Origin of the sequence: Leifsonia sp. ALI-44-B, from assembly GCF_001984125.1 — a bacterium.
Classification (GTDB): Bacteria; Actinomycetota; Actinomycetes; order Actinomycetales; family Microbacteriaceae; genus Okibacterium.
Map to the genome: position 1 here is coordinate 55,504 of NZ_MTQL01000007.1, position 56,440 is coordinate 111,943.

Sequence of the window (56,440 nt, forward strand, 5' to 3'; positions counted from 1 at the left end):
TCGTGCCCGGGCTGGGCGACGCGGGCGACCGCCTCTACGGCCTGGTCTAGCCCCAACTTCGCGGCTTCGTGCCGCGCCCTGCTGTGCCCGAGAGGCGTCATCCCATGTGCGGATGACGCCTCTCGCGTTTGGACACACCCGCCAGATCTGCCCGGCGCCCGCCCGGCGCAACGATCTTTCGCGGCGCGCAACTAATCGCCATAAACCGTCACGACTTGACACAAAGCGACACCTTCGGGTTGAATCGACCCATGACTGAAATCGCACGCCCCCTGACCTCCATTGAGGCTCTTGGGACTGCCGGCATGATGATGGCCGGCAGCAGCGCAGTCATGTGTTGTCGAATGTGTCGCTAATCTGACGACCCCTCGCCGAGACACAGCGTAGAACGCACTGCATTTCGCACCGGTGCCACCCGCACCCGCCGTTCTGAGCCGATCGGGCTTCTCGCCCCGCTCACGCGCAACGTCTCACGGATGCCGCATCCTGCATCCGATTCTCGCCTCCAACGGCACCACACTCTGACCCTCATCCGGTGAGGCCGCGCTCATTCCGACCGTGCCTCCCTCAGGGTTCTCTTCGCGTCATCATCGAAGGATTTTCCCCATGTCTCTCGCCACCGTTCCCGCAACGCTCCCCCGCCAGGCCGCTTCCGCTCCCGTTCAGGCGGCACCGACCGCCGCGCCGGCCGCCTCGCCGCAGCCCGCCGCCGCCCCCACCGCCGGTCGCCTGCGCGCCGTTCCGAACGGCACCGAAGCTCGCGGTTTTGCCCTCTACGTCGGACTCGACGAAGCGAAGGCGCTCGCAGCCGGCACCAGCCTCGGCCAGATCGTCGAGGCCGTGAAGAACCTCCTCGGCGAACTCGCCCCCGGCGCCGAGAGCTACGCCTCCGTCGCACTCGCCCCCGAAGGAGCGGGCGGCCGCGACGTCGATGTCGTCCGCCTGGCGCTGCAGGAGCCGTCGGCTCTGGCCAAGCGCCGCGACGTCCCCATCGAAGAGGACCTCGACCGCGCCGCATCCGGTGTCGTCATCGATATCTCGCGCAAGCGCCTGATCCTCGACAACGAGTCGGTCGGGCTCACCTACAAGGAGTTCGAACTGCTGCAGTACCTCGTGCTGCGCGAAGGCCGCACGATCGAACGCGCCGAGCTGATCACCGCCCTCTGGCAGGCCGGCGACGACGAGGATGCCCCGAACGAGCGCACCATCGACGTTCACATCCGCCGCCTGCGCGCCAAGCTCGACCGTTACGAGGACATCGTTCGAACCGTGCGCGGGGTGGGCTACCGCTTCGACCGCCACGCCGATGTGTCGATCCGCCACGCCTCCACGCCGTCGCCCGACCTGTTCTAAGCAGAACCCAAGGCTGGCGCGGCAAACTCTCAGCGAAAATAACGGTTTGATAACTAGCGGTCGTTACCTGTCCGTTATATATTCGTAGAGCGTTAGTTGTTTTGCTGTGGCAACTACGCAAATGTGATTGCAGGACACTCTTGGTGCAAGGGAGAAGGCCGGTCGTAAGCCTCTACGACCGGCCTTCAGCACGTCTGGGCGGCGTTAGCCTGAAAGCATGAGCATCGACACCGGCGAGGGACAACCCCGGCCCGCGACACGCGCATCGCGCCCACGCGTTGCGTCAGGCATCCTCACGTTCGGAGGGGGCATGCTGCTCGCCGCCGTCGGCATCGTCGGCGTGCTCATCGGGGCCGTCTCGGGCCCGGGCTGGCTCATCGCGGCAGGAATCGGCGCGCTCGTCATCGGGCTCGGTGTCGCCTTCCTGGGCATGGTATTGCTCTACCGGGCGCTCGTCACCCCCGCAAGCGGGCCACGGCCGACCCCCGGAAAGAAGTAGGCTCGAATCCCCGTCGACCGGCGACACGTGCTCCGCCGGATCGATCACTTTCCACCGCCACGCAGGCCATTGCACGATCGAAAGGACGAGCGCATGTCTCAGCGACTAGCCGTCACCGCCTGGGAATCGCTATTCCGAGCCCAGGTGGGCGTTATGCGCGCGCTCTCCGCCGATTTCCCCTCGCACGATCTCTCGCTCAACGAGTACGACGTGCTCTTCAACCTGTCGCAGCAGCCCGACCGCAGCGCCCGGTTGCGCGACATTAACCAGCTCGTGCTGCTCAGCCAGCCGAGCGTTTCGCGTCTCGTCGACCGACTCGTCGCGCGCGGCCTGGTCGAGAAGCTGCCCGACACGCACGACCGCCGCGGCACCATCGTGCGCATCACCGACGAGGGTTTCGAGCACTACCGCGCCGTGGCCGTCACGCACATGCGCACCATCGACAGCATCATGTCCGAGGCACTCACGCCCGACGAGCTACGTCAGTTGGCGGCCCTCACCGACAAATTGCGATGCCCCGACAGCGACCCCGACGAGGGCTTCTGCCCGGGCCCAGAACTCGAGCAGGCTGACGCACAGGCCCGCGCGCAGGCGCAGCCGCAAGCGTAGACGCGACGGCTCGACCGCGCCTCGCAGCGCATGCGGAACATACGGCACATGCGGCACATGCGGCACATGCGGTGAGGATGACAGCGGCAGCAAAAACCGCCGCGACGCGCAAGGCCTCTCGCGCACTCATCCGCGTGCATAGGGTGAGGGGATGACTGCACCCACCATCGTCTGGTTCCGCGACGACCTGCGGATGGCCGACAATCCGGCCCTGCGTCACGCCGTCGACAGCGGCACACCCGTGCTGTGCGTGTATGTGCTCGACGAGGAGAGCGACGAGGTGCGTGCCCTCGGCGGCGCCGCCAAATGGTGGCTGCACGGCAGTCTGACCTCTCTCGGTGCCGATCTCGCGGAGACAGGAGCGTCGCTGCAGCTGCGGCGGGGCCGTGCCGAAGACGTCATCCCGGCGCTGGTCGCCGAGGCCGGGGCACAGGCCATCGTGTGGAACCGCCGCTACGGAGCCGCGCGGGACATGGACGCACGGCTCAAGAAGCGTCTGCGCGATGACGGAATCGAGGTGAGCAGCTTCGACGCCTCACTGCTCGTCGAACCGTGGACCATGAAGACGGGGTCAGGCGGGCCGTACGCGGTCTTCACCCCGTTCTGGCGCGCGGTGCAAAAGCGTCTGCAGGAGGATCCGCCGCGGCATCCGCTGGCCCGTCCCCAGACGATCGAGGGTTTCGACGGGGTAGGCAGCGCCGCGGGCGACGCGCTCGACGACTGGGACCTGTTGCCCACACATCCGGATTGGGCCGGTGGATTGCGCGAGAACTGCGTACCCGGCGAGAAGGACGCCCACGACAAGCTGCACGGCTTCCTCGCCGACGATGTCGTCGACTATGTCGACGGTCGGGACCGGCCGGGCGAGAGCGTGACGTCGGGTTTGTCGCCACACTTGCGCTGGGGTGAGATCAGCCCGCATCAGATCTGGGCGATCGCGAACCAGGCACGAGACCGCCGCAACGCCGATGCCGTCGGCAGCTTCCTGCGCGAGGTCGGGTGGCGGGAGTTCACGCATCACGTGCTTTACCATTTCCCGCGACTGGCGACCGACAACTGGCGCCCGGAGTTCGACGCGTTCCCGTGGCCCGAACTCGACGAGGGTGCGCTTCAGGCGTGGCAGCAGGGGCGCACGGGCATTCCGCTCGTCGACGCGGGCATGCGCGAGCTGTGGCACACGGGCACGATGCACAACCGGGTGAGGATGGTGACCGCATCCTTCTTGATCAAGAACCTGCTGATCGACTGGCGCCTCGGCGAACAGTGGTTCTGGGACACGCTCGTCGACGCCGACCCGGCGAACAACCCGTTCAACTGGCAATGGGTGGCCGGCTCGGGCGCCGATGCGACGCCGTACTTCCGGGTCTTCAACCCCGAGCTGCAGGCGAAGAAATTCGACGCGCACGGCGACTACATCCGCCGCTGGGTGCCCGAGTACGGCACCGACGAATACCCTGAGCCCCTCGTGGACCTGGCGGCCACCCGGCAGGCGGCACTCGCGGCCTACGACGTGGTGAAGCACGCCCGCGCGGAGGCGCAAGGCGACTAAGCCTCAGCTGCGTGAGTCGATGCGCAGTTAGGCGCTGACGCTGGCGAGGGCGCGCAGCAATTGGTCAAGCGACGGCGCCCCTGCGGCGCGAAAAGTGCCGGCGTCGCCTTCGATGACGAGCGTGGGCGTCGAGCGGATGTCGGCAGCCTCGGCTTCGTCGGTGTGCGCCGCCACATCGAGCTCCGTGACCTCGAGCCCCGGAACCAGTTCTTGCGCCTGGGCCACCGTCGCACGAGCGGCGTGGCACGGCGCACAGAAGGCGCTCGTGAACAGGGTGAGCTTCATGACGGATGGAACGACGAATGCCGCACGGGTATTCCGTGCGGCATTCGCTGTGCTGTTGTCTGTGTCGGGTCTAGCGGCGACGGAACCGCTGAGCTGCCGGGCAGTCGAACGGGTCGCGGGCCGAGAGGCCGACTCGGTTCAGGTAGTCGATGACGATGGCATAGGAGCGCGTCAGCGATGTCTCGGTGTAGAGGATGTCCTGATCGCGGCAGTGCTCCTTGACGATGGCGCGGGCGGCAGCGAGGTGCGGGCGCGGCATGTTGGGGAACAGGTGGTGCTCGATCTGGAAGTTGAGGCCACCCATGAAGATGTTCATGCCGGCGCCACCCTTGATGTTGCGCGAGGTGAGGACCTGCTTGCGCAGGAAGTCGAGCTTGACGCCCTCGGCGATCTGCGGCATGCCCTTGTGGTTCGGGGCGAACGAGGCGCCCATGTAGACACCGAAGACGGCCATCTGCACGCCGATGAAGGCGAATGCCATGCCGAGCGGCAGCGCCCAGAAGATCACGGCGATGTAGGCCAGCATGCGGAACGCGATCAGGCCGAGTTCGATGAAGCGGCCCTCGACCTTGCCCTTGGCGAAGAGCGTCTGCAGCGATCGGCCGTGAAGGTTCAGGCCTTCGAGCGTGAGGAGCGGGAAGAAGAGGTAACCCTGCTTGCGGGTGACGAGGGCGAGGAAGCCCGTGCGCCCTGCGGCGTCCTTCTCCTGGAAGGAGATGGTGTCTTTCTCGATGTCGGGGTCTTTGCCGACCTGGTTGGGGTTGCCGTGGTGACGCGTGTGCTTCGTCATCCACCAGGCGTAGCTGATGCCCACGACGCCGGCGGCGAGGAAGCGGCCGAGCTTGTCGTTGGCGGGGCCCGACTCGAGCACCTGGCGGTGCGAGGCCTCGTGGGCGAGGAACGCGAACTGCGTGAGGATGATTCCGAGTGCGCCCGCGATGAGCAGCTGGTACCAGGTGTCACCGAGAAGGATGAACCCGGTCACGCAGCCGGCGAGTGCGACGGTGAGCGCGGCCATGACGGCAATGTAGTAACCGCGGGTGCGGCGCAGGAGGCCTGCGTCACGCACTGTCTTGAGAAGAGAGGAGTAGGTGCTCGTCACGTTGGGGGCTGACGTGATGCGAGGGACGGTTGTGCGGACCGGTCCGAGGGTACTGCTGAGCGTCATAGGGGCTCCGGCGTCTTGATTTTCGACTTCCCAGCCGGATGCAATGAGCGTGCGCTCTTAGATATTTCGAACATAGGGGCGGCACCTGATGATTCGCCTCACATTTGTCAGTTAACGTCGGACTCGGTTCGGCAGGTCTGAGAAATATGACGGAAACCTTGTTGCGCCGGAGCTTCATGAGCTACTGTGGGGTGTCAGTTGTTGTGTTGCGCATATGTATATCAAGTGGACGACTCCACCGGAGTCAGAAGCTTTTCGTCAGGAGCGATTAACTAACACCGCGACGAACGGTCCCGAAAGTCGGGGCCGGTCCCCTCACGAAAAGAGAATGTTATGTCCACTGGTACCGTCAAATGGTTCAACGCTGAAAAGGGCTTCGGATTCATTGCCCCCGACGACGGCTCGGCCGACGTCTTCGCGCACTACTCCGCCATCGCTTCGAGCGGCTACCGCTCGCTCGAAGAGAACCAGAAGGTTGAATTCGACACCGCTCAGGGCCCCAAGGGTCTCCAGGCTGAGAACATCCGCCCCCTCTAAATCTCCCTCGGGCTCAGGTAAACGCTTCGGCGTGAACACTCCCGAATGAAGAGTCCCAGACTCTTCTTCCCATGAAGCCCCGGTCTTTCGGCCGGGGCTTCATGCTTTAACCGGGCGGTGTCCTGCGCGATCCACCCGCCTCGCTGATGGTCGCTGCCCGCAGGTCAAGGCCTTGACGCATCCGCGCGAATCCGTCGAAATGGATACACGATGAACGAACACGACGAACCCCTGCAGCTGCCCAACGACCGCAGCGACCGGCCCATCGAGGGATCGAGCCCCGCGGTCTTGGCATTGACGCTGTCCGAAACGCGAGGCCAGCTCGCTGAGACCATGCGGGAAATCCAGGACCGTCTCACGCCGGACGCGATCCGTGCTCGAGTGCGAGAGATCCTCTGGGAGCGCCGCGTCGGAATAATCGCCGGCGCCGCCCTCGTAACCGCTGCCATCGTGCTCGTCGTCACCGTGAAGAAAGGCCAGAACCGATGACCGACACAGCCAAAAAGACCAGCCCCGAGAATGTTCCCGAGGGCGACGACGCTCCTCGCGACACGGGCAAGGACTCCCCCGCCAAGCTCAAGGGCCGCCACTGGGGTTACATCCTGAAGCGTGCGTTCCGTCAGTTCACGCAGAACCAGGGCAGCGACATCAGTGCAGCCCTCACCTATTTCACCGTCTTGGCGATCTTCCCGGGCATCCTGGCCATGGTCTCGATCCTGGCGCTCATCGGGCGCGACGACGATGTGACGAGCCAGCTCATCGCGTTTATGAACTCGTCTCTGCCGCAGGACACCGCCGAGACCCTGCGTGGACCCATCGAGAACCTCACCTCATCGCCCGGTGCGGGCTGGGCGCTCGTCATCGGTCTTGCGGGCGCGATCTGGTCGGCATCCGGTTATGTCAGCGCGTTCTCGCGCGGCCTCAACCGCATTTACGGCGTGAAAGAGGGCCGGCCGGTCTGGAAGCTGCGCCCCAAGATGCTGCTCGTCACGGTCATCGTGCTCGTGACCCTCGTGATCATGTCGTTGCTCATCATCGTGTCCGGTCCCATTGCCGAGGCGATCGGAAGCTTCATCGGCCTGGGCGATGCCGCCCTGCTCACCTGGAACATCGTCAAGTGGCCGGTCACCGTGTTCCTCGCGGTCTTCCTGCTCGCCGTGCTCTACCACATGACCCCCAACGTGGCTCAGCCGCGGTTCCGCTGGGTCAGTCCGGGGGCGATCTTCGGCCTGCTCGTCTGGGCGCTCGCGACCGTCGGTTTCTTCTTCTATGCGGCGAACTTCAGCAACTACGACGCCACGTACGGCTCGCTCGGTGGCGTGATCATCTTCCTGCTGTGGCTGTTCATCTCGAACAACGCCCTCGTCCTCGGCGCCCACGTCGATGCCGAGATCGAGCGGATGCGCGAGCTGCGCGCCGGTATCGAAGCGGAATACGACCTGCAGCTCCCCGTCCACGACCGGGCCCAGATCGACAAGTCGATCGACGCCGCGGCGAAGGATGTCCTCAAAGCGCGCGAGTTCCGCCTGTCGGAAGGTAACCCCGCCCCGGGTTCGGATGGCGACACCAGCGAGGACACTGGGCGCAGTCGCGGCGACCGTGGCGACCGCGACACGCCGTCGAGTCGGAAATAAGTCGCCTCACGCCCGGGCTTTTTTGAGGAATCTGACGTAGGCTGAGAGATGTCCTGTTGCCACACAATGGCGACGGGCCCGGGCCGGGGCGCCTCTATACTCATCTCCCTGGTTCCGTGTGCCGTTCTGATTTGCGCTGCAGATGAGGCGACCAGTGGGTCGTCGAGGCGCCGGAGGATCCAACTTTGGCAACAAGCTCCACACCGGAATCGTCGAAGCCCGACCGCATGCTTGGCGACTCCTCTGCACCCGAGGCGCCCACAGCCTCGCTCAGTGACTCGGCACAACCGTTGCCCACTCGCCGCAGCCGACGCGCTGCGACCGCTGTGCCCGCGGCATCGGCCTCAGCCGGTAGCACGAAGCTTCCTGCGGCAGACGCTCCGAGTCTGCGCACGCCGACCACCATCGTGGTAGAAGAGAGTGCGCCCTCCCGACCGCTGACCCGTCGGGAATTGCGCGAACAGCGCCTGCGCGAGCAGGCCGAGATCGTCGCCGCGGCCGACGCCATCGATGTCAGTGACTCCGACGTCGATTCGTCCGACGAGGGCGACGCCGTCACGGTGAGTGTCGAGGTTGCCTCGGCCCCCGAGCAGTCGAGCGCCGCACCGGCGACCTCCTCGATCACCATCCCGGCTGTTCACAACGCATCCGAAGAGGGCGCGAGCGTCGTTGCCACTGCACCTGCTTCCGCTCGAGCAGCATCCGTCGCCGCGTTGACGATCGGCGCCCCGGTTGCCGATGACCGTGCCGCTGCCGCAGCGGGTCAGAGCCCGCGACCCGTGTTCACGCTTCCCGGGGGCGAAGATTCGCGCCCCGTGGCATCCGCTCGCTTCGATAACGCCGACCGCGCGCCCAAGCCCGTTGCCGCCGCCATCCTGCCCGCATCGACGGGTGGACACTCCGACCTTCCCGGCGCCTCGACCCGCAAGGGTTTGCGGGAGCGACTGCGCTCGACGCGGTCCACCTTCGCCGTGGCGCTCGTCATCCCCGGACTCGTGGGAACCTTCGCGCTTCCCGCCTACGCTCTCGCGCCCACCGCTACGGGCACCGTCGACGCCATCGGCCAGCCCATCACCCGCACCGCCGACGGTCAGTCGCTGACCGTGGCACAGACGGTGGCCCAGGCCGACCTCGCTCGTGACACCTACGACGCCACGTCGAAGGCCGACCTGTCCACGGCCCAGCGCGCAGCCGGCTTCGCCTTCGCCTCGGGCGGCGCGCTCAGCGACTACACCGCACCCTCCGAAACCGGATGGTGGCGCCCCGCGCCCGGCGCGATCACCTCGCCCTACGGCCCGCGCTCGCTCATCTGCAACGGTGTGGGCTGCTCGAACAGCTTCCACGAGGGCATCGACTTCGGCGGGGCCTGCGGCACGCCCCTCAAGGCCGCTTCCGACGGAGTCGTCACGTTCGTCGGCAACGCAGGGGCCTACGGCAACCGCGTCATCATCAAGCACAACGAGGTTGAGGAGACCATCTACGGTCACCTGCTGAGCGGCTCGTTCCAGGTCGCCGTCGGTGACGTGGTCACGGGCGGCCAGCACATCGCCGACATCGGCGCCACGGGCGTCGTCAGCGGTTGCCACCTCGACTTGAAGGTGCAGATCAACGGCGAGCACGTCGACCCGGCGATCTTCCTGCGCAGCAAGGGCGTCACCGTCTGAGTCGACTCCGCGGTTCGCCCCGCTACATTCACCCCGCGACATGCGGTCGCACAGAAGCCCGGCTCGCCTGAGCCGGGCTTCTTCGTGTCGAGCGGCTTCTCTGGTCGCGGTCCGCGTCGCTGATGCGCGTTAGCGGCGGCGGCGCGAGGCGTCGAGCCAGTAGTTGCTGAAGCCCGCATCCTCGGGGTTGACGTTGGTGCCGGGGGCGACGATGTCATCGATGCGGTCGAGGGTGGCGTCGTCGAGTTCGACGGATGCGGCATCCAGTTGCGATTCGAGCTGCTCGAGCGTGCGCGGGCCGATGATGGCGCTCGTGACACCCGGGTGGCGCAGCACGAACGCCAAGGCGAGGTGCACGAGCGGGATGCCGAGGTCGTCGGCCAAGGCACCGAACTTGTCGGCCGCCTCGAACTTGGCGGCGATCGCCGGGTTGCCGAGGTCGTAGCGGTTGGGGTCGCGGTCACTGCGGTGGGTGGTGGGCAGGTCGCGGCCCGCGCGGAACTTGCCGCTCAGCCATCCGCCGGCGAGGGGGCTCCAGACGAGCGTGCCCATGCCGTGGCGGTGCGTGGTCGGCAGGAGGTCGGCCTCGATGCCGCGGGTCAGCAGCGAGTAGGGGGGCTGCTCGGTGACGTACCGCGCCGTGTGATTCTGACGGGCGGCCCACTGCGCCTCGACCACCTGCGACGGCTGGAAGGTGGACGAGCCAATGTAGCGGATCTTGCCCTGTCGGACGAGGTCGTCGAGCGCCCCGAGCGTCTCCTCGATATCGGTGTGCTCGTCGGGCCGGTGCATTTGGTAGAGGTCGATGTAGTCGGTGCCGAGGCGCTGAAGCGAGTCTTCGACGGCGCGGATGACCCAGCGTCGCGACCCTCCGCGGTAGTTGGGTTGCTGCTTCATACCGTTGAAGAATTTGGTGGCGAGGACGATGTCGTCGCGCTTTCCGGACTGCGCGATCGCCTTGCCGACGATCTCTTCGGACTCGCCGTAGGCGTAGATGTCGGCGGTGTCGATGAAGTTGATGCCGGCGTCGATAGCGCGGTGGATGACCCGGATGGAGTCGTCGTGGTCTTTATTGCCCCAATCGCCGAACATCATGGTGCCGAGGCACAGGCGGCTGACCTCGACGCCCGTGCGGCCGAGGATGGTGGTGGGTTGGCTGGCGGATTCTCTGCTGGTCTGCTCTGACATGCGCCCCACCCTACGCTTCGCGGGTGACCGATCGGATGGGGTGGCGCGAAGCGTGCTCGGGGGCTACGCCGTGGGCCAGCGTTGTTTGCGACGCGGATTCCTCGAGGGCACAGCAGTCGTCGGGGCGCGGGCTCGTCGGGGGCACAGCAGTCGTCAGGGGCGCAGCGGTCGTCACGGACGCAGCGGCCGTCGGATTGCGGCCGGTGTTACGCCGCCGCGTAGCGCTCGTCGAGCACGTAGCCGCTGTCTCGGATCACGGGAAGCACGAGCGTGGGCGGCATCTCGGTGCGGGCGAGCTCACGCTCGGCGGCCGTGTAGTCGTCCCACGCGCTGGCGTCGTAGGTGGTGCCGATGAATGCCGTATCGGAAGCGGGATCGGCCCAGGCAGCGGAGGCAGAGCTGACGGCGGCAGGGCGGGCGGCTGCCGAGGCCGAGTCTGCGCCGCGCGTCAGGCGCTTGACGAGCGGCACGACAGCCTGCAGGCCGATGACGATCCACACGGCGTTGACGGCCGCCGAGGGCCACGCCTGGCTGACCGTCGCGCTGACGCACAGCAGTGCGGCGCCCGCGATGTTGAGGGACTGGAAGGTGGCCGACGTGGAGGTCAGTTTGCCGAACGTCAGGAGGGCGTAAGCCGTGACGGTGCCGAGTGCGCCGAGCCAGCCGGCGAGGGTGAGGAGGAGCGAGGAATCCACGTGCGGGTGCAACTTTCGGGAACGACGATCACCGCGTCAGCGGTGGGGTGTGAAGTGGTATGAGGCAATCATCCGTCACTCGACGCCTAAGCACAAATAACGAATGCTGATGCGATGCATTAGATTTGCTTACTGTGGACATGGACCCGAAGCGCCTCTCATTTTTGCTCGCCGTCGCCCGATACGGGAGCATTCTGGCGGCCGCCGATTCGTTGCATCTGACCGCATCCGCCGTGTCGCAGCAAGTGAGTCGGCTCGAGAAGGAGGAGGGCGTCGAGCTGCTGGAACGCGGACCCCGGGGCGTGGGCCTGACGCCGGCCGGCCGCATCCTGGTCGAAGCCGCCGAGAACATCGAGCGCGAATTGGCCGATGCGCGCAGCCGGCTCTCAGAGGCCCAGCACGGCGTGACCGGGCGCGTGGTCATCGGGGCGTTCCAAACGGTCGTCTCCGGCTTCCTGGTGCCCATTCTCGACCACCTGCACGAGGCGCTGCCCGGCCTCGAGCTCAGCATCGCGGACGCGACGAGCGCGAGGCTTCCTCGAATGTTGCGCACCGGCGAGGCCGATCTCATCATCGTGGACCGCGACCTCGCCGACACGGGACACACGCCCGCGCACACCGCAGACGTGCCACTGCTGGACGAACCGTGGCGGCTGGTCGTTCCCCGGGGCTCGACGTTCGACCTGAGCGGCGCGGGGCTCGAGAAGCTGCCGTGGCTCGGGGTGGCGCCCGGCGGGGCATCCGAGCTGCCCGTCGAACGCGCGAAGGCCGCGCTCGGCATCACTCCCCCGGTCGTGCACCGCTACGAGGACTTCCAGGCGGCGCTCGCGCTCGTTCCGGGCGGGCTCGGCGTGACACTGCTGCCCGCGCTGACCGTGCGGCTGGGCGTGCCCGAAGGCCTGGATGTCATCGACCTGCCCGGGCTCGGCAGTAGGCACCTCACCATCCGGCACCGGTCGACGAGACGCGAGCCGGGGGCGGGCACGCGGGCCGTCGTGACCGAACTCGTCCGGGCGGCCGGCGAACTGGACGTTCTCGGAGGCGGCGACTGAGAGAACGAGTGACTGAGGGTGCGGGCGGCGGCGGGTGCGGTCGACGGCGGGTTCGGGCGGCGGGGGCCCCGGTCACTCCGACGGCAGAAGCGCGGATAGAACCGTGACCGCAGAGGGAGGCGAAAGCGGAGGCACACTCAGCCAGAGATTCGGCCGGCCACGTTAAACGAAAGCGGCCCGCCGAAGCGAGCCGTTTCGATCTGTCTCAACCAGATCTGCGGATGTGAATCCTGTGCGCCCGGAGGGATTCGAACCCCCAACCTTCTGATCCGTAGTCAGATGCTCTATCCGTTGAGCTACGGGCGCATGGCTTGTTCTCGAGGAGTTTGTGCTCTTCAAGGCCGAAGATGAGCCTACACGAAGCTTGCGGGTGACGCCAATCGAGGCCGGGCGTGCGCGATTAGCCGTGGAAGGGAACAGCGAAATTCGTGCGCACGAACAGTATGCATTCGGCGGTATACGGCCGAATATCGCCGTAAACTCGCGGGGTGAACGACTCCGTTGTGCCACCCGAGGCACACTCCCCCAGCTCAGCCGACCTGCGCCGATGGCGACGATACCTCGCCGACGAGCGGGCCGAGGCTGCCACGTACCGCGACCTGGCCGAGCGCCGAGACGGGCAGGAGCGCGACATCCTGCTGGCCCTGGCCGATGCCGAAGGCCGCCACGAGGCGCACTGGCTCGAATTGCTCGGTGACCGCGAGGGCAAACCGGCGCGCACCGACCTGCGCACCCGCATCCTGGGCACGCTGGCGCGGCGCTTCGGCTCGATCTTCGTGCTCGCTCTCGTGCAGCGGGCCGAGGGTCGCTCACCCTACGCCGACGACACGGATGCGACCGTGGCGATGGCAGCGGATGAGCGCATCCACGGCGAGGTCGTGCGGGGCCTGGCGGCTCGGGGCCGCAGTCAGCTGTCGGGCACGTTCCGCGCCGCGGTCTTCGGCGCCAACGACGGGCTCGTCTCGAACATGGCGCTCGTGGTGGGCATCAGCGCGACGGGTGTGCCCACTCCCCTGGTGCTCGCGTCGGGCGTGGCCGGTCTGCTCGCCGGGGCCCTGTCGATGGGCGCGGGCGAGTATGTGTCGGTGTCGTCGCAACGCGAGTTGTTGTCGGCATCCACCCCCGACCCCGAGGCACGCACGGTTCTGCCGCACCTCGACGTCGACGCCAACGAACTCGCGCTCGTCTACCGGGCCCGCGGCATGGAACAGCGCGCGGCCGAGGAGCACGCTCGCGAGATGATCTCGGGCGCCGAATGCGCGCACGACGACGATCCGCACGTCTCGGCCTCGAACGCGCCCGATGAATCCCGCGACGAACACGAGGCCATCGGGTCGGCGTGGGGGGCCGCGATCTCGAGCTTCCTCTTCTTCGCCTCGGGCGCGATCATCCCGATCATCCCCTACCTCTTCGGCATGGGTGGCCTGCCCGCGCTCGTCGTCGCCGCCGTCCTCGTCGGGCTCGCCCTGCTGGTCACGGGTGCGACCGTCGGCGTGTTGTCGGGGGCGTCCCCTCTCAAACGGGCATTGCGACAGCTGGCCATCGGCTACGGCGCCGCGATTGCGACGTACCTGCTCGGCCTGCTGTTCGGAACGTCGGTCGCCTAGCTTGAGTCGGGCGCGAACATCCTGACACCCTTCAGGCCGCGCGCGTACGTCGTGGTCGCCGGCGCACGGGCACCCTGCATCTTGACGCCACGCGCGGCCGCGGCGCTTTAGCCCCAGAGCTGCTGAGAGGCCCGGCGCGCGCCTTCCGAAAGCGTCTCGAGCTTCGCCCACGCGATCTGCGGATGGATGCGCCCGCCCAGGCCGCAGTCGGTCGACGCGATGACCCGCTCGCGCCCGACCGCCTCGGCGAAACGCCCGATGCGCTGCGCCACCAGGTCGGGATGCTCGACCACGTTCGTCGCATGACTCACGACGCCCGGGATGAGCACCTTGCCGTCGGGCACCACGACGTCGCCCCACACGGTCCACTCGTGCTCGTGCCGCACGTTACCGGCCTCGAACGAGTAGCCGCCCGCGTTGATGTCGAGCATGAGGTCGACGATGTGCTTCAGCTCGATGTCGGTCGTGTGCGGGCCGTGCCAGCTGCCCCAACACAGGTGGAAGCGGATGCGGTCCTCGGGCAGCCCTCGGATGGCATGGTTCAGGGCCTCGACCCGGATGCGGGTGAAGGCGCGGTAGTCGTCTACGGATGGCTCGGGGCTGATCTGGTCCCAGTTCTCGGCGATCGAGGGGTCGTCGATCTGCAAGATGAGTCCGGCGTCGATGATGGCGCGGTACTCCTCGCGCAGCACCTCGGCCCACGCCCACACGTGCTCCTCGTCGGTGGCGTAGTGGTGGTTCGCGACGCGCGCACCGCTGCCGGGCGAGAGGGCCGTCAGGAAACCGTCGGCGATGCCCGCCGCGTCGAGCGCGCGACGGAGGTTCGAGGCATCCGAGGTGACCTGCTCGTGACCGACATAGCGGAGAGGGCCCGTGGTCGACGGGAACGCCGTGGCGCCCGAACCGGTCGAGATGCCGGATGTCGGGTCGGTGTAGGCGTCGTGAAAACGCACCCAGTCGCGGCGGTCGGGGAAGGACGTGAGGCGGACATCGCCCGGGGATGAGCGCACGGGCTGCTGGCTGAAGATGTTCTCGTCGGTGAGGGTGAGTCCGGCCACGCGCTGGAAGGAATACGACCACCAGGCGCCGTAGTCGACCGCGCTCGTCATGGCCTTGCCGAACTCGCCATCGTTGGGCTGGCTGATGCCCGCGGCGGCCTGGCGGGCCACCACATCGTCGACGGCGCCCGCGAGCTGCTGCTCGAACTCGGGCGTCGACACGAGCGTGAAACCGTCGTCGGCGAACTCCCGAGCCTCGTTCGCCGCGATGAGCTCGGGCGTGCGCGGCAACGAACCCGCGTGGCTGGTCTGGATGAAATCGTCGTTCAGCAAGGGCACGGTGGCCTCCTCGATCGTCGTTCGAATGCCGGGGCTGGTTGCCGCCGACCGCGCGCGAGGCTTCGCATGATGCGCATCACTGCCGCCCAGTTTTCCATGTCGAGACGCCGAAGCGGCAATGTTTCCTCGTGTTTCCAGCCGGACAGGGCATCATGGGTAAGCACAGGCCACCGCCTCTGCAGACGAACTGCACGCCCACCGCATCCCCCGCGGTCGTGCGGCACGGAGAAAGGGAGCCGACCCATGCCACTCGTGGACAACGGCGTATACATCGCCGGCAAGCGCACCGAGAACCCCGCCAGCCTGGACGAGACATTCGAGGCCATGCGATCGCGCAACGGCATGGCCTGGATCGGCTTGTACCGCCCCGACGCCGAAGAGGTGCAGGCCGTGGCGGCCGAATTCGGGTTGCACCACCTGTCTGTGGAGGACGCGCTGTCGGGCCATCAGCGGTCCAAACTCGAGCGTTATGACGACACCCTCTTCGTCGTGCTGCGGCCCGCCCGCTACCTCGACGCCGAGGAGGAGGTCGAGTTCGGCGAGCTGCACATCTTCGTGGGGCCGGACTTCGTGGTCACCATCCGTCACGCCGAATCGCCCAACCTCGCGCGCGTGCGCAACCGCATGGAGGCGAACCCCGCGCTGCTCGCGCTCGGGCCCGAAGCCGTGCTCTACGCCATCCTCGATGAGGTCGTGGACGAGTATGCGCCCGTCATCGCGGGCCTCGAGAACGACATCGACGAGATCGAGGATCAGCTGTTCGGCACCAACGAAGACGTCGCGCAGCGCATCTACGAGCTGTCGCGAGAGGTGATCAAGTTTCAGCGGGCCGTGCATCCGCTGACCGCGATCATCGAGGCGCTGCTGCGCGGGTCGGCCAAGTACCAGGTGGATGTCGAGCTGCAGCGTTCCCTGCGCGACGTGCTCGACCACACCATCCGCGTCGTCGAACGCACCGACGGTTTCCGAGCGCTGCTCGACAACGCGCTCACCACGCACTCGACCCTCGTAGCGCAACGCCAGAACGATGAGATGCGGCGGATGACCGAGACCAGCCTCGCCCAGAACGAAGAGGTCAAACGCATCTCGGCGTGGGCTGCGATCCTCTTCGCGCCCACCCTCATCGGCGCCATCTACGGCATGAACTTCGACAACATGCCCGAGCTGCACTGGGAGTTCGGCTACCCCATGGCAATCGGGCTCATGGTGCTGAGCGGCATCGGGTTGTACGTGGCGTTCAAGTTCAGGAAGTGGCTGTAGCGGCCTAGAAGTGGACGGGCCCGGGCGATTCGGGCACCGTCAGCGGGCCGTCGGACAGAATGCGCTGCACCATGCCGACGGCCCGTTCGGGAAGCAGATCTCCCGGGTAGAAATCTTCGTAAAGCGACTCAGCATCGGCAAGGGTGACGATGCCGCACAGCGCCAGTAGGTGGCGGATGTCGCGGGTATCCCGTCCCGGTCGATTCGCTCGCAGCTTCATGGCGAGCAGGGACTCCTTCGATGCCACTTGAATGACGACACCCCCGGAGTCGTAGATCGTTGCCCACTCAACGCTTCGGCCCAGGGTCGGCAGGGCGTCTGCTCCGGTCACCGCGAAGTTGAGCCACTCGGGATCCCAGTCGTGCCGACGCGCCACCTGTGCGGCCGCGTCCGCGACCGCCTGGTCACTTCCCGGGTGGACGTGGAGCGCATCCAGGTCCTGCGTGGTTCCGCGCTCGAAATAAAGGAGCGCGAGCGCTGCCCCTCCCACCAGCCGGATGCTAGCGACCTCTCGCGCAGCCTCGAGCTCGCTAGCGAGATCCCGGAGCCCATCGACGATGTCTGCGCGTTCGAGAGCTGTAGCCATCGCTACACGCTCGCGAACGTGTCACGCCAGGCCAAAACGCCTCGATCGAAGAACTCGTCGGGGATTTCCGCTCGCGGCGGTTCAGGATCGGCCGGGTCTACTGTGAGAACTTTCGGTTTGCGGAGGAACCGCTCGTCGGCGTCGACCCAGCTCGGCACCGGAAGGGATTCCTCGCGGAGGCGCCAAGCAACGACGGCCGCTATTGCAGCGTCCCAGAGAGGGTCGCGGGTGGATTCGGGCTCAGCGAGACCGAGAATGCCACGGACAAGTCCGTGTTCGGCCGCGAGGTTGTCATTGAGTTGGATGAGCGCGCGCAGCGCTCGATCTGGGTCTTCGGCCTGCACGCGGGTTCGAATCTCGGCCGCAATGGTCGCCGCGTCGTCGCGTCGTGTCGGCGCTGAATAGAGGCGGTACCCGGCCCCTGCGAGCAACCTATGGACCGTCGAGTACTCGGCGTCTCGGCCGCTCTCCGACCGGGAGACGTTTCCCTGATCGGTGCGGGCGATGTTGGCGAGTTCGACCTGAGTCAGCCGCTTGCTCTTGCGAGCCGCGCGAATGAGCGCTGCAACGTTGACCATCTCACCGTTCCCAAATATGTCTTATCGGACATATTTTATGTCCCTATGGACAGATTAGTCCGCGTTGCTGACGAGCGGAAGTACCCGTTCGAAGCTCCAGTCGTATGCTCGCTAGGTGAGCGATACGACGGGGACGAGTGGGCCGGAATCGGCGTCGGACGACGGCGCGGGCGAGGAGACGTCGGGCGGAAGCATCCGGACGGTTGTGATCGCGTTCGTGGCGAACCTGTTGGTCGCTGTTGCGAAGACGATTGCCGCGTTCGTGACCGGGTCGGCGTCGATGGTGGCCGAGTCGGCGCACTCGTGGGCGGATGCGGGCAACGAGATCTTCCTGCTCATAGCCGAACGTCGCTCGGTGAAGAAGATCGACGGCAGTCATCCGCGCGGGTATGGCCGCGAGGCTTATGTGTGGTCACTCTTCGCCGCCGTCGGGTTATTCACGGCCGGCGCAGTCGTGTCGATTCAGCACGGCATCCAGGAGCTGTCGAACCCCGAAGAATCCTCCGATCAGATCGTCGCCTACATCGTGCTCGCCATCGCCTTCGTACTCGAGGGGTTCTCCTTCGTGCAGTCGTATCTGCAGGCGAAGAAAACCGCCGAGGCGCGCGGGATGGGCACGTTGCACCACGTGTTGGGCACGTCGAACACCACTCTGAGGGCCGTCTTCGCCGAGGACGCCGCAGCACTGATCGGCCTCGTCATTGCTTTCTTCGGCGTGTTCCTGCACCAGGTGACGGGCAATGCCGTGTTCGACGCGGTCGGGTCGATCCTGGTGGGCGTTCTGCTCGCCATCGTGGCGCTCGTGCTCATCGACCGCAACCGCCGGTTCCTGGTGGGTGAGCCCGCCTCGGCCGATGTGCGGCGGCGCATCGTGGGGCTGTTGCTCGAGCGCGACGACGTCGAACGCGTCACCTACCTGCACCTCGAGTTCGTGGGGCCCGAGCGTTTTTTCCTCGTGGCCTCGATCGATCTGACCGGCAACGACCGCGAAGTGGATGTCGCGCGCGAGCTTCGCCGCATCGCCACCGACCTGGAGCAGAGCCCGTACATCGCGGATGCCGTGCTGACGCTGTCGACGCCGGACGAAACGTCGTTGACGGCGTAGATGGAAGCGGCGGAATTCACGCCTGAAGAAAAGTGCGGAAACGGCGGGAGGCACGCCGTTTCAATATGCGGAGACGGCGGGAGGCACGCCGTTTCAATATGCGGAGACGGCGGGAGGCACGCCGTTTGATGTGCGGAGACGGCGGGATTTGAACCCGCGGTCCCCGTGAGGGGACTCCACCTTAGCAGGGTGGTGCACTCGGCCGGACTATGCGACGTCTCCAATGCGGCCGACTGGCGGACGCACGTCTGCAATCATAACGGGTGCCGGGGCGCGAACCCAATCCGGTCGGGCGGCGGGTTGTCGCGGCATCCGCTCGGTGGTGGTTAGTTGTTGCCTTTGGAGCAGGTGCGGTCTTCGGCGGTCTGGCCGAGCACGTTCTCGGGCAGGGCCACGGCGCCCCCGGGGGTGGCGGGAGGAGTGGTCGCGCCGGCGTAGAGCGGGGGCGTCGTTGCGGTCTCGACGGGTGCCGGGGTTTCGACGGGCGCGGGGGTTTCGGTGGCGCCCGGAGCGTTGGGGTCGAGCTCGGAGCCGACGCCCGTGCCGCCCGTCAGCGAGATGGGCTGGTCGTTCTGGATGGCCTGGAACAGCGCGTTGGCCGACGATTTGATCGGCAGCACACCGCTCTGACCACCGGACTCGCCGATGCCGTTGGGGTATTGCACGAACACGATCTGGTCGAACGGGATGTCTTTCAGCGCGAGCGCGATCGACACCATGTTGTTGAGGTTGTTGAGGTGGTTCGACAGCGTCATGTTGCTGGCCGCGGCCTTGGCGATGCCGAACAGTTTGGTCGGGTCGGACAGCGTATTGCCGTCTTTGAGCGTGCGCACGAGCGCCGAGAGGAAGACCTGCTGGTTGCTGATGCGGCCGAGGTCGGAACCGTCGCCCACGCCGTGCCGGGTGCGCAGGAACTGCAGCGCTTCGAGGCCCTGCAGGTTGTGTGTGCCGGCGGCGAGGTCGAGGCCGGTGTAGGGGTCTTTGATGGGCGATCCGACGCAGACGTCCACACCGCCCACCGCATTAGACAGCTCGATGACGCCGTTGAATTGCACTTCGGCGGCGAACGGGATGCTGAGACCCGTGAGTTTCTCGACCGTGAGAACCGTGCAAGGCAGGCCGCCATAGCTGAGGGTGGTGTTGATCTTCTGCGAGCTCATGGCGCCGTACGTTCCACCGTCGGGGTTGGGGCACGCGGGGATGGGCACGAAGAGGTCGCGAGGGAAGCTCACGACGGTGGCGCTGCTGTGGTCTTCCGAGATGTGCAGCAGCATGGTCACGTCGTTGAGGGTGGCCGTCTCTTTCTCGGGATCGCCGAACATGGCGTCCTGGCCCTGGCGGCTGTCGCTGCCGACGAGCAGCAGGTTCACCCCGCCCTCGATGGCGTCGATATCGGGCATCTGCACGCCCGGCGTCTCGTTGGCCAGGGTGACCGACGGCTGGATGCTGGACACCACGCTCCAGGCGGCGATCGCGGCGACCGATCCGCCGCTCACGAGCAGGACGGCCACGGCGGCGGCCAGGAACTTGAGCACGGCGCCGACGGGGCTGTAGCGCTTGAGACGGCCGTGGCGCGCGATCGTGGGAACACGGGCAGCGCGGCGAGGACGACGTCCCAGATCGCTCACAGATGTTCCCCTCGTTGCCCTGACCGTGCGGATGACACGGATGATGCGGTTCGTGCAGGCACTTCTGCGGAGGGCGTGGGATTCGAACCCACGAGACATTTCTGCCCACTGGTTTTCAAGACCAGCTCCATCGGCCGCTCGGACAGCCCTCCCAGCCGCGCAAAACCTCGCCCGACCTCGGATGATTCTATCTGATGGACTGTTTCGGGCTCGTCACATCGGCGCGGGGCGGTTTGAACGTCAGTCGCGCGCGCCAGGGAGCGATAGCAGTGCAGCGGCCAAGCCGTCGTCGTCGACCGCGCCCGTGACCTCGGTGGCGACCTCTTTCACCTCGTCGGGAGCTTGCCCCATTGCGACCGCGCGACCGCCCGAGGCACCCGCCCACGTGAGCATCTCGATGTCGTTGCGACCGTCGCCGGCCACAAGCACACGGGATGCGGGAACGCCCACCCAGTCGCGCACTCGCTGCAGAGCCGTGGATTTGTTCACGCCGAGCGGCGCGATGTCGAGCCACGCCGTCCAGCCGATCGAATAGGTGACCTGGTGCAGGCCCATGCTCTCGACGATCTTGAGGAACTCCTGCTCGCCGTGCTCGGGCGACACGACGACGACGCGCGTGACCGGGTCGTGCAGCAGTCGCTCGAACGGAACCATCTCGGCGTTGTCGAGGTTCCAATCGACCATGCCCTGGGTGTAGCGGCGGAACCCGTCGGGGTATTCGACCATGTAGCGGCCGTCGTCGAGCGAGCTGGCGATGGTCTTCAACACGTCGCTCGGGTCGAACGTCTCGATGAGGTGTCGGCGGTAACCGTCGGCCTCGTCGTCGTCGCGTTTCATGACCAAGGCGCCGTTGGCGCACACCACGTAGTCGGGGTGGATGCCGAGGGTCTCGAGCACGGGCGCCGTGGTCTCCCAGCTGCGGCCCGTGGCGAGCATGATCTCGTGGCCCGCCTCTGTTGCACGCGCGACGGCATGCTTCACGGCATCCGTGCACGTGCCGTCTTCGTGCAGCACCGTGCCGTCGACGTCGAGCGCGACGAGCCAGCGCGTGGATTCGGTATCGCTCACGCGTTCACCGGCAGAGCCACCTCGAGGCCGCCCAGGTAGGGGCGCAGCACCTCGGGGATGAACACCGAGCCGTCGGCGCGCTGGTGGGTCTCGAGCAGCGCGACGATCCAGCGCGTCGTGGCGAGGGTGCCGTTGAGCGTTGCCGCGGGCGTGGTCTTGCCGTCTTCCCCGCGGAAACGTGTGCTCAGGCGACGCGCCTGGTAGGTGGTGCAGTTGGAGGTGGAGGTGAGCTCACGGTAGGCACCCTGCGTGGGCACCCAGGCCTCGACGTCGAACTTGCGGGCCGCGCTCGAGCCCAGGTCGCCCGCCGCCGTGTCGATGACGCGGTAGCTGAGGCCCAGGTCGCGCAGCATGCCCTCTTGCCAACCGAGCAGGCGCTGGTGCTCCTCTTCGGCGTCTTCGGGGCGCGTGTAGACGAACATCTCGAGCTTGTTGAACTGGTGCACACGGATGATTCCGCGGGTGTCCTTGCCGTAGGAGCCCGCCTCCTTGCGGTAGCACGTGGACCATCCGGCGTAGCGCAGCGGACCCTTCTCGAGGTCGATGATCTCGTCGGAGTGGTAGCCGGCCATGGCCACCTCGCTCGTGCCCGTGAGGTAGAGGTCTTCGTCTTCGAGGTGGTAGATCTCGTCGGCGTGCGAGCCCAGGAACCCCGTGCCGGCCATGATCTCGGGGCGCACGAGCGTGGGCGTGATGAGGGGCGTGAAACCGGCGTTGAGCGCGCGGTCGAGGCCGAGGCTCATGAGCGCGATCTCGAGGCGGGCGCCGATGCCGCTGAGGAAGTAGAAGCGCGAACCGCTGACCTTGGTGCCACGGGCCATGTCGATGGCGCCCAGCATCTCGCCGATCTCGAGGTGGTCGCGCACGGGGAAGTCGAACTCGGGCTTGTCGCCGACCTCGCGCAGAGTGACGAAGTCGTCTTCGCCACCCTCGGGCACACCGTCGACGATGAGGTTCTGGATGCTGCCGGCCAGGCGCACGAACTCGGCCTCGCTCTCGTTGGCGAGCTGCTGAGCTTCTTTCACCTTGTCGGCCAGGCCCTTGGCTTCGGCGACGAGCACGGCCTTCTCCTCTTTGGGAGCCTTGGCCACGAGCTTGCCGAACGCGTTCTGCTCGGCGCGCAGCTCTTCGTAGGCCGAGATGGCGGCGCGGCGGGAGCTGTCGGCGGCGAGGGCTTCGTCGACGACGGAGACGGAGGCGCGCCTCGCCTTCTGCGAGCGCCGGAAGAGGTCGGGTTGGTCGCGGAGGAGCACTGGATCGATCACCCGCCAAGTCTATCGACCGAACAGTTCTGCACAGGCGTCGGGGTGGGTGCGTGCCGCAATCATCCTCGCGGCCGAGGGCAGATCCCGCGCCGTACCGTAGCGTGGGCTGCATGACCATCGAGGCGGCAGGACCGGACGGCGCGGCACGCGAAACTCCCCGCCAGATCGACGAGGTGCGGCGCGCCGAAACTGCCGAGGCCGATACCCCGACGCAGACGCGGCGGGCGGCCGTCGTGTACAACCCCATCAAGGTGCGCGTTGCCGACCTGCGGGCGCTCATCGAACCCGCCGCGGCGGAGGCCGGGTGGGCCGAGACGCAGTGGGTCGAGACGAGTGTCGAAGACCCGGGCGAGGGCGTCACACGTGAGCTGGCGCGGTCGGGCATCGACATGGTCTTCGCCGCCGGAGGAGACGGCACGGTGCGATCGGTTGCGCAGGGGCTGCGCGATTCGGGGGCGTCACTCGCGATCATCCCGAGCGGCACGGGCAATCTGCTGGCCCGCAACCTCAACCTGCCCCTGTCGGATGTGCCCGCCTCGGTCGCCATCGCCTTTCAGGGCACCGACCGCAGGATCGACCTCGGTATCGTCACGATCGGGCGCGAAGACGGCCCCGACGAGGAACACGCCTTCCTCGTGATGGCGGGCATGGGCATCGACGCCACCATCATGGCCAACACCAATCCGGCGCTGAAGAAGGCCGTCGGATGGCTCGCCTACGTCGATGCGGGCATGCGCGCCCTGCCCAAGGCCCGCCCCTTCAAGATCCGCTATCAGCTGCGCGGGCGTCATGAACACACGGCGCACGTCTCCACCATCCTGTTCGGAAATTGCGGAACGCTGCCCGGCAATATCGAGCTGCTGCCCGATGCCGTGGTCGATGACGGGCTTCTCGATATCGCGTTCCTGCAGCCCAAGGGTGTGTTCGGGTGGGTGCAGGTGTGGCGCAAGGTGCGGTGGGAGAACAGCGCGCTGGCGAAGTCGTCGCTCGGCCGCACGATCGTGAAGGCGACCGACAACGGCGGGCCCAAGATGGTGACCTATCTGCGGTCGGAGTCGACGACGATCGTGCTCGAGGAGCCGCAGGAGATCGAGCTCGACGGCGACGAGTTCGGGCGGGCCACGCGTGCGCGGTTCTCGACCGACGCGGGCGCTTTGCTGGTGCGAGTGCCGGCGGTCTAAAGGCGGTCGGCGGATGCGGCCCTGATCGAGCGCTCGGCCCCGCCCGAGTACTGCGTCGCCGCGAACAACGCGCTCGCCGCGAGGATGCCGAGGCCTGCCATCAGAAGCATGGCCGAGGGTTCGAAGTAGGGGCGGCGGTCGAAGCCCCAGTAGAAGCCCCCGGGCCCGGGATTCGATCGGATGAGCACGCGCTCCTCAGCATCGGTGTAGGCATTCATCTGCGAGATGTCTTCGCCGTTGTAGGGAGAGACGGTCACCGAACCGGGCACCAATCCGGTGCGGATGGTCTCGGACAAACGGCTCGTGCGCAGCTCGACGACGCCGCGCAACGTGGGGTCGACGCCATCCGCGAGCACGATGGATGCCTCGACGTCGGCAATGCGGTCGCTGGCTGTGGTGACGACCGTGCCGAGACCTGCAATGGTGACGAGCGCCCCGAGGATGAACAGGGCCCATACGCGCACGGACGGCTTCATGCCGCGCATGCCGCCCCCGGGTTTGCGAACTCCCATCAGCGGTCGCGGGAGTTGGCGGATGACCCCGACTGATCGAACGGGACGAAAGTGGCCGAGGTCCCGTTCCAAGCGTCGTCGTCGTGTGTGAAGTCGGCGTCGAGCGCGGCGTCGTCGGTCGCGTCGACAAGGAGCGGGCGCGCGGCTAACCAGCTCGCAGCCACGAAGAAAAGCGCGCCCATGAGCGTGGCCCCTCCGACGATGACGAGGGTGGGGCCGAGAATCCAGGCCACTTGCACACCGGTGTAGTCGATCGGTTGATCGCTCGCGGATTGCGAGCCTGCCAGGGGGCTGTACATCATGAAGAGCGACCACCGTGTGAGCGAGACGCCGGCGATCGTCAGGACGCTGCCCGCTGCGAACAGCACGTAGAGCCAGGGGTTGCGCCACGGTGAGATGCGGCGTCGGGCCGAGGTCGGCGCGCTGGTGCCACCGGTGTGCGCTTCGGCCTCGACGCTCGTTGCCGCGGGCGCTGAAGCGGCCAGTGCACCGCCGCCGGCCGGGCGCCCGAGAGAGGGAGCGTGCGGCGCAGTGGCGCCGCCGCCGGTCGGCACCTGCGCCGACGAGGATGTGGATGCCGATGAGCCGGTACTGTCGGCCGCTGCGTAGGGAGAGAGGCGGGCCGCTTCCTCGGGCGGCATGCCGATCAATGAGCGGGCCTCGGTTCGGCGTCCGGGGAGTTCACGCGCTGCCGCTCCCCCGCGCGCTCGCCGTCGTTCGCCGAGGCCCGAGGCCGTTGTCGGTGTCGAGTCCGGGCGGGCAGACGCGGATGCGGCCGGCGACCCCGACTGGGCGCCGGAACGACCGGGGGCATAGGGCGACGTGCGGGAGGCATCCCGCACACCGTCGGCCTGCGGAAAGCCGCGCTGGAACTCGGGGGCGAAGCGGGGGTCGAACGAGGCGTCGTCGCTCATCGGGCGGTCCTCACGGTCGGGCGGTCACCGGGGTGACCGTGATCTGGCGGCGACGCGTCGGTCGCCCGGCGGCCTCACCGCTCAGGGGTATCGTACGGTTCGCCCGAGACGAGCGCACGCAACCAATCGCGAGCCTCGATGAAGACGGCGTCGGAGTAGCGGTCGTCGTAGGCGTTGGGAACGCGGTCGGCGCGCGGGTAGGAGCCGAGGAACCGCACCTCGGGGCTGAACCGGCGCACACCCAGGAGGGCATCGGCCACGCGCTCGTCGAGGATGTGACCGTCGGCGTCGATGACGAAACGGTAGCGACCGAGCTCGTCGCCGACCGGCCGCGATTCGAGCAGGCTCATGTTGACCCCGCGCGTGGAGAACTGCTCGAGCAACTCGAGCAAGGCGCCCGCGCGATCGACGGGGAGCTCGGCGATGAGGCTCGTCTTGTCGGCGCCGGTCGGTGCGGGAAGCGCGCCCGGGCGGCTGACGAGCACGAAGCGCGTGACGGCGTTCTTCTTGTCGCCGATGTCGCGCGCAAGCACATCGAGGTCGTAGTGCTCGACGATTCCGGGGGGTGCGATGGCGGCGTGGCCGGGGCGCAGGGGTTCGTCGAAGAGATCGGCCGCGGCCGCGACGTTGCTGGAGGCCGGGATGTGCGCGTGATCGGGAACCGCTGCGTCGAGCCATTTGCGGCACTGGGCGTAGGCGACCGGATGCCCGTTCACCACCGTGACCTCGTCGAGCGTCGTGCCCGGCCGCGCCACGAGGACGAAGTTGACGTTGACCAGGTATTCGCCGACGATGCGCAGATCGGGGAGCGTTGCAAGGGCGTCTTGCGCGACCGAGACGCCACCGTCGACCGAGTTCTCGATGGCGATCATGGCGGCGTCACTGCGCCCGGCGATCACGTCTCCGAGCGCCTCCCCCACGTTGTTCACGGTGCGCCACGTCTGGCCGGCCGCCTCGGGCACCTGCGCCAGGGCGGCCTCGGTGAACGTTCCGCGCGGGCCCAGGAAGCTGTAGGTGCGTTCGGGGACGGATGCGGCGGCTTCAGACATAGAGGAAGCGTATCGGCTCGCGCCACCCCGTCGATGTACGGCTTCTTCTCCACAGGCACCGATCTGCGAATCTCTCCACAGGCGCGTCAAGGGCTGTCAGGGCGTCGCCGTCCGGTGCCAGAATGGGCACATGACGACGCGAGCAGGAACCCCAGCACAAGAGTCCGACCTCATCGATGTCGAGGCGCTCATCAAGGCCTATTACGACCTCAAACCGGATGTCTCCGAGCCCGAGCAGAGGGTCGTCTTCGGCACCTCGGGCCACCGCGGTTCGTCGCTCAAGACCGCCTTCAACGAAGACCACATCGCGGCCACGACTCAGGCCATCGTCGAATACCGCGCGGGCCAGGGCATCACCGGGCCGCTGTTCCTCGGCGCCGACACACACGCCCTCAGCGCCCCCGCCCGCACGACGGCACTCGAGGTGCTCGTGGCCAACGAAGTGCGCGTGCTCGTCGACGAATTCGACGACTTCGTGCCCACCCCGGCGCTCAGCCACGCCATCCTGCGATACAACAACGCGGGCAACGACGACGAGGCCGACGGCATCGTCGTCACGCCCAGCCACAACCCGCCCGCCGACGGCGGCTTCAAGTACAACCCGCCACACGGCGGCCCGGCCGACAGCGATGCCACGAGCTGGATCGCGAACCGCGCCAACGAGCTCATCGAGGGCGGCATGGTCGAGGTCAAGATGGCCGAGCCGAGCGCCGTCGAGACCTACGACTTCCGCGGTCACTACGTCGACGACCTCGAGAACATCATCGATGTCGCGGCCATCAAGAAGGCCGGCGTGCGCATCGGCGCCGACCCGCTGGGTGGCGCGAGCGTGCACTACTGGCAAGCCATCGCCGAGCGCTACGAGCTCGACCTCACTGTGGTCAACCCCGAGGTCGACCCCACGTGGCGCTTCATGACGCTCGACTGGGACGAGAAGATCCGCATGGACCCGTCGAGCCCCTCGGCCATGGCGTCGGTTCTCGCCCACAAAGACGAATACGACATCCTCACGGGCAACGACGCCGACGCCGACCGGCACGGCATCGTCACGCCTGATGGCGGCCTGATGAACCCCAACCACTACCTGGCCGTCGCCATCGACTACCTCTACCAGCATCGCAACGGGTGGAAGAGCGACGCCGCCATCGGCAAGACGCTCGTCTCGTCGAGCATCATCGACAAGGTGGCCGAATCGCTCGGTCGACGCCTGTGGGAGGTGCCCGTGGGCTTCAAGTGGTTCGTGCCCGGGCTCGTCGACGGTTCGGTCGGGTTCGGTGGCGAAGAAAGCGCCGGCGCGAGCTTCCTGCGCTTCGACGGCACGGTCTGGACGACCGATAAAGACGGCATCCTGCTCGCTCTGCTCGCCAGCGAGATCATCGCGGTCACGGGCAAGACGCCGTCCCAGCTCTACAGCGAGCTGACCGAGAAATTCGGCGACCCCGTCTACCAGCGTGTCGACGCCGCCGCGTCGAAGGCCCAGAAGGCGAAGCTCGGCAAGCTCGACGGCGACGCCATCACGGCCACCGAGCTGGCGGGCGACCCGATCACGGCCAAGCTCACGCACGCGCCCGGCAACGACGCGGCCGTCGGCGGCCTCAAGGTCGTCACAGACAAGGCCTGGTTCGCGGCCCGCCCCTCCGGCACCGAAGACGTCTACAAGATCTATGCCGAATCGTTCGTCGGCGAAGACCACCTGCGCCAGGTGCAAGAGGAAGCCAAGAAGATCGTCGACGCGGCCATCGCCGAGTAGACGACGCACAAGGAGTCAGGCGAACGGGCCTGCGGTCAGCCTCGGCTGGGCGCGGGCCCGATTGCTCGGCTAGCCTCGCGCACTGCGGAACCAGACGTGTGGCTGGGCCGGGACGCTCCAGAACAAGGTGTGCGGCCAGACCGGACTCGAGGACCAGGCGCTCGGCTAGACCGAACGCTCCAGGACCAGGCGTTTGGTTAGGCCGGGACGCTCCAGAACCAGGCGTTGCCGCCCGGGTGCTCCACCGTGATCGTCTCGTCGAGGTCGCGGTAGTCGAAGTCTTTGTTGTGGCCGACAGCCTTGATGATCGTCTTGTCACCCTCGGTCGTGACCTGAGAGACGATCATGACGTGATCGGGAATGTTGTTCTGGTTCCAGTCGAACATGGCCACATCGCCCACCTTCACCTGGTCGCGCTGGTCGAGCGACAACCGCGTCAAGCCGAGCGCCGGGGTGGCCTGGAAAAACTGGTCCATGGCCGGCACGTAACCCCACGCGGGAGTCCAGTCGGCAGCCTGATTGAAGTTGTGCCAATCCCCCGTCTGCGTCCAGCCGCGCTGAATGAGCGTCTGGCTGACGAAGTTGGCGCAATCGCCGCCCACCGGGTTGAGGTTGCCCCACTCGGCGAGGTTGTAATCCTTCCAATACGACAACGCGTACTGCATCTGCTTGTCGAGAGGCGTGACCGACTCGAAGCGGTAGGCCGTGTCGCCGGGAAGAGAAACCGGCTCACCCGCCGCCGACACCTCGAGCGCCGCATCGGCGGGCTGGAAGTTCGCCGCCGCCGGAGTGACCGCCGTGACCGTCTTGTCGTCGACGACCGTCACGTCCGTGGCCGGAACACCGCCCACCGTGACCGCGTCGACCTTCGACAGGCCCGACCCCGCGATCGTGATCGTCGTGCCACCCGACAGGGCACCGGCGGCCGGAGAGACCTCGGAAACAGCCGGGGCCGTTGACGAAGCATCCGCCGAAGACGTCGACGACGCCGTGGGGGTCGGCGAAGACGTCGATGCGACAGGCTGCGTGCTCGTGCACGCCGACAACACCACGACGGCGCCGACGGCGACAGACGTCAGCAGGGCGCGACGGTGGAAAGACGAAGAATGGATGAGAACCCCCTCAAGGCAACGGTTCCATCGTACGGTGCACCACCGACGAAAAGGCTGGACGCGGCGCGAACGCAGCCCGCGCCCTGGCGCAATACGATGAACCCGTGGAGTCGCCGTCGCAGCAAACCGTCCCCCGCCGCACGCCCACCCTCGAAATGGTGGCCGAAGTAGCGGGAGTCTCGCGCGCCACCGTGTCCCGCGTGATCAACGACTCGCCCAAGGTCACGCCCGAAGTGATCGCCGTCGTCAACGCCGCGATCGCCGAACTGAACTACGTGCCCAACCGCGCCGCCCGTTCGCTCGCCAGCCGCAAAACCCAGGCCATCGCGCTCATCGTGCCCGAGAGCACCGCCAAAGTCTTCGCCGACCCGTTCTTCGCCTCCGTCGTGCAGGGCGTGGCCACCCACCTGTCGAGCACCGACTACACGCTCAACCTCCTCATCGCGTCAGAAACCGACCCCGACAAGACCCGCCGCTACCTGCTCGGCGGCAACGTCGACGGAGCCCTCGTCGTCTCGCACCACTCGGGCGACCACTCCTACACGCAGCTCGGCAACGCGCTTCCCATCGTCTTCGGCGGCCGGCCCCTGCAATCCGAGGCCACCGACAGCTACTACGTCGACGCCGACAACGTGCACGGCGCCCGCATCGCCACGGAATACCTCATCCAGCACGGCCGCCGCCGCATCGCCGCCATCGCGGGCCCGCAAGACATGCCGGCGGGCATCGACCGCCTGCGCGGATTCCGGGAGGCGCTCGACGCCGCGGGACTCGCCGAAGGCCCCGTCGAGACCGCCGACTTCTCCCCCGCCGGCGGCGCCGAGGCCATGCGGCGACTCCTCGCCACCGGCCAGCCGATCGACGCCGTCCTCGCCGCCAACGACCAGATGGCCGCCGGAGCCTACGGCGCCCTCGCCGAAGCCGGCCTGCGGGTGCCCCACGACGTGGCACTGATCGGGTTCGACAACGACAACTTCGGCGCCACCCTGTCCCCGCCGCTGACGACCGTGGACCAGTCCCCCATCGCCCTCGGCGAAGAGATGGCGCGCAAACTCGTGCGCCTCATCGCCGGTGACCCCGTGCCGCGCGCCACGATCACGCCGACGCGCCTGGTCGAACGCACGAGCGTGTGACCCGGGCATCCGAGTGACGCTCACGGCGTAACAGGAGCCTCTTCGCTGGCAATCCACGGTGTGCCCGGCGAGAATAGAAACGCACCTCGGATGCTCGAGCATCCCGCCGCGCCCCTCGTTGCCCGGCCGACACCCCGCATAGGAAGCACCCCGTGACACTCGCTGACCTCCCCCGCACCACCTTCGGTAACGACGACGCGAAACGGGTGCGGGCCGATTTTCCGGCGCTCGACCAGGAGGTGAACGGGCACGCGCTCGTCTACCTCGACTCGGGCGCCACCTCGCAGAAACCGCGCGCCGTGCTCGACGTCGAACGCCACTACTACGAGCGGCAGAACGCGGCCGTGCACCGCGGCGCCCACACGCTGGCGGCCCTTGCGACCGAGAGCTATGAGGAGGCGCGGGAGAAAGTCGCCGCCTTCGTGGGTGTCGACGCCAACGAGATCGTGTGGACCTCCAACGCTACCGAGGGCATCAACCTCGTCGCCTACGGCCTGTCGAACGCGAGCCTCGGCCGCGGCGGGGCTGAAGCCGACGCGCTGCGCCTCACGGCCGACAGCGAGATCGTCATCACCGAAGGCGAGCACCACTCGAACCTCGTGCCCTGGCAGGAGCTCGCCGCGCGCACGGGGGCCACACTGCGCGCCATTCCGCTGCAGGATGACGGCACCCTGTCGCTCGACGACGCCGAGCGCCTCATCTCCGACCGCACGGCCATCGTCGCCGTCACGCACGTGTCCAACGTGACCGGCGTGATCAACCCCGTCGCCGAACTCGTCGAGATCGCCCACCGCCACGGCGCCCTGCTGCTGCTCGACGCCTGCCAGTCCGCGCCGCATCTGCCGCTCGACCTGCACGCCCTCGACGTCGACTTCGCCGTGTTCTCGGGCCACAAGATGCTGGCCCCCACCGGCATCGGCGCGCTCTATGGCCGCCGTGCGCTGCTCAACGCGCTGCCACCCTTCCTCACCGGCGGCTCCATGATCACCACCGTCACGCTCGAGGAGAGCGGCTACCTGCCCGCACCCCAGCGCTTCGAGGCGGGCACCCAGCGCATCTCGCAGGCCATCGCTTTGGCCGCCGCCACGGACTACCTCGGCGCAATCGGCATGCACAACGTCGCCGCCTGGGAGCACACGCTCGGCGAACGCCTGCTCGCCGGGCTGCTCGAGATCGACGGCGTTCGCGTGCTCGGCCCACAGACCCCCGAAGGCCGCGCGGGACTCGTCGCGTTCGACCTCGACGGCGTGCACGCCCACGACGTCGGGCAGTTCCTCGACGACCGCGGCATCGCAGCGCGCGTCGGGCACCACTGCGCGCAGCCGCTGCATCGACGGTTCGGGGTGACGGCATCCACACGCGCGAGCACCTATGTGTACAACACGTTCGAAGACGTGGATGCTTTCGTCGACGGTGTGCGCGACATCCGCTCGTTCTTCGGGGTCGTGTAATGGCGTCGCCGGAGCTGGCCGGGCTGTATCAGCAGGTCATTCTCGACCACTCGAAGCTGCGCAAGGGCTCCGGTCTGGTCGACGGCGGTGTGGCCGAATCGCATCAGTTGAACCCCACGTGTGGTGATGAAATCACGTTGCGCCTGCACCTCGTCGAGGGCTCGGGCACAGGTACGGGCGCCGACTCGGGCGACGCGGGCGCGGCGAGTGACAGCACGGGCGGGAGCACCGGCGAGCCGATCATCGAGCGGCTGAGCTGGGACGGCCAGGGATGCTCGATCTCGATGGCCTCGGCCTCGCTGCTCTCTGAGCTGGCCCCGGGCCTGACGCCCACCGAACTGACCGAGCGGATCGCGCTGTTCCGCGAGATGATGCGGTCGCGCGGCGCGGGTGTCGAGGACGACGAACCACTCGGTGACGCCGCCGTTCTCGAGAGCGTCTCGAAATACATCGCGCGCGTGAAATGCGCCATGTTGGCCTGGGTCGCCGCCGAGGACACCGTTCAGCAGGTCACCGCAGGGCGCGCTTAGTCCCCGATCGCCGGTGCGGGCGCAGGTGCCGACGCCGCCGCATCCGCCGCGAGACGCGCGTGGATGACCGCGATCGACTCGGGGTTCTGGTCGATCAGCACGACGTTGCGGCCGAGCTTCTGCGCCACGGCCCCCGTCGTGCCGCTGCCCGCGAAGAAGTCGAGCACCCAATCACCCTCGCGGCTGGAGGCCTGGATGATGCGGCGCAGGATGCCCTCGGGCTTCTGCGTGGGGTAACCCGTCTTCTCGCGGCCCGTGGGCGACACGATCGTGTGCCACCAGACATCCGTCGGCAGCTTGCCCTTGAGCACCTTCTCGGGTGTCACGAGCCCGGGCGCCATGTAGGGCTCGCGGTCGACGGTGGTCGAATCGAAGTAGTAGCCGCTCGGGTTCTTCACGTAGACGAGGATGGTGTCGTGTTTGGTGGGCCAGCGGTTCTTCGACTTCGCGCCGTAGTCGTAAGCCCAGATGATCTCGTTGAGGAAGCAGTCGCGGCCGAAGATGGCGTCGAGCAGCACCTTGGCGTAGTGGGCCTCGCGGTAGTCGAGGTGCAGGTAGAGGGTTCCGTCATCGGCGAGCAGGCGCCAGGCCTCGATCAGGCGAGGTTCGAGAAAAGCCCAGTAGTCGTCGAAGGCGTCGTCGTAGCGTTTGAGGTCGCCGCGGATGCGTTCGTAGGTGCGGCCCTTGAAACCCGTGACGAGCCCGCCGGATTCGCCAGAGCCGCCCGCGACCGTGCGCTTGGCCGTGCTCGTCTGGCGCGTCTGGGCTCGGCCCGTGTTGAACGGCGGGTCGATGTAGATGAGCGTGAAGGCTTCGTCGGGCAGCGTCGGCAGCACGGCCAGGTTGTCGCCCTCGATGACGTGTGGCGAGACAAGCTGCGGCGCGGATGCCGATGCGGGCTCAGGTTCGGGCGCAGGCGCAGGCACGGGCAGCGACGCGAACGTGGGGCCGGTCGTGGGCCCGGGAACAGGGTCGGGCGCGCTCACGGAACCCGGTGCAGCCACTGCTCGGTGGCGAACTTCGACTCGACGAGCGCCTCGGCCGCCGCATACTCGTCGTCGGTGATGTGCCCCTCGACGGCGCCCGTGAGCGACACGAAGGTGGCCTTCATGCGGTCGATGATCTCGGAACGCTCGAGCCCCGACTGGCTGCGCAACGGATCGACGCGCTTGGCGGCGGACGTGGTGCCCTTGTCGCTCATCTTCTCGCGGCCGATGCGCAGCACCTTGGTCATGAGCTCGCCGTCCATGTCGTAGCTCATGGTGACGTGGTGCAGCACGGCGCCCGAACCCAGGCGCTTCTGCGCGGCCCCGCCGATCTTGCCGCCCGGGCTCGTGATGTCGTTGAGGGGCGCGTAGCTGGCGTCGATGCCGAGCGAGTGCAGCGCGACGAGCACCCAGTCGTCGAGGTAGGCGTAGCTCTCGGCGAACGTCATGCCCTGCACCATCTCGGCGGGCACGTAGAGCGAATAGGTGACGATCGAGTTCTTGGCCATCATCATGGCGCCACCGCCCGAGATGCGGCGCACGACGTCGAAACCGTACTTCTCGGCGTTCTCGAGGTCGACCTCGTTCTTGACCGACTGGAAGCTGCCGATGACGACGGCCGATTCGTTCCACTCCCAGATGCGCAGCGTGGGGCCGCGGCGGCCCTCGCCCACCTCGGCCGTGAGCACCTCGTCGAGCGCCAGGTGCACGCGCGGCGCGACGGCCTTGTCGTGGATGATCTGCCAGTCGTAGTCGCGCCAATCGGTCGCGTTCGACAGCGACCGACGGATGGCCGTGGCGACACTGTCGGGGGTGAAACCCAGCAGGGTGGCGTCGGCGGGCAGGGCGGCGCGGATGGCGGCGGCGAGCGCTGCGGCATCCGTCTGCGCCGGGAGACCGTTGACGGCGCGGTCGATATCGCCCAGCGCCTCGTCGGGTTCGAGGAAGAAGTCACCCGCCAGCCGGAAGTTCGCGATCCTTCCGTCGACGACATCGAGGTCTACGACGACGAGTTTTCCGCCCGGAACCTTGTACTCACCATGCATACGCCCAGCCTAACGGCGCGTTCCGTGATCGCACCCCGCAATCGCACCGCACAGCTCCAACCGTCATCGCGGCCAGACGAGCGTCGACCAGGCCTCGCGTTTCGCGGGTTCGAGTTCGGCCATGTCGTGCCCGCCTTCGGACGTGAAGCGGTGCACCGAGCGGCCCTCGTGGTGCGGCGCCCACGGCCGGCCGGGTGTGCTGGGGTCGCCCGCACGCACGAAGGCGATCCAGGCATCCTGCATCTCGGCGGACAAACGGCGGATGGTGCGCCGCGGGCCCAGCACCCCGAGAACTTTTCCGATGGGCTCGCCGAGCGTTCCGAACACGAGGGGGATTTCGGACCCGTGGGTGACGCCCAGGCCGAGGAGCCGCTCGATGCGCGAGGCGAAACCGTATTGGTAGACGAAGGTCTGGGCGCGAGGGGCATTCCGACGGGGCTGGCCGCCGCCGCCGGCGTTGGACGTGTTGCCGGCGTGAATGGTGTGCCCGGCGGCGGCGCGCAGGACGGGTTGTCGGAACGTCCAGTTGGTGCCGAAGTCGAGGGCCGCTCGTGACGTGTGGGGCCGGGAGTAGGAGTCGAGGATGCGCTGGCGGCTCGCGGCATCCGCGTTCTCGAGCGTTCTCAGCATGAGGTCGACCGTGGTGGGCACGATCGGCGGGTCGGCACGTTTGAACAGCGTCGATTCGTCATCGTTGGTGCCGATGAGGAGCGGCACGGCGTGCGTGCGACCGGTTTCGAAGGCGTCGAGCGGATGCTGCGGCAGATACGAGCCGTCGACCACCTGCCCGAACGCCAACGTTCCGGGGCGCTCGCGCGCGTTGCGGGTGAGCACGACCGACGACGCCTGCACGATGAGCGACACGGGAACGTCGCGCAGGCGCGCCACCTCGGCGGGTTCGATGCCGAGTTCGTGGAGGATCTCGCGCGCGCGGGCCGCCGACCGTTCGCGTCCGTAGACGGTGGTGACGGGCGGGCTCTCGGCGATCGCTCCGCGGAAGAGCCCTGCGGCAGCGGGCGTGGCGAGCAGAGTGGTGACCATCGACGCGCCCGCCGACTCGCCCATGATGGTGACACGCGTGGGGTCGCCGCCGAACGCCCCGATGTTGGCGCGCACCCACTCGAGCGCGGCCACGGCATCGCGCAGCGCCAGGTTGCTGTCGAAGCCGTCGCGGCCCGCGAGCCCGGCGCGACCGTCGCGGTCGACACCGCGACCGGCACCGCGGCCGAACGACGAGAAGTCGCCGAAGCCGAGCGCGCCCAGACGGTAGTTGGCGGTGACGACCACGAGGTCGCCGCGAGCGGACAGTGACGCGCCGTCATAGTCGGGCAGCGACGAGGCCCCTGACACATTGGCGCCGCCGTGGAACCACACGAGCACCGGCCGCAGCGGCCTCCCGCCGACGCTTGAGGGCGCCCCGGGTGACCACACGTTGAGGTTGAGGCAGTCCTCGTTCTGCTCGGGCCCACCCGCCTTGGTCATGACGCCCGACGTGCGGTGATCGTCTTGAGGCGCGATGAAACCGAACCGCGTGGCGTCTCGCACACCGCTCCACGGCGCGACCGGTTGCGGCGCCCGTCCGCGCGCATCCCCCACGGGCGGCGCGGCGAAAGGGATGCCGCGCCACACCGAAACGGGCCCGGCAGACTCGCCGAGCACACGCCCGGATGCGGTCTCGACGACGTAGTTCATGCGCGCGGGAACCGGGCGTCGAGCCATCCGATGAGGTCGCGGATGATGTCGAGCTTGTTGGTCTCGTTGTAGATCTCGTGACGCGCCCCGGGATAGATCATGAGCGTGACATCGGTGAGGCCGGCCCGGCGCTGATAGGCCTTCTGCAGCAGGGTCATGCCGCGCGTTCCCCCGAGCGGGTCGTCGGAGCCGCCCTGGATGAGCACGGGCAGAGTCGGCGACATCTTCTTTGCGGGCCGGCCGAGAAAGGCCACCGCTTGGCGCAGCGTCCACACGGGCGTGACGGCGATGTCGAATGTGAGCGGGTCGGCCGCAAACCGCTCGCGGGCGGCGGGATCGCGGCTCAACCACTCGAGGCCCGTCGCATCCGGGCCACGCCAGCGCTTGTTCAGGTCGCCGCCGTTCAAGGCGCCCGGCATCGCAAGCGAGGTGCCGGACAGCACGAAACCGTCGTAGATATCGGTGGTGCCCACGATCTTCTGGGCCATGAGCGAGCCCCAGCTGTGGCCGATCATGACGAGCGGCAGATCGGGGTTCTCGGCCCGGATGCGCTCACCGACGGCCTGCACGGAACGGGTCGCCGCCTTGGTCGCGCCGGGCCCCAGATGCGAGAGTCCGAGGTGACCGAGCCCGGTCTGCCCGTGCCCACGGTGATCGTCGGCCACCACGGTGTAGCCGGCATCGACCAGGTGCCGCGCCAGCTCGTCGTAGCGCCGAGCGTGGTCGCCGGCACCATGCGACACGTGGATGATCGCGCGCGGCCTCTCGGCCCGCCACACGTAGTAGAACACCTCCACGTCGTCGGCGTCGCGCAGGGTGAAGGTCTCGGGTGTCGCCGGCCCCGTCGGGCGGGGGGACGATGAGTTCGGGCTCACGTTCTCACAGTAGACCGGTGGATGCTCCACCCGGCGCTTTTCGACCCCGCACACGCGCCGCGACCAGAGCTTTTACCCCGGGGTTTTCCTTTCGTCAAGCCCCTCCTCCGGGGGGCGCGCGTCGCGTAGTTTGTTACTCGAAAGGCCCCCCACCCAGAGTCCCTTCGCTTAGGCATTATCGGAGAATGCCCGGACGCCGAACGGACGGGTGGGCCTGCCTGAGGGGGTAGCTGGTTCGGGTCCAGCTACCCCCTTATTTTTTGCTCGCGGGTGCGGCCGCGCCGTTCAGATCGAGGGTCAGGCCAGATCGAGGGTCGTCCAGATCGAGGGTCAGGCCAGATCGAGGGTCGTCCAGATCGAGGGTCAGGCTAGGCCGATTCTCGCTCGACGAGCGTGCTCCCGATCGCGATCGTGTGCTCGACCGTCTCGCGGGCCAACAAGCGGTGCAGCGTCTGCACGAGCAACGCACCCTTGTCGGCGGTGTGCAGATCGACGGTCGTCAGCCCGGGCGTCGTGTCGGCGGCGAAGAAGTTGTTGTCGACCGCGGTGACCGCGATCTCCCCCGGCACCGAGAGGCCGTGTTCCCGCAGTCGCCCCATCGCACCGGACGCCATCTGGGCCGACGCCGCGAACACCGCGTCGACGGGCTGCCCCGTGTCGAGGATCCGCTGCATCGCAGCAGCCCCGCTGGCGGGCGTGAATGTGCCCTCTGCCTGCGGGCCTTCGGCAAGACCCGCGCGTTCGAGCGCCCGCCGCCAGCCCTCGAGCCGGTCGAGACCCGCGGCCGTGTCGAGCGGGCCCGTGATGGTGGCGATGCGCGCGCGGCCCGCATCGATCAGGCGCTGGGTGGCCAGGACGCCGGCCTCGACGTTGTCGGCGTCGACCACGTAGGGCTCGGGCATGATGCGCTCGAGCGGGCGCACCCCGAACACCACGGGAAGCGACGGCGACAGGTCGGCGTAGCTCTGCATGCTGCTGTGGTGAGAGAGGACGAGCGCGCCATCCACGTTGCCGCCGGTGAGAAAGCGTCGTGTCTTCTCGGGGTCGGTATCCGATTCGATGAGCAGCGTGAGCGTGTAGTCGGTCGACGACGCATACATCGCCGCCCCCTGGATGACCTCGGCGAAGTAGGGGTCGGCGAAGAACTCCGAGGTGCGCTCGGGGATGACCATGGCGATCATCTGCGTGCGCCGCCGCACGAGGTTTCGCGCCGCTCGGTTGGGCACGTAGTTCAGCTGCTTCACGGCCGCCGTGACCTGCTCGACCGCCTCGGGCGTCACCTGCGGCGACCCGTTCAGCACACGAGAAACCGTCGACTTCGAGACGCCGGCCAGGCGGGCGACGGCGATCAGCGTGGGTGCCGCCGGTGCGGTCTCGACGTCGGTGATGGTATCTCCTTCGGGCTGCGGCTCCGCGTCATCCTATTCGGGGATGCGGTGCCGATCAATGAGCGCGCCCAGCCAACGACCCGAGTCCTTCACGGTGCGCACCTGCGTGTCGTAGTCGACGTGCACGATGCCGAACCGTTTGCTGTAGCCATACCCCCACTCGAAGTTGTCGAGCAGCGACCAGACGAGGTAGCCGCGCAGGTCGACACCGCGTTCGATGGCTCGGTGCGCGGCCGTGAAGTGGCGTCGCAGATAGTCGAGGCGGCCGACATCCCGCACCCGGCCGTCGGCGTCGATCTCGTCGTCGAATGCCGCACCGTTCTCGGTCACCATGAGCGGCAGGCCCGGAAACTCGGCGCCGAGCGAGACGAGCAGATCTTCGAGGCCGTCGGGCGCGATGTTCCACCCCATGGACGTGTAGGGGCCGTCTTGCACGAGGAACTCGACGTGCTCACTGCCCGGCCACGGGGTTCCGCCGGCAGCCTTGTGGCCGTCGGCGTGTTGCCGAGGCGACGCGCCGTCCCACATGCGCACGGTCGCGGTCGAGTAGTAGTTGACCCCCAGGAAGTCGAGCGGTTGGTGGATGATGCGCTCATCCCCCGGCAGCACGAACGACCAGTCGGTGATCGCCGCGGTGTCGGCGCGCAGGTCGGCGGGATACTCACCGTGCAGCATCGGACCCGTGAAGGCCCGATTGGCCAGGGCGTCGATGCGCCGACGAGCCTCGGGAGACGAGGCATCCTCACCGCGCAGCACGTGGAAGTTGAGCGTGACCGAGACCTCGGCGTGCGCGGGCAACTCCTCGCGCAGCACCTGCACGGCCAGTCCGTGGGCGAGGTTGAGGTGATGCATGGCGCGCAACGACGCCTCCGCATCGGTGCGACCGGGGGCGTGCGCGCCCGACCCGTAGCCGAGGAAGGCGCTGCACCAGGGCTCGTTGAGGGTCGTCCACACCTCGACGCGGTCGCCCAGGGCGCGGGCCACCAGGCGGGCGTAGTCGGCGAAACGCGTGGCGGTCTCGCGCGACGTCCAGCCCCCGGCATCCTCGAGCGCCTGCGGCAGATCCCAGTGATACAGAGTGACGATCGGTCGGATGCCGCGGGCTAGAAGCCCATCGACGAGCCGGCTATAGAACGCCACACCCTCGGGGTTGGCCGGGCCGACCCCCGACGGCTGGATGCGCGGCCACGACACCGAGAAGCGGTAGGCCTCGAGCCCCAGCGAGACCATGAGGTCGAGGTCCGCGTCGAGCCGGTTGTAGTGGTCGTCGGCCACGGCGCCCGTGTCACCGTTCGTGATCGCACCGGGTGTGGCACTGAACGTGTCCCAGATCGAGGGCCCGCGTCCCCCCGCGGTCACCGCCCCCTCGATCTGATAGGCGGCCGTGGCCGAGCCGATGAGGAACCCGTCGTCGAAGACGAGCCCGGAATCGCGGTAGTCGGGGCGGCTCGACGTGAGCCGCTCGTCAGAGATTGTCATCTAGCCTTTCACTGCTCCCTGCATGATGCCGGCGACGAGCTGCTTGCCCGCCAGGATGAAGAGGATGAGGAGCGGGATGGTCGAGAGGACCGCGCCGGCCAACACGAGCGAGTGGTCGGGCGTCTGACCGCCCGCGGCGCTCAGGGCCGCGAGCGCCGTCTGCACGCTCGGGTTGCGGGGCCCCAGCACGAGCAGCGGCCACAGGAAGTCGGTCCACGCGGCCATGAACGAGAAGAGTCCGAGCACGGCCATGGCCGGGCGGGCGGCCGGGAGGGCGACGTGCCAGAACGTGCCCCACATCGACGCGCCATCGACGCGCGCGGCCTCGATCAATTCATCCGGAATCACGTCGACGAGATATTGCCGCATGAAGAAGACGCCGAACGCTGTGACCAGCCCCGGCACGATGACGGCCTGCAGCGTGCCCACCCAATGCCACTCGGCCATGAGCATGAACAGCGGGATGATGCCGAGCTGCGTGGGGATGGCCATGGTCGCGATGACGGCGAGCAGCAGGCCGTTGCTGGCACGGAACTTGAGCTTGGCGAAAGAGTAGCCGGCCAGCGTGGAGAAGAACACGACCGACGCCGCGATGACGGTCGAGATGATGAGGCTGTTCGCGAGCGCCAGCATGAACGGCGCCGATTCGAACACCTTGGCGGCGTTGCTCAAGAAGTTCGGGCCCGGCACCATGACGGGCGGCACGGCGTTCGTGTCCGACGACTGCCGGCTGGCGATGACGAACGACCACCACAGCGGGAATGCCGAGACCAGGAAGAACGCGATCAGTATCGAATAGGTGAGGATGCCTGGGCGTTCGTGGTCGGTCCCGCGGCGGTATTTCGGGGGCGGTGTCGGCGACGATGGTGTCGACGAGACGGGTGGGCGTTCGATGAGGGCGGTCATGATCAGCCTCGCTTACGGGTGTCGGGGACCGTTGCGGGCACGGGCGCTTTCACGCGGGGCAGCTTGGTCGGTTTCGTATCGGCCGTGCGGATGGCGCGCGAGATCGCGAAGTTCAGCAAGCCGGCCAGGATGATGATGAGGAACAGGATCCACGCGGTGGCCGAGGCCCGCCCGAAGTCGCGGCGCGGGAAGGCCAGCTCATAGAGGTAGAGCACGATCGTCTGGAACTGGCGGTCGGAGCCACCGTTGGTGCGGCCGTCGAACAGTTTCGGCTCGGTGAAGATCTGCAGGCCACCGATGGTCGCCGTGATGACCACGAAGATGAGGGTGGGTCGGATCATGGGGATCGTGATCGACCAGAACCGGCGCACCTTGTTGGCCCCGTCGAGCGCGGCCGATTCGTAGACGTCGCGCGGGATGGCCTGCATGGCGGCCAGCAGGATGAGCGCGTTGTAGCCCGTCCAGCGCCAGTTCACCATGGTGGCGATCGCCACGTGCGACGGGAAGACGTCGAAGGCCCAGCGCACCGGGTCGAGACCGAACAGCTCGAGCAACCCGGCGATGGGGCCGTGGTACTGGTTGAAGATCTGCAGGAAGATGACCGCGACGGCCACGGGCGCCACGATGTAGGGCAACAGGATGCTCATGCGCCAGAACGTGCGTCCACGCAGGGTCTGATCGAGCAACGCCGCGATACCGGTGGCCACCACGAGCTGCGGGATAGTCGAGAGCAGGAAGATGCTGATGGTGTTGCGGAACGCGTTCCAGAAGAACGGGTCGGTCAGCACCGAGACGTAGTTCTCCAGGCCGACGAAATCGCCTTGGCCCTTCAGCAGGTGCCAGTCGTAGAGCGACACGTTGAAGGTGTAGATGATCGGGAACAGGCCGATCAGGGCGAACAGGATGAAGAAGGGCGCGATGTAGAGGTAGGGCGAGAATTTGTAGTCGAAGCGGTTGAGCTTCTGTCTGAACGTCAGAGCCGTCGGAGCGGGGCGGACGCTGGTTGTGCTGGTCATGGCTCGGCCAATCCGAAAGAGGTGGGCGGCGGGGAGAGGGCGGGGCGGCGGCGGGCCGGTCGGGCTCGGACGGTTCCTGTGCGAACCATCCGTGCCCTCATGCCGTGACGGCCGCCCCGCCGCGGGTGCCCCGAATGAGCGAGGCACCCGTGAGGCGACGTCGCGTCTACTGCTCGACGAGCTGGTCGAGCAGCTTCAGCGCTTCCTTCCACGCCGTCTCACCGTCGGTGATCTCGCCCTGGCTCACCTTGTCGAGCACCGGGCCGAACACGTTGTCCTGGATGTTGGAGTCCTCGGGTCCCTTGACCTGGGCGATGACGCCCTCGGAGCGGGCCGCGAAGATCTCGCCCACCGGCGCGTCGTTGAAGAACGCGCTGGTCGTGTCGTTCACGAGCTCTTGACCCTCGGTCGTACTGGGGAACGGTCCCGCCAGTTCGAACGAAGCCGCCTGCTGCTCGGGGGCCGCCAGCCAGAGGGCGAGCTCGGCCGCTTCCTCTTTGTGCTCGGACGATTCGGAAACGCCGAGGAACGCGCCGCCCCAGTTGGCCGCACCGCCCGGAAGAACGTCGGCGAAATCCCATCCGCTGTCGGTCGTGCCCTCGTCGTAGTAACCCTGCACGATGCCGAGCATCCAACTCGGGCACATGTAGGTGGCGTACTTATCCTCCTTGGCCTCGGGGCCGACATCCCAGCCGGGCAGGCCCGCGCCGAGCCCGTCGACCTCGGCCTCGACCACCTTGGCGAACTGGTCCTTCAGCACGTCGTTGCCCTTGATGTTGAGGGTTTCGCCGTCTTTCTTGTAGTAGCCCTCTTCTTGCTGGTTCACGAAGGAGTTCCAGAAGAATCGGGGGCTGTGATAGAACGCCTTGCCCGACTTCTCGACGTATTCGGCACCGACCTCATAGAAGCGGTCCCACGTCGCGTCCTCGCCGCCGAAGTACTCAGCCACCTCGGAGCGCTCGCTCGGCAGGCCCGCCGCCTCGAACAGGTCGCCGCGGTAGCAGAGACCCTGCGGGCCGATGTCGAGACCGGCGCCGATGACGCGGCCGTCGGCATCCGTGCCCTGCTTGTACTTCCAGTCGAGCCACGAGTCCTTGACGTCCTCGATGCCGTAGTCGCGCAGGTCGACGAACGAGCCCGTGACCTCCTGGATGGTGCCGAGCCAGCCTTCTTCGATGGCGACGATGTCGCTCAGGCCCGTGCCCGCCGCGATCTTGGCGTAGGCGTCGTCGCGAGCCGCGCCGCCACCTTCGAGGTTGGTGGCCTCGATCGTGATGTTCGGGTGCTCTTTCTCGTACTTCTCGTAATTCGCGTCGACGCCCATGGTGCCGAACGTGGTGATCGAGAGGGTGATCTTCTCGTTGGGGTCGGCGCCGGCGGATGAGCTGCAACCCGCCGCCACGAGGGCCAGGGTTGCCGCCCCGGCGATGGTCGCCGCGACTTTTGCGCGTCGTGTGATATTCACGGTCACTCCTTTGTGTGCGTGTGTAAGGGAATCTCGGAATCCCCGCCAGTGTGCCGCGGGAGCGTTCCCATGAGATTGGCGCAAGACTACGTCGAGAATCGCGGCGCGTCAAGAGAGCGCTCTCATCTCGTGCGCAGAGCGACGCAGCGAGTCCGCCTCAGCGCGGCTCAGGCCGAGAAGTCGCGCAGGCGACCCTTCGCCTCGATGACGGCTTCGAGCCGGTGCAACAGCTCGGCGGCCGTGCACGGCTTGGACAGGAACGCGTCGACGCCCGCGCGTTGCGCCTCTTCCGCATCCTCGGCCGAGCTCTTGGCCGTGAGCATCAGCACGGGCACGCGTTCGAGACCCGGCTCACGCCGAATCTGTCGGCTGAGATCGACCCCCGACAGCAGCGGCATCATCCAGTCGAGAATGACGGCGTCGGGGCGATCGAGCCGCATGAGGTCGAGGGCTATCGAGCTGTCGGACTCCTCCACGACATCGTGGCCGGCCTTGCGCAGACGGATGGCCAGCAGCCGCAGCAGGTCGGCATCGTCCTCGACGATCATCACGCGTGCCATGGATTTCCCCTCGTTTCCCCGAAGCGAACCACACCGGGGCACCCCACGTCCATTTCCCCTACGTTTTCGCGGGGGTCAGGCTTCGCGCGTGATCTCGACCGACACGAACAGCGACGAGCGGAACGGGCCCGCGTAGACGCCACGGAGCGGTGCGACATCCTGATAATCGCGGCCTCGGCCCACCAGCACGTGGCGGTCGCCGATGTCGAGCATGTTCGTGGGGTCGAACCCGTGCCACGACCCGCAGAACCACTCGACCCACGCGTGCGATTCGCCCACGACGGTCTCGCCGATCTCGGCGTTCGGTTTCGGATGCAGATAGCCCGACACATAGCGCGCGGGAATGCCCACCGAGCGCAACGCCCCGAGCACGATGTGAGTGATGTCCTGACACACGCCGCGCCGGTCGGCCCACGCCTCGGCGGCACTCGTGTGCACGCTCGTCACGCCCTGCACGTACTCCATCTGCTCGCCGATCGTGCGCGCGATCTCGGAGGCCGCCTCACACGGGTTGTCGTGCTTCTCGGCGATATCGCGCGCCAGTTTCATGAGGTCTTCTGACGGTTCGGTGCGCCGCGTCTGCGCGGTCTGCTCCTGCGTCTCGAGGCGCAGCCCCGCGATGCCCGGCAGGTCGTCCCAGCTGGTCGAGGCCTCGGCGTGCGCCCGCGGCCGCACCTCGACGAGGCTCGACGCCTGCAACGACAGCTCCTGATGCGGGGTCAACAGCTCGAAGGCCGTGACGCGCGTGCCGAAATAGTCGACATAGGCGTGTTGGGATGCCGTGGGCTGGATCTCGATGGTCGACGACAACACGAACTGGCCATCCGTCGTCGACGGCAGCATGCGCGCCTCGTTGTAGGACGCCTTGACCTGCCCCTGATAGCTGAAGCCCGTCTTGTGCACGATGCGCAGGCGTTTCATGAGTTCTCCCCGATCCAACTCGGCTCGGCGTGCGTGGGGAAGAACCGCTCGCGCACCGCCTCCGAGGTCTCCATCGTCGCGCGTTGCACGCTGTCCATGTAGCGCGGCAGGTCGGCCAGCACGTCGGCGACGGGCGTGTACTCCAGCTCGCTGCGGATCTGGCCGAGCAGGCGCTGCGCGTTGCCCGAGACCCCCATGCGGTCGGTGCGCGGCTCGACGGCCTGGATGCATTCCTCTGCACGCGCGATGGCAAACACGATGGACCGCGGGAACAGGCGGTCGAGCAGCAAAAACTCGGCGGCGTTGCGGGCCGACGGCACGCCCCGATAGGTCCGCAGGTAGGCCTCGTAGGCGCCGCACGAGCGCAGAATGGTCGTCCAGCTGGGCCCGGATGCCTCGGTCAACGAGCGCGTGGCCAACAGGCGCGCCGTCATGTCCGCCCGTTCGATGCTGCGGCCGAGCGTGAAGAACTGCCACGCGTCGTCGCGGCTCGTGGCCGAGTCGACCACGCCCACGGCGAGCGCCGAGCGTTCGCGCACCCATCCGAAGAAGTCGTGCACCTTGTCGCTCGGCAGACGCCTCGGCATGCGGGCGCTCGTGGTGTTGAGGCATTCCCACAGCTCGGTCGACACGATTTCGCGGGCGCGGCGGGCGTTCTCGCGGGCCGCGCTTAACGAGTAGGCGATTGAGGCGGGCTGGGTGCGGTCGACGGCGAGCTGCTGCAGCACGTCGGCGCGCGTCAGGCCGCCCGTCTCGGGCGCAACGCTGCCCATGACCGAGAGCAGCGACCGGCAGGCCGAGTCCTCGTCGATCCACGGGTCCTCGAGCAGCAGTTGCAGGTGCACGTCGAGGATGCGGGCGGTGCCGTCGGCGCGTTCGATGTAGCGGCCGATCCAGAAGAGGCTCTCGGCGATGCGGCTCAGCATGCGGCACCCGCTTCCCGGTCGGTGGTCGAGACGGCCGTGCCGCCCTGCTGTTGCTGCTGCTCCTGCTGGTCCTGGTTCTTCGGCCCGTCGTGCGGCGAATGCTCGGGGCTCGGTTTCTCGTCATAGATGATCGGGATGGCCTGGGTGGCCGTCGCCTGGTCGGCCACGAGTGCCTGGATGTCGTGCTCGGCGACTTCGGAGGGCTGCGTGCCCGCCGGCTGCCCGACGACCCAGGTGTCTTTCGACCCGCCGCCCTGGCTCGAGTTGACGACCAGCTGTCCCTCGGGGAGCGCGACGCGCGTGAGACCGCCCGGCAGCACCCAGATGTCGTTGCCGTCGTTCACGGCGAAGGGCCGCAGGTCGGCGTGCCGCGGCCGCATGCCATCCTCGACGAGCGTGGGGATGGTGGACAGCATGACGACGGGCTGAGCGATCCAGCCGCGCGGGTCGGCGATCAGTCGCGTTCGCAGCTGGGCGAGTTCCTCTTTCGAGGCATCCGGGCCCACGACGAGGCCCTTGCCGCCCGAACCGTCGACGGGTTTCACGACGAGTTCGTCGAGCCGGTCGAGCACCTCTTCGAGCGCGCCCGGTTCTTCGAGCCGCCAGGTGTCGACGTTGGGCAGGATGGGCTCCTCGCCCAGGTAGTAGCGCGTCAGGTCGGGCATGTAGGTATAGACGAGCTTGTCGTCGGCCACACCGTTGCCCACGGCGTTGGCGATGGTCACGTTTCCGAGGCGCGCCGCCAACATGAGGCCCGGAGAACCCAGCATCGAGTCGGCGCGGAACTGCAGCGGGTCGAGGAACTCGTCGTCGACGCGGCGGTAGATGACATCCACGCGCTGCGGGCCACTCGTCGTGCGCATGAACACGCGGCCACCCGAACAGAACAGGTCGCGGCCCTCGACGAGCTCGACACCCATGAGCCGCGCGAGAAGCGTGTGCTCGAAGTAGGCCGAGTTGTAGACACCCGGCGTGAGCACGACGACGTTGGGGTCGTCGATGCCGTGAGGTGCGCTCGCGCGCAGGGCCTGCAGAAGCTTGTTGGGGTAGTCGCCCACGGGGCGCACGCGCATCGAGAGGAAGAGCTCGGGCAGCGTCTGCGCCATCACCCGACGGTTCGAGATCACATAGCTGACACCGGAGGGCACGCGCACATTGTCCTCGAGCACGCGCATCTTGCCGTGCTCATCGCGAATGAGGTCGATGCCCGACACCTGGATGCGCACATTGTTGGCGCTCGTGATGCCGGCCGCCTGGCGATGGAAATGCGATGACGACGAGATGAGCCCGGCCGGGATGACGCGGTCGCGCACGGCGTTCTGGCGGCCGTAGACGTCGGCGAGAAAGGCTTCGAGGGTGCGCACGCGCTGTTTGATGCCAGCCTCGATGGTGACCCATTCATCCTGTTCGATGACGCGCGGCACGGCGTCGAGCGGGAAGGGCCGCTCCTCGCCCGCGAAGTCGAACGTCACGCCCTGGGCGAGATACGAACTCGCGAGCGCTTCCGTGCGACCGCGCAGCTCCTCCTGGGTCATCTTGGCAAGAGCCGAATAGATGTCCTTATAGGACTCACGAGACGGCGCATGATCGCCGTGCATGAGGGGCTCGCCGAACATTTCGTCCCACGGGAGGTCGCCACCCGGGGTCCTGCGCGGCGCCAGTGTTGCGCCGTATCCATCGAAGAGATCCGCCATGGACCGAGCATAGACCGGCTCATGTTGCGGGCAGATTTCGGGCAGATGCGGGCGTGTGTCGGCCGCGCGGTCGTGGCGTGTCACGGTGTGTCGCGCTCGATGACGCGGATGCTGCGGGCTTGCTCAGAACTGCCAGGTGCGGCTCATCCGCCGCCGCAGTACGCTTCGAGGCAACGGGCCGAGTGGCGGCTCGGCGACGGCTCGGAGGCACGCAGTGCGAAAACTGACGGCAGGACTTTTCCACAGCATCGACGGCGTCGTCGAAGCGCCCAACCTATGGCAATTCGACTCGTTCGATGCCGAGCTCGGCGAGGAGCTGACCGACATGATGGCGCGCGTCGACACCGTGCTCATCGGCCGCGTCGGCTACGAGCAGTGGTCCGAGTATTGGCCCACCGCGACCGACCCCTTCGGCGAGTTCATCAACCCGGTCGAGAAGTTCGTCGCCTCGCGCACCCTCTCGGGCGAGCTGTCGTGGAACAACGCGTCCCTCATGGACAAGCCGCTCGAGGAGTTCGTCGCCGACCTGAAAGAGACGCCTGGTGGCGAGATCAGCGTGTGCGGCAGCATCTCGATCGTGCGCCAGCTGTTCTTCGCGGGCCTTATAGACTCACTCACGCTCATGACCCACCCGGTCGTCGCGGGATCGGGCCGCCACTTCTTCGAGCCGACCGACCCGACCACGCGCCTCGTCCTGCAGAAGTCGCGCATCACGTCGGCCGGCAACGCCCTCCTCACCTACGGCCTGAAGCCGACCGACTAGGAGACGGCGGAGGCCTGGTCGAGCTGGGCGAGTTCGGCTTCGGTGAGGGTGAGCTCGGCGGAGGCCAGGAGGTCGGGCAGCTGCTCGACCGTGCGGGCGCTCGCGATGGGCGCGACGACCGTGGGCTGCTGGCGCAACCAGGCGAGCGAGACCGACGCGACCGAGGTGTCGTGCGCGGCGGCGGTCTGGTCGAGGACCTCGAGCACGTGGCGGCCACGATCGTCGAGGTAGGCCGATGCGCCCTGAGCGCGCTGGCTGTCGACATCCGCGCCGTCGCGGTACTTGCCCGTGAGGAAGCCCGAGGCGAGCGCGAAGTAGGGCACGACGGCGAGCCCGGCGCGCGCGGCGGCCTGACGGGTCTCGTTCTCGAAGCCGCGCTCCATGAGGTTGTAGTGCGGCTGCAGCGCGACGGCCTTGTGGAACCCCTCGCGCTCGGTCACCTCGAACCATTCGTCGATGCGGGCCGCCGAATAGTTGGACAGGCCGATGTAACGGATCTTGCCGGCATCTACGAGGCCCGACAGCGCTTCGATGCGCTCCTCGATGGGCGTCTCTTCGTCGTCGATGTGGGCGTAGTAGAGATCGATGTAGTCGGTTCCGAGACGCTCGAGCGACTCGTCGACGGCGGCGCGGATGTTGTCACCGCCGAGACCCTTGCGCTCGGCCAGGCTGCCCACCTTGGTGGCGACGACGACGTCTTCGCGGGCGTGGCGCGCCGACATCCATTCGCCGATGATGCGCTCGGACTCGCCACCGGAGTTGCCCGGGATCCACTGCGAGTAGACGTCGGCCGTGTCGACGAAGTTGCCCCCACCCGCGACATAGGCGTCGAGCACATCGAACGAGGTGTCGCGGTCGGCGGTCCAGCCGAACACGTTGCCGCCGAGCGAAAGCGGGAAGACGGCCAGGTCGGAGCTGCCGAGGCGATTGTGTTGTGCGGTCATGCGTTCCTCCAAGTTGTCGGCGCCGAACCAAGGGGCGCCCGCACGGTAGAACGTGTCACGGCCGCCGATATTCCGCGCCCCCGCCACAACGCAAGGGGGTTACGGATGCCGAGAGCCCGACGTAGCGTGCCAACCATGAGCATCGACAACCAGAACCCCGCGGACGGCGGTCCCCAGCACTCCGATCACACACAGATCGAGGACCACCGCACGCCCACGACCGACGACGACCTGAACGAGCTCGACCAGATTCGCAAGGATCGCACCTACAGCCCGGCCTCCGAAACCGAGACGAGCCGCAAGCAGGAAGAACACACGTCGGAGAACCTGGTCGACATCGACACGGACGACGTGAAGGTGGCGCCGGGCACGGGCGGGCCGGATGACGTGGGCGACGTCGAGGTCGACGAGAGCGAGATCAACATGCCGCGCGACACGGGGGCGCACTAAGCCCACTCTGCGCACGCAAACTGAGCGGGCGGCCGGAAACGCCAGGGCAAACCCTGTCAAGGGTTACCCCGCCGCCGGCAGCGTTCTTATCGTTACCACCACGAGGAAGGAACGCCGCGTGAAGCGAACGACCGTGACAATCGACAATCAGCGTTTCGCGGTACCGGTGACGAGTGATGTCGCCGCACTGAAGAACTCGATCGAGGATGCCGCGAGGCGCGGCGGCGGGTTCGTCGACGTGCCCGCCGGACCGAACCGGATCTTGTCCGTGCTGGTCACTCCCGGCCTGTCTCTCTTCATCGACGAAGAGGATGTCACGGTGGACGAGGGTGAGGATGTCAGGAGCGGCAGCGCTTCAGCTGCGCATCGGGTGCATGACGGCTCGGGATCGTACTGGCCGAGCGATCAACTCGACATGGATTTGGACATCTAGCCGCCCGCAACGCCGGCCGCACGCGGCTGCGTCGAATCGCGCACGACGAGTTCCGGCTGGAACACGATCTGCTCGTGCTCGAAGCCGGGCCCACCCGCGGCCTCACGGAGCAGCAGATCGACGGCGGTATAGCCGATAAGCGTGCTCGGCTGCCGCACGCTCGACAGCGGCACGACGGCCGCCGAAGCGAACCCGATGTCGTCATAGCCGATGAGCGCGATGTCCTCGGGCACCAGGCGGGCCGGGCCCATGTTGAGGGCCTGCAAGACGCCCATCGCGAGCAGGTCGTTGGCGGCGAAGACGGCGTCGGGGCGATCGGCCGCCGCGCGATCCCGCAGCTGAGCCCCGATCGCGCGCCCTTGCAGCACGGTCAGCGAATCGGTCGCGCAGATCTCGAGCGTGACGTCGGGATGCCGGGCAACCGCCCTCTCGGCCCCGGCGAGCCGGTCCTGCACCTGCCGGATGCTCGACGGGCCGCCGACGAACGCAATGCGACGCCGACCCGTTTCGATGAGGTGCGTGACCGCGATGTCGCCGCCGGCCACGTCGTCGACGGCGACCGACGAGAACGAGGTGTCCTCGGAACCGCGGTCGACCAGAACTGCTGCCGTGCCACGCTGGCGCAGGCGATCGAGTCGCGCCGCGACATCCCCGTGCGGTGAAATCAAGACGCCGTGGACGCGCTGCTCTTCGAAGAGGTCGAGGTAGGCGATCTCGCGCTCGGTGTTCTCGTCGCTGTTGCCGAGCAGCACGGCCAGATGGTCTTCGGACGCCCGGTCTTCGGCGCCTCGAGCCAGATCGGTGAAGAACGGGTTGGCCACGTCGAGGACGATGAGGCCGATCGAACGGCTGCGGCCGGCGCGCAACTGCCTTGCGGCGTCGTTGCGCACGAAGCCGAGCTCGTCGATCGCGGCCTGCACGCGAGCGACGGTGTCTGACGCGACCTTGTCCGGACGGTTCAGCACGTTCGACACGGTGCCCACCGACACTCCGGCGAGCGCCGCCACCTCTTTCACACTGATGGTCACGCCATCACACTCCAGCCTGGATCCCCGGAACGCATCATGGCTCCCCCTGCATGATCGCATCAGCGCGGGCGAGGCTGCAATGACGCGCTCGCGAACCGGCGAACCGGCGACACGCCGCGTGTGCCGCACTTTCTCCGACACCGCTGGGGCGTCGTTGCAGGCGTCCCCGCTTGGGCGCCGCATGGGCAGCACTATCCATGGTCCGGGCGCGGCCTTTTTCGGTACGCTGACGGCAGATTCGAAGAAGGGGATCGAATGTCGGACACCTTGGAGATGAAAGACGCGGAAGTCCGCGCGCTTGCCTCGACCGTCGACGCACAGGCCGCGGCACTGCCGACCGGCACGTCCCTGTCGATCGACGCGTGTGGCAGCGCATCCGTCGCCGAGTCCGCCGCGTCGTTCTCGTTGTGGGCGCACGTGCAGAACCAGCTCATCGCCGAGAAGCTCGGAAACCAGGCCACCGCCGCACGAGACGCCGTCGCCGCCTTCGACGAGATCGAAAAAGCCATCGCCGCAAACGTTCCGGAGGAATGATCATGACGCAGTGGACCGACGAAGACCCGGGTGCCGGCGACACGGGCGTCGTGGCAACCGCGAGCAGCACGCTGACCGAACTCGCGGGCAAGGTCGACACCGTCGTGACGTCGCTCGGGACGACGGCATCCGGTGTGGGCGGCGGGGTCTGGACCGGTTCGGCCGCCGACGGATGGTCGACCAGTCTCACGACGCTCGCCTCGGAACTCGCGCCCGTGAAGAGTGCCTACACGACCGCCGCGACAGCATTGGCCGCCTATGTGAGCACGGTCGACGACATCCGCGCCCGTGCCGTGCCCCTTCGGCTGCGCCTCTCGACGGCTCAGTCCGCCCAGAACAAGACGTATATGGACGGCTCGGAGGGCCCGACGCCCGCCCAGCAGGATCAGCGCGATCAGGATAAGCAGGACGCGATCCGCGAAGAGACCTACGTTCGCGGCGAGCTGGAAGCCCTGGCCGAAGAACGGCGCACCGCCGATACCGCTCTGCAGACAGCGCTGACGAATGCCGTTCCGACGACGTGGCCGGCGCAGCAAGCGGCACTCGCCGCCGTGGGCATCGACTCGGTCGCCGACGCCACACCGCGTGCCGTCGCCCAGGCCATGGCCGATCTGGCGAGCAAGATCGCGAACGGTAACAATACCGACCCCGACGACGTTCAGAAGCTCACCGATCTGCTCACCCTCTATGGCGACGACCAGTCCGTCATGGCGCAGATGATGCTGGCCCTGGGCGGCACCGACCTCGTCACGCTCATCGACCGGCTCGGCGACGACGCTATCAACAACAAACTCGATGTCGGTGCCGCCGCGGCGCTGGCCGTTCTCCTCCGCTCCGGCCTCTCCACCGGCTCGGCCGACTGGACCGACGCCACGGGGTCCCGCTTCGCCGACCAGATGTTCGAATCGGCGAGCTACAGCGGCGGCGGCGGCATCGCGGCCATCGGGTTCCTCTTCGGCGATGCGGCGAATGCTCCCGTCGGCGAGACCACCGCCTACGCGGCCGCGGTGATCATGGACGACTGGGAACGCAAGGACTACAACGGTTCGACCGTCGACCAGTCGATGGCGGGCGCGAACTATCTGTCCCAGTCGATGGACGAGGCCAACGGGTTGCGCGTCATCGACGCCGCGGGCCGAATCTTCGAGACGCTGGGCGAGTACCCCGATTCAGCCCACGAATTCCTCACCGACTCCACGATCGAGAACGGCACCGACAGCGGCCCGACCGTCGGCCAGAACCGCATCCAGTATTGGTACGGCGAGCGCGACTGGTCGAACGCGGACGGGTTCGCCGGCCCGGGCGCTCTCTGGGCGGGCGCGCAACGCATCCTCGGCGGCCCGGCTGATCCGTCCGGCGCCTACGACGCCGAGGCATGGACGTCGGCCGCCGATCTCTCCTCGCGTGCCATGAACGCGCTCGCGGAAAACCCCTCCTACCTGAGCGAGAACGTGACCGAGCTCGGCGCCGTGCACCTCGCCGAAGCCTTCCTGCCGCAGATGCAGGGCATCGTCGAGATGCCCGTGCTCGACGACGACTACCGGGGCGCCGACGCGCCGGGCACCGTCATGGTCGACCTGCGGGGCTCCGGAACCGAACGTGCGGCGGCGATCATCTCGCAACAGAACCTCGCCGAGTTCCTCGCCGGGCTGGGCGAAAAAGACGGGGCCGCGGTCATCCTCCGCGACGCCGCATCGTCCTATCGCGACGTGCTCATCGCCGAGGCAGCGGGCGAGGGCACACCGGGTGCCATGTACGACGCAATCCGCCGCAACGACGCGTTGACCGCCATCTTCGACGGATCCGACCTGGGTGCCGGCATCGGCGAGACCGTGCGCACCGACAAGGCCGTGAGCGACGCCGTCGACGGCGCGAAGGAATTGGTCGGGCTCATCCCCATCCCCGGTGCGAGCGAAGTCCTCTTCAAGGGCGGCAACGTCGCACTCGACTGGGGCCAGGGCAAGGTCGAGGGATGGCTGACCGACCAGGGCGGCTCGGCCCTCGAGCGCATCCTCGGCGGCGGGCAGACCGACGCTGTCCGGGCGTCGGCCGCGCTCGACGCCGAAGGGCGCTCGGATATGCTCACCTTCGCGAACCTCGAGATCATGTATGCCCTCGCCGAACCGGACGGCGGATGGCAGGACATCCCCGAACCGCCGCGCTTCACGCCAGAAGCCGGGTGGAGCACCGAACGGTACGACGCCGAGTTCGCCGACTTCCAGACCGAGGCGAAGGCCTGGTCGGAGGCGCACACGCCCCAGCTCGACGAGGCCTACCAGGAAGCCACGGGAAGCGACGAGAGCGTGAGCGAACTCGAGACACGATACGAGCCTCTCCGCGACAAGTTCGCGACCTGGGCGGAGGGGAATTGAGCATGACGAGACGCGTCCTGGTGCCGCTGCTTGCCACGGCCGTCGCCTGCACCCTCGGTCTCGGCCTATCCGCGTGCACGACACCGCGCACCGTCGGCCCCGACCCGTCCGTCGTCTGGGATACCGACGAACCGACGGGTCCTCTGGAATCGGATCCCATCGTGATCCGCGCCCGGGCCGCGGACCTCGCCCAGAAACTCGCGCAGAACTCGAACGACTTCAGCCGCGGCGATCTGCGCTCCACCTGGACGGGTTCGGCGATCGGAACGATGTCCAGCGATCGTGTCAACGCGCTGAAGAACCCGGACAACTTCGAGCCCCGTGTCGCACCGGGCCCGACGCCGTGGAACGCGATGGCCGTCGACACCGACGAGGACGGCAACACGGTCGTCAAGGGGTGCGCGCTCGCGGACGGCTGGTACATCTCCGACGGCCACCCTGCGCCCGAGAAGCCCGCAGACTCTCGGCCCACGGAGCTGACGTTCGTCTTCGACGGCAGCGATGCCGACGCACTCGTCTCGCGCATCGTCCGGTCGAATGTGGCCTGCACGACGACGGATGTCGCGGTCGGCCGCTTCGACCCCCAGCCCCGGCTCGAAGAAGCCAGCGCCCCGGTCATCGCGCCATAAGTTTCGCGAGACACGCGCATCGAGCTGTTTTTATCAGCATTCGATTGTGGCGGCGGAAAACCCCGCCAATCTCTCTCTAGCGCGCCCTGGCACTCTGACATATCATGATGCCAGAAGCGCAGAGCGCGCTCGCGAAGGGGGTTAATGCTATGAGCATCACGACACTGCACGAACGCAAGACCGGAAAGACCAGGGCGTTGCTCGCGACCGGCATCGTCGTCGGGCTCGGCGCCGTCGGCACACTCGCGGCGTTCACCGACACCGCATCGTTCACCTCGACGTTCGCCACGGGTTCGGTCGATATCGCGCTCGACGGCACGAACGAGGGCAAGCCCACCCCCTACGCCTTCACCGCCTGGGATTCGCTCCTCATGGTCCCCGCCGGCGAGAAATACGCCCCGCTGGTGGTCAACAACAAGGGAACCTCACCATTCACGTACACCATGGCAACGCCTGCCCTGGCGGGCACGACGGCGCTCGCCGAAGGCCCGACCGGGCTTCAAGCGGGCATCGTGGCAATTACGGGCAGCACGTGCGATGCTGCCGCATTCGCCGCCGGAACGCCCGTGACGGGCACGGGGTCTCTGTCCGCGCTCGCCATCGCCACGCCGCGAACGCTGGCACCCGGCGCGAGCGAGACGCTGTGTTTCCAGGCGGTACTCCCCGCGGGCGCACCCGACTCATTGAGCGGCGTCGCGGTCACCCCGACCTTCACGCTCACAGCGGTCGCGGCCGTCTGATCGTTCGGGGCGGCGCCTTCGGACACACGGCGCCGCCCCGCGCCGATTCGGCATGGCCGGCAACGAATGCGCTCGATATGACTCGACGAAGGAGAACCATCTCGTGACGACATCCGTCTGGCGCATTCTGCGCGAAACCATCCTGAGCGTCGCCGCCGCCATCGGCGTGATCTGCCTCGTCGGAAGCGCCCTCATGCTCGTGACGGGCGTGACTCCGGTGGTGTTCCGATCGGGATCGATGGCACCGGCCATGCCAACAGGAGCCCTGGCACTCGTGCAAGACCGTTCCGCACGTACCGTGTCGATCGGCGACGTCGTCTCGACCGTCGGTGGCACGGGCATTCGCACCACCCATCGCGTGGTGGACATGCGTCGTGCGAGCGAAGGCCGCATGATCCTCACCACACGCGGAGACGCCAACGAGGCCGACGACGCCGCGGAGAAGACGGTCTCCCGCGTCGACGTGGTCGTGTGGTCGGCACCCATGTGGGGTTACGCGGTCACGGCCCTGCAGCATCCGTTCGTGGTCTTCGCGGGAGGCGCGATCGCCGGCAGTTGGATCACCTGGTGGGTCGTCATGCGGCGAAGAGACCGCCGACGGCCCCGGGTGCCGCACGCCGCTCCGACCACCTATTCGCGCGATCGGTCAGTTTCGAGAACCATCACCCTCTCGGTGACGACGATCGCACTCACGGGGTTGACGGCTGCGCTCGGGCTCGCCGGTTCAGCTCAGGGCACCCAGGCATCTTTCATCGCGGATACGGCACGAGCATCGGCATCGTTCGGCGTCGACACCCTGGGAACCCGCATCACGCGCTCCCTCGACGTCACGCGGGCCACGAACGGCCAGAAGGGCGGACGGCTAGCACCGGAGGCCGCGACCACCTGGACCGACTTTCCGCCGCCACCATTCCGCCCGACGAGCTTCAGTGCCGAAGGCGCACTCAGTGTGGCCTTCGACGGCACACATTATGCCTATCACTACGACGGCGGCGCTTGGCAGATGCGTGCCCTCCCCGCCTCAGACATCACGGCCGTCATGGCCACGTCCAACACCAAGGTCCCCGTCGTGATGGCCACCAACGGCTCGACCTGGTGGTACTCCGATCACACCAAGACAGCGGGCACCCCGGGCGCCTGGATCGTGTTCCGTCCCCTCAACCCGCCCACCGGGATCATCGACTCCGATTCGGCGGGGCGGCGGAACGCGACGACCGACGGGTCGACCATCAAGGTCAGCGACTACTTCGGTAACACGTGGACGACTGCCGCTCCCCTGCCCGCCGGGAACGCG

The 56,440-nt window shown here is 67.5% G+C and carries 55 protein-coding genes and 3 tRNA genes (2 of these 58 running past the window's edge); 26 read left to right on the forward strand and 32 right to left on the reverse strand.

Annotated elements, in window-relative coordinates:
• The 5 genes from upp to ALI44B_RS07210 form a co-directional block, all read left to right on the forward strand.
• Positions 1-50, forward strand: partial view of a uracil phosphoribosyltransferase gene (gene upp, locus ALI44B_RS07190; protein ID WP_077054090.1) — the final stretch only. Its footprint begins 583 nt before the window's first position; the window shows 50 of its 633 coding nt (coding positions 584-633); its start codon lies off the left edge, out of view; it ends in the stop codon at positions 48-50.
• Between the two features lie 556 nt (positions 51-606).
• On the forward strand, positions 607-1,353 hold the full coding sequence (locus tag ALI44B_RS07195; protein ID WP_077054091.1) for a winged helix-turn-helix domain-containing protein: 747 nt from the start codon (positions 607-609) through the stop codon (positions 1,351-1,353).
• Positions 1,354-1,570: 217 nt separating this feature from the next.
• Positions 1,571-1,852 (forward strand): hypothetical protein, encoded by a 282-nt coding sequence (locus ALI44B_RS07200; RefSeq protein WP_077054092.1) that lies wholly within the window; start codon positions 1,571-1,573, stop codon positions 1,850-1,852.
• 93 nt (positions 1,853-1,945) lie between these two features.
• On the forward strand, positions 1,946-2,461 hold the full coding sequence (locus ALI44B_RS07205) for a MarR family winged helix-turn-helix transcriptional regulator (protein ID WP_083709713.1): 516 nt from the start codon (positions 1,946-1,948) through the stop codon (positions 2,459-2,461).
• Between the two features lie 151 nt (positions 2,462-2,612).
• Positions 2,613-4,010: a cryptochrome/photolyase family protein gene (locus ALI44B_RS07210; protein ID WP_077054094.1), complete on the forward strand. Its 1,398-nt coding sequence runs from the start codon at positions 2,613-2,615 to the stop codon at positions 4,008-4,010.
• 27 nt (positions 4,011-4,037) lie between these two features.
• On the opposite strand, the gene ALI44B_RS07215 is transcribed toward ALI44B_RS07210, so the two are convergent.
• Entirely contained in the window at positions 4,038-4,295 is a 258-nt protein-coding gene (locus ALI44B_RS07215; RefSeq protein ID WP_077054095.1) for a glutaredoxin family protein, read from the reverse strand.
• Between the two features lie 70 nt (positions 4,296-4,365).
• Complete coding sequence (locus tag ALI44B_RS07220) at positions 4,366-5,463, reverse strand: fatty acid desaturase family protein (protein WP_077054096.1); 1,098 nt, start codon at positions 5,461-5,463, stop codon at positions 4,366-4,368.
• Between the two features lie 333 nt (positions 5,464-5,796).
• Here ALI44B_RS07220 and ALI44B_RS07225 point away from each other — a divergent pair, with 333 nt between their 5' ends.
• From ALI44B_RS07225 to ALI44B_RS07240, 4 genes are all read left to right on the forward strand, one after another.
• Complete coding sequence (locus tag ALI44B_RS07225) at positions 5,797-6,000, forward strand: cold-shock protein (protein WP_077054097.1); 204 nt, start codon at positions 5,797-5,799, stop codon at positions 5,998-6,000.
• 210 nt (positions 6,001-6,210) lie between these two features.
• A complete protein-coding gene (locus tag ALI44B_RS07230; RefSeq protein ID WP_077054098.1) occupies positions 6,211-6,489 on the forward strand; it encodes a hypothetical protein in 279 nt (92 codons plus the stop codon).
• Entirely contained in the window at positions 6,486-7,634 is a 1,149-nt protein-coding gene (locus ALI44B_RS07235; RefSeq protein WP_077054099.1) for a YihY/virulence factor BrkB family protein, read from the forward strand. Before ALI44B_RS07230 ends, ALI44B_RS07235 begins: the two co-directional genes overlap by 4 nt.
• Before the next feature lie 185 nt (positions 7,635-7,819).
• Entirely contained in the window at positions 7,820-9,298 is a 1,479-nt protein-coding gene (locus ALI44B_RS07240; RefSeq protein ID WP_143459098.1) for a M23 family metallopeptidase, read from the forward strand.
• A 129-nt stretch (positions 9,299-9,427) separates the two neighbouring features.
• Here the strand turns inward: ALI44B_RS07240 and ALI44B_RS07245 are convergent, their stop codons facing one another.
• A complete protein-coding gene (locus ALI44B_RS07245) occupies positions 9,428-10,486 on the reverse strand; it encodes an aldo/keto reductase (RefSeq protein ID WP_077054101.1) in 1,059 nt (352 codons plus the stop codon).
• A gap of 206 nt (positions 10,487-10,692) precedes the next feature.
• Positions 10,693-11,181 carry a CBU_0592 family membrane protein gene (locus tag ALI44B_RS07250; protein WP_077054102.1) on the reverse strand — a complete coding sequence of 163 codons (489 nt, stop codon included), beginning with the start codon at positions 11,179-11,181 and terminating at the stop codon, positions 10,693-10,695.
• 140 nt (positions 11,182-11,321) lie between these two features.
• On the opposite strand from ALI44B_RS07250, the gene ALI44B_RS07255 reads away from it, so the two are divergent.
• Entirely contained in the window at positions 11,322-12,233 is a 912-nt protein-coding gene (locus ALI44B_RS07255; RefSeq protein WP_083709716.1) for a LysR family transcriptional regulator, read from the forward strand.
• A gap of 233 nt (positions 12,234-12,466) precedes the next feature.
• Here the strand turns inward: ALI44B_RS07255 and ALI44B_RS07260 are convergent.
• Positions 12,467-12,539: transfer RNA gene (locus ALI44B_RS07260), tRNA-Arg, on the reverse strand.
• Between the two features lie 182 nt (positions 12,540-12,721).
• Here ALI44B_RS07260 and ALI44B_RS07265 point away from each other — a divergent pair.
• Complete coding sequence (locus ALI44B_RS07265; protein ID WP_238592152.1) at positions 12,722-13,840, forward strand: VIT1/CCC1 transporter family protein; 1,119 nt, start codon at positions 12,722-12,724, stop codon at positions 13,838-13,840.
• Positions 13,841-13,947: 107 nt separating this feature from the next.
• Here ALI44B_RS07265 and ALI44B_RS07270 read toward each other — a convergent pair whose 3' ends face one another.
• Positions 13,948-15,177, reverse strand: a complete 1,230-nt coding sequence (locus ALI44B_RS07270) for a cobalamin-independent methionine synthase II family protein (protein ID WP_077054104.1) — start codon at positions 15,175-15,177, stop codon at positions 13,948-13,950.
• Between the two features lie 243 nt (positions 15,178-15,420).
• Here ALI44B_RS07270 and corA point away from each other — a divergent pair, with 243 nt between their 5' ends.
• Positions 15,421-16,437, forward strand: a complete 1,017-nt coding sequence (gene corA, locus ALI44B_RS07275) for a magnesium/cobalt transporter CorA (protein ID WP_077054105.1) — start codon at positions 15,421-15,423, stop codon at positions 16,435-16,437.
• Positions 16,438-16,441: 4 nt separating this feature from the next.
• Here the strand turns inward: corA and ALI44B_RS07280 are convergent, their stop codons facing one another.
• The gene (locus ALI44B_RS07280; protein WP_077054106.1) at positions 16,442-17,023 is read right to left on the reverse strand and encodes a hypothetical protein; all 582 of its coding nucleotides are present in this window, start codon (positions 17,021-17,023) and stop codon (positions 16,442-16,444) included.
• Positions 17,024-17,025: 2 nt separating this feature from the next.
• Positions 17,026-17,601, reverse strand: coding sequence for a helix-turn-helix domain-containing protein (locus ALI44B_RS07285; protein WP_077054107.1), 576 nt, complete (start codon positions 17,599-17,601; stop codon positions 17,026-17,028).
• 115 nt (positions 17,602-17,716) lie between these two features.
• Between ALI44B_RS07285 and ALI44B_RS07290 the strand changes: the two genes are divergently transcribed.
• Positions 17,717-18,706: a cation diffusion facilitator family transporter gene (locus tag ALI44B_RS07290; protein ID WP_202969371.1), complete on the forward strand. Its 990-nt coding sequence runs from the start codon at positions 17,717-17,719 to the stop codon at positions 18,704-18,706.
• A gap of 133 nt (positions 18,707-18,839) precedes the next feature.
• Here the strand turns inward: ALI44B_RS07290 and ALI44B_RS07295 are convergent.
• The 5 genes from ALI44B_RS07295 to serS all read right to left on the reverse strand — a co-directional run bounded on the left by ALI44B_RS07295 (position 18,840) and on the right by serS (position 22,667).
• A tRNA-Ser gene (locus ALI44B_RS07295) sits at positions 18,840-18,928 on the reverse strand.
• A gap of 104 nt (positions 18,929-19,032) precedes the next feature.
• On the reverse strand, positions 19,033-20,334 hold the full coding sequence (locus ALI44B_RS07300) for an LCP family protein (RefSeq protein WP_077054108.1): 1,302 nt from the start codon (positions 20,332-20,334) through the stop codon (positions 19,033-19,035).
• A 67-nt stretch (positions 20,335-20,401) separates the two neighbouring features.
• Positions 20,402-20,486 (reverse strand) — tRNA-Ser (locus tag ALI44B_RS07305).
• An 88-nt stretch (positions 20,487-20,574) separates the two neighbouring features.
• Positions 20,575-21,402, reverse strand: a complete 828-nt coding sequence (locus tag ALI44B_RS07310; protein WP_077054109.1) for an HAD family hydrolase — start codon at positions 21,400-21,402, stop codon at positions 20,575-20,577.
• Complete coding sequence (gene serS / locus ALI44B_RS07315; protein ID WP_077054110.1) at positions 21,399-22,667, reverse strand: serine--tRNA ligase; 1,269 nt, start codon at positions 22,665-22,667, stop codon at positions 21,399-21,401. The genes ALI44B_RS07310 and serS overlap by 4 nt, the downstream gene beginning before the upstream one ends.
• Before the next feature lie 110 nt (positions 22,668-22,777).
• On the opposite strand from serS, the gene ALI44B_RS07320 reads away from it, so the two are divergent.
• Positions 22,778-23,848 (forward strand): diacylglycerol/lipid kinase family protein, encoded by a 1,071-nt coding sequence (locus tag ALI44B_RS07320; protein WP_083709719.1) that lies wholly within the window; start codon positions 22,778-22,780, stop codon positions 23,846-23,848.
• On the opposite strand, the gene ALI44B_RS07325 is transcribed toward ALI44B_RS07320, so the two are convergent.
• The 3 genes from ALI44B_RS07325 to pheA form a co-directional block, all read right to left on the reverse strand.
• Entirely contained in the window at positions 23,845-24,360 is a 516-nt protein-coding gene (locus tag ALI44B_RS07325; protein WP_143459100.1) for a hypothetical protein, read from the reverse strand. The two genes, ALI44B_RS07320 and ALI44B_RS07325, sit on opposite strands and share 4 nt — an antisense overlap.
• On the reverse strand, positions 24,360-25,274 hold the full coding sequence (locus tag ALI44B_RS07330) for a hypothetical protein (protein WP_077054112.1): 915 nt from the start codon (positions 25,272-25,274) through the stop codon (positions 24,360-24,362). Before ALI44B_RS07330 ends, ALI44B_RS07325 begins: the two co-directional genes overlap by 1 nt.
• 74 nt (positions 25,275-25,348) lie before the next feature.
• A complete protein-coding gene (gene pheA, locus ALI44B_RS07335) occupies positions 25,349-26,323 on the reverse strand; it encodes a prephenate dehydratase (RefSeq protein WP_077054113.1) in 975 nt (324 codons plus the stop codon).
• A 130-nt stretch (positions 26,324-26,453) separates the two neighbouring features.
• On the opposite strand from pheA, the gene pgm reads away from it, so the two are divergent.
• Positions 26,454-28,073 (forward strand): phosphoglucomutase (alpha-D-glucose-1,6-bisphosphate-dependent), encoded by a 1,620-nt coding sequence (gene pgm, locus ALI44B_RS07340; protein WP_077054114.1) that lies wholly within the window; start codon positions 26,454-26,456, stop codon positions 28,071-28,073.
• Positions 28,074-28,270: 197 nt separating this feature from the next.
• On the opposite strand, the gene ALI44B_RS07345 is transcribed toward pgm, so the two are convergent.
• Positions 28,271-29,125 (reverse strand): amidase domain-containing protein, encoded by an 855-nt coding sequence (locus ALI44B_RS07345; protein ID WP_143459102.1) that lies wholly within the window; start codon positions 29,123-29,125, stop codon positions 28,271-28,273.
• A 215-nt stretch (positions 29,126-29,340) separates the two neighbouring features.
• On the opposite strand from ALI44B_RS07345, the gene ALI44B_RS07350 reads away from it, so the two are divergent.
• The 3 genes from ALI44B_RS07350 (at position 29,341) to ALI44B_RS07360 (ending at position 32,299) form a co-directional block, all read left to right on the forward strand.
• Positions 29,341-30,318 (forward strand): LacI family DNA-binding transcriptional regulator, encoded by a 978-nt coding sequence (locus ALI44B_RS07350; protein WP_077055426.1) that lies wholly within the window; start codon positions 29,341-29,343, stop codon positions 30,316-30,318.
• Positions 30,319-30,470: 152 nt separating this feature from the next.
• Positions 30,471-31,769, forward strand: coding sequence for a cysteine desulfurase (locus ALI44B_RS07355; RefSeq protein ID WP_077054116.1), 1,299 nt, complete (start codon positions 30,471-30,473; stop codon positions 31,767-31,769).
• Positions 31,769-32,299: an iron-sulfur cluster assembly scaffold protein gene (locus ALI44B_RS07360; protein ID WP_077054117.1), complete on the forward strand. Its 531-nt coding sequence runs from the start codon at positions 31,769-31,771 to the stop codon at positions 32,297-32,299. Before ALI44B_RS07355 ends, ALI44B_RS07360 begins: the two co-directional genes overlap by 1 nt.
• Here ALI44B_RS07360 and ALI44B_RS07365 read toward each other — a convergent pair.
• The 13 genes from ALI44B_RS07365 to ALI44B_RS07425 all read right to left on the reverse strand — a co-directional run bounded on the left by ALI44B_RS07365 (position 32,296) and on the right by ALI44B_RS07425 (position 47,253).
• Positions 32,296-33,231, reverse strand: coding sequence for a DNA-methyltransferase (locus ALI44B_RS07365; RefSeq protein WP_496507433.1), 936 nt, complete (start codon positions 33,229-33,231; stop codon positions 32,296-32,298). The two genes, ALI44B_RS07360 and ALI44B_RS07365, sit on opposite strands and share 4 nt — an antisense overlap.
• Before the next feature lie 50 nt (positions 33,232-33,281).
• Positions 33,282-34,331: a lipoate-protein ligase LplAB gene (lplAB, locus tag ALI44B_RS07370; protein ID WP_077054118.1), complete on the reverse strand. Its 1,050-nt coding sequence runs from the start codon at positions 34,329-34,331 to the stop codon at positions 33,282-33,284.
• Positions 34,332-34,394: 63 nt separating this feature from the next.
• Positions 34,395-36,050 carry a carboxylesterase/lipase family protein gene (locus tag ALI44B_RS07375; protein WP_083709721.1) on the reverse strand — a complete coding sequence of 552 codons (1,656 nt, stop codon included), beginning with the start codon at positions 36,048-36,050 and terminating at the stop codon, positions 34,395-34,397.
• Positions 36,020-36,898, reverse strand: a complete 879-nt coding sequence (locus tag ALI44B_RS07380) for an alpha/beta fold hydrolase (RefSeq protein ID WP_238592153.1) — start codon at positions 36,896-36,898, stop codon at positions 36,020-36,022. Before ALI44B_RS07380 ends, ALI44B_RS07375 begins: the two co-directional genes overlap by 31 nt.
• Before the next feature lie 368 nt (positions 36,899-37,266).
• On the reverse strand, positions 37,267-38,286 hold the full coding sequence (locus ALI44B_RS07385; RefSeq protein ID WP_077054120.1) for a LacI family DNA-binding transcriptional regulator: 1,020 nt from the start codon (positions 38,284-38,286) through the stop codon (positions 37,267-37,269).
• A 33-nt stretch (positions 38,287-38,319) separates the two neighbouring features.
• Positions 38,320-39,765: a GH1 family beta-glucosidase gene (locus ALI44B_RS07390; protein WP_077054121.1), complete on the reverse strand. Its 1,446-nt coding sequence runs from the start codon at positions 39,763-39,765 to the stop codon at positions 38,320-38,322.
• Positions 39,766-40,671 carry a carbohydrate ABC transporter permease gene (locus ALI44B_RS07395; protein WP_077054122.1) on the reverse strand — a complete coding sequence of 302 codons (906 nt, stop codon included), beginning with the start codon at positions 40,669-40,671 and terminating at the stop codon, positions 39,766-39,768.
• A 2-nt stretch (positions 40,672-40,673) separates the two neighbouring features.
• Positions 40,674-41,687, reverse strand: a complete 1,014-nt coding sequence (locus ALI44B_RS07400; protein WP_077054123.1) for a carbohydrate ABC transporter permease — start codon at positions 41,685-41,687, stop codon at positions 40,674-40,676.
• 166 nt (positions 41,688-41,853) lie between these two features.
• Entirely contained in the window at positions 41,854-43,152 is a 1,299-nt protein-coding gene (locus tag ALI44B_RS07405; RefSeq protein ID WP_077055429.1) for an ABC transporter substrate-binding protein, read from the reverse strand.
• A gap of 167 nt (positions 43,153-43,319) precedes the next feature.
• Positions 43,320-43,712, reverse strand: a complete 393-nt coding sequence (locus tag ALI44B_RS07410; protein WP_077054124.1) for a response regulator transcription factor — start codon at positions 43,710-43,712, stop codon at positions 43,320-43,322.
• A 75-nt stretch (positions 43,713-43,787) separates the two neighbouring features.
• On the reverse strand, positions 43,788-44,633 hold the full coding sequence (locus ALI44B_RS07415) for a transglutaminase family protein (protein ID WP_077054125.1): 846 nt from the start codon (positions 44,631-44,633) through the stop codon (positions 43,788-43,790).
• Positions 44,630-45,559, reverse strand: a complete 930-nt coding sequence (locus tag ALI44B_RS07420) for an alpha-E domain-containing protein (RefSeq protein ID WP_077054126.1) — start codon at positions 45,557-45,559, stop codon at positions 44,630-44,632. The genes ALI44B_RS07415 and ALI44B_RS07420 overlap by 4 nt, the downstream gene beginning before the upstream one ends.
• On the reverse strand, positions 45,553-47,253 hold the full coding sequence (locus tag ALI44B_RS07425; protein ID WP_077054127.1) for a circularly permuted type 2 ATP-grasp protein: 1,701 nt from the start codon (positions 47,251-47,253) through the stop codon (positions 45,553-45,555). The genes ALI44B_RS07420 and ALI44B_RS07425 overlap by 7 nt, the downstream gene beginning before the upstream one ends.
• A 214-nt stretch (positions 47,254-47,467) precedes the next feature.
• On the opposite strand from ALI44B_RS07425, the gene ALI44B_RS07430 reads away from it, so the two are divergent.
• The gene (locus tag ALI44B_RS07430; RefSeq protein WP_077054128.1) at positions 47,468-48,016 is read left to right on the forward strand and encodes a dihydrofolate reductase family protein; all 549 of its coding nucleotides are present in this window, start codon (positions 47,468-47,470) and stop codon (positions 48,014-48,016) included.
• On the opposite strand, the gene ALI44B_RS07435 is transcribed toward ALI44B_RS07430, so the two are convergent.
• Positions 48,013-48,960, reverse strand: coding sequence for an aldo/keto reductase (locus tag ALI44B_RS07435; protein WP_077054129.1), 948 nt, complete (start codon positions 48,958-48,960; stop codon positions 48,013-48,015). The genes ALI44B_RS07430 and ALI44B_RS07435 overlap by 4 nt on opposite strands.
• A gap of 135 nt (positions 48,961-49,095) precedes the next feature.
• Here ALI44B_RS07435 and ALI44B_RS07440 point away from each other — a divergent pair, with 135 nt between their 5' ends.
• Positions 49,096-49,410, forward strand: coding sequence for a hypothetical protein (locus ALI44B_RS07440; RefSeq protein ID WP_238592155.1), 315 nt, complete (start codon positions 49,096-49,098; stop codon positions 49,408-49,410).
• 118 nt (positions 49,411-49,528) lie between these two features.
• Positions 49,529-49,843, forward strand: coding sequence for a hypothetical protein (locus ALI44B_RS07445; protein ID WP_077054130.1), 315 nt, complete (start codon positions 49,529-49,531; stop codon positions 49,841-49,843).
• On the opposite strand, the gene ALI44B_RS07450 is transcribed toward ALI44B_RS07445, so the two are convergent.
• Positions 49,840-50,871, reverse strand: a complete 1,032-nt coding sequence (locus tag ALI44B_RS07450; RefSeq protein WP_077054131.1) for a LacI family DNA-binding transcriptional regulator — start codon at positions 50,869-50,871, stop codon at positions 49,840-49,842. The two genes, ALI44B_RS07445 and ALI44B_RS07450, sit on opposite strands and share 4 nt — an antisense overlap.
• A gap of 255 nt (positions 50,872-51,126) precedes the next feature.
• Here ALI44B_RS07450 and ALI44B_RS07455 point away from each other — a divergent pair, with 255 nt between their 5' ends.
• The 5 genes from ALI44B_RS07455 to ALI44B_RS07475 form a co-directional block, all read left to right on the forward strand.
• Positions 51,127-51,405, forward strand: a complete 279-nt coding sequence (locus ALI44B_RS07455) for a hypothetical protein (protein ID WP_077054132.1) — start codon at positions 51,127-51,129, stop codon at positions 51,403-51,405.
• 2 nt (positions 51,406-51,407) lie between these two features.
• Positions 51,408-53,777 (forward strand): hypothetical protein, encoded by a 2,370-nt coding sequence (locus ALI44B_RS07460; RefSeq protein WP_143459104.1) that lies wholly within the window; start codon positions 51,408-51,410, stop codon positions 53,775-53,777.
• A gap of 2 nt (positions 53,778-53,779) precedes the next feature.
• Positions 53,780-54,406 (forward strand): hypothetical protein, encoded by a 627-nt coding sequence (locus ALI44B_RS07465; protein ID WP_077054134.1) that lies wholly within the window; start codon positions 53,780-53,782, stop codon positions 54,404-54,406.
• Positions 54,407-54,555: 149 nt separating this feature from the next.
• Positions 54,556-55,146: a SipW-dependent-type signal peptide-containing protein gene (locus ALI44B_RS07470; RefSeq protein WP_077054135.1), complete on the forward strand. Its 591-nt coding sequence runs from the start codon at positions 54,556-54,558 to the stop codon at positions 55,144-55,146.
• Between the two features lie 103 nt (positions 55,147-55,249).
• A protein-coding gene (locus ALI44B_RS07475; RefSeq protein ID WP_179100232.1) for a signal peptidase I crosses the window boundary here: on the forward strand, positions 55,250-56,440 show its 5' portion. Its footprint extends 255 nt past the window's final position; only the first 1,191 of its 1,446 coding nucleotides appear in the window; it begins with the start codon at positions 55,250-55,252; the stop codon falls past the right edge of the window.

Excerpts from the sequence above, each read along its gene's own strand:
- ALI44B_RS07195 (WP_077054091.1), top strand. The coding sequence starts at position 607 with ATGTCTCTCGCCACCGTTCCCGCAACGCTCCCCCGCCAGGCCGCTTCC.
- ALI44B_RS07200 (WP_077054092.1), top strand. The coding sequence starts at position 1,571 with ATGAGCATCGACACCGGCGAGGGACAACCCCGGCCCGCGACACGCGCA.
- ALI44B_RS07205 (WP_083709713.1), top strand. The coding sequence starts at position 1,946 with ATGTCTCAGCGACTAGCCGTCACCGCCTGGGAATCGCTATTCCGAGCC.
- ALI44B_RS07210 (WP_077054094.1), top strand. The coding sequence starts at position 2,613 with ATGACTGCACCCACCATCGTCTGGTTCCGCGACGACCTGCGGATGGCC.
- ALI44B_RS07215 (WP_077054095.1), bottom strand. The coding sequence starts at position 4,295 with ATGAAGCTCACCCTGTTCACGAGCGCCTTCTGTGCGCCGTGCCACGCC.
- ALI44B_RS07220 (WP_077054096.1), bottom strand. The coding sequence starts at position 5,463 with ATGACGCTCAGCAGTACCCTCGGACCGGTCCGCACAACCGTCCCTCGC.
- ALI44B_RS07225 (WP_077054097.1), top strand. The coding sequence starts at position 5,797 with ATGTCCACTGGTACCGTCAAATGGTTCAACGCTGAAAAGGGCTTCGGA.
- ALI44B_RS07230 (WP_077054098.1), top strand. The coding sequence starts at position 6,211 with ATGAACGAACACGACGAACCCCTGCAGCTGCCCAACGACCGCAGCGAC.
- ALI44B_RS07235 (WP_077054099.1), top strand. The coding sequence starts at position 6,486 with ATGACCGACACAGCCAAAAAGACCAGCCCCGAGAATGTTCCCGAGGGC.
- ALI44B_RS07245 (WP_077054101.1), bottom strand. The coding sequence starts at position 10,486 with ATGTCAGAGCAGACCAGCAGAGAATCCGCCAGCCAACCCACCACCATC.
- ALI44B_RS07255 (WP_083709716.1), top strand. The coding sequence starts at position 11,322 with ATGGACCCGAAGCGCCTCTCATTTTTGCTCGCCGTCGCCCGATACGGG.
- corA (WP_077054105.1), top strand. The coding sequence starts at position 15,421 with ATGCCACTCGTGGACAACGGCGTATACATCGCCGGCAAGCGCACCGAG.
- ALI44B_RS07280 (WP_077054106.1), bottom strand. The coding sequence starts at position 17,023 with ATGGCTACAGCTCTCGAACGCGCAGACATCGTCGATGGGCTCCGGGAT.
- ALI44B_RS07285 (WP_077054107.1), bottom strand. The coding sequence starts at position 17,601 with ATGGTCAACGTTGCAGCGCTCATTCGCGCGGCTCGCAAGAGCAAGCGG.
- ALI44B_RS07320 (WP_083709719.1), top strand. The coding sequence starts at position 22,778 with ATGACCATCGAGGCGGCAGGACCGGACGGCGCGGCACGCGAAACTCCC.
- ALI44B_RS07325 (WP_143459100.1), bottom strand. The coding sequence starts at position 24,360 with ATGGGAGTTCGCAAACCCGGGGGCGGCATGCGCGGCATGAAGCCGTCC.
- ALI44B_RS07330 (WP_077054112.1), bottom strand. The coding sequence starts at position 25,274 with ATGAGCGACGACGCCTCGTTCGACCCCCGCTTCGCCCCCGAGTTCCAG.
- pheA (WP_077054113.1), bottom strand. The coding sequence starts at position 26,323 with ATGTCTGAAGCCGCCGCATCCGTCCCCGAACGCACCTACAGCTTCCTG.
- pgm (WP_077054114.1), top strand. The coding sequence starts at position 26,454 with ATGACGACGCGAGCAGGAACCCCAGCACAAGAGTCCGACCTCATCGAT.
- ALI44B_RS07350 (WP_077055426.1), top strand. The coding sequence starts at position 29,341 with ATGGTGGCCGAAGTAGCGGGAGTCTCGCGCGCCACCGTGTCCCGCGTG.
- ALI44B_RS07360 (WP_077054117.1), top strand. The coding sequence starts at position 31,769 with ATGGCGTCGCCGGAGCTGGCCGGGCTGTATCAGCAGGTCATTCTCGAC.
- lplAB (WP_077054118.1), bottom strand. The coding sequence starts at position 34,331 with ATGCATGGTGAGTACAAGGTTCCGGGCGGAAAACTCGTCGTCGTAGAC.
- ALI44B_RS07375 (WP_083709721.1), bottom strand. The coding sequence starts at position 36,050 with ATGGCTCGACGCCCGGTTCCCGCGCGCATGAACTACGTCGTCGAGACC.
- ALI44B_RS07390 (WP_077054121.1), bottom strand. The coding sequence starts at position 39,765 with ATGACAATCTCTGACGAGCGGCTCACGTCGAGCCGCCCCGACTACCGC.
- ALI44B_RS07395 (WP_077054122.1), bottom strand. The coding sequence starts at position 40,671 with ATGACCGCCCTCATCGAACGCCCACCCGTCTCGTCGACACCATCGTCG.
- ALI44B_RS07400 (WP_077054123.1), bottom strand. The coding sequence starts at position 41,687 with ATGACCAGCACAACCAGCGTCCGCCCCGCTCCGACGGCTCTGACGTTC.
- ALI44B_RS07410 (WP_077054124.1), bottom strand. The coding sequence starts at position 43,712 with ATGGCACGCGTGATGATCGTCGAGGACGATGCCGACCTGCTGCGGCTG.
- ALI44B_RS07415 (WP_077054125.1), bottom strand. The coding sequence starts at position 44,633 with ATGAAACGCCTGCGCATCGTGCACAAGACGGGCTTCAGCTATCAGGGG.
- ALI44B_RS07420 (WP_077054126.1), bottom strand. The coding sequence starts at position 45,559 with ATGCTGAGCCGCATCGCCGAGAGCCTCTTCTGGATCGGCCGCTACATC.
- ALI44B_RS07425 (WP_077054127.1), bottom strand. The coding sequence starts at position 47,253 with ATGGCGGATCTCTTCGATGGATACGGCGCAACACTGGCGCCGCGCAGG.
- ALI44B_RS07435 (WP_077054129.1), bottom strand. The coding sequence starts at position 48,960 with ATGACCGCACAACACAATCGCCTCGGCAGCTCCGACCTGGCCGTCTTC.
- ALI44B_RS07440 (WP_238592155.1), top strand. The coding sequence starts at position 49,096 with ATGAGCATCGACAACCAGAACCCCGCGGACGGCGGTCCCCAGCACTCC.
- ALI44B_RS07455 (WP_077054132.1), top strand. The coding sequence starts at position 51,127 with ATGTCGGACACCTTGGAGATGAAAGACGCGGAAGTCCGCGCGCTTGCC.
- ALI44B_RS07460 (WP_143459104.1), top strand. The coding sequence starts at position 51,408 with ATGACGCAGTGGACCGACGAAGACCCGGGTGCCGGCGACACGGGCGTC.
- ALI44B_RS07465 (WP_077054134.1), top strand. The coding sequence starts at position 53,780 with ATGACGAGACGCGTCCTGGTGCCGCTGCTTGCCACGGCCGTCGCCTGC.
- ALI44B_RS07470 (WP_077054135.1), top strand. The coding sequence starts at position 54,556 with ATGAGCATCACGACACTGCACGAACGCAAGACCGGAAAGACCAGGGCG.